The organism is Massilia sp. CFBP 13721, assembly GCF_014842025.1.
Classification (GTDB): Bacteria; Pseudomonadota; Gammaproteobacteria; order Burkholderiales; family Burkholderiaceae_D; genus Telluria.
In genome coordinates this window covers 1-57,671 of sequence record NZ_JACYUY010000002.1, presented here as the reverse complement: position 1 = coordinate 57,671, position 57,671 = coordinate 1, and the positions used below count along the sequence as shown (strand labels likewise).

At 66.8% G+C, this 57,671-nt stretch carries 40 protein-coding genes and 1 tRNA gene (1 of these 41 running past the window's edge); 17 read left to right on the top strand and 24 right to left on the bottom strand.

What is annotated here, in order from left to right:
* On the bottom strand, nt 1-9 hold the start of the coding sequence (locus tag IFT60_RS01875; protein WP_192048895.1) for a hypothetical protein. The gene continues 228 nt to the left of window position 1, outside the view; the window shows 9 of its 237 coding nt (coding positions 1-9); its start codon is at nt 7-9; its stop codon lies beyond the left edge, outside the window.
* A 246-nt stretch (nt 10-255) separates the two neighbouring features.
* Between IFT60_RS01875 and IFT60_RS01870 the strand changes: the two genes are divergently transcribed.
* A complete protein-coding gene (locus tag IFT60_RS01870) occupies nt 256-2,517 on the top strand; it encodes an SDR family oxidoreductase (RefSeq protein WP_229510646.1) in 2,262 nt (753 codons plus the stop codon).
* Nucleotides 2,518-2,879: 362 nt separating this feature from the next.
* Here the strand turns inward: IFT60_RS01870 and waaF are convergent, their stop codons facing one another.
* On the bottom strand, nt 2,880-3,905 hold the full coding sequence (gene waaF, locus IFT60_RS01865; RefSeq protein WP_192048894.1) for a lipopolysaccharide heptosyltransferase II: 1,026 nt from the start codon (nt 3,903-3,905) through the stop codon (nt 2,880-2,882).
* Nucleotides 3,902-5,566, bottom strand: a complete 1,665-nt coding sequence (msbA, locus tag IFT60_RS01860; protein WP_229510659.1) for a lipid A export permease/ATP-binding protein MsbA — start codon at nt 5,564-5,566, stop codon at nt 3,902-3,904. The genes waaF and msbA overlap by 4 nt, the downstream gene beginning before the upstream one ends.
* Nucleotides 5,567-5,869: 303 nt before the next feature.
* Between msbA and IFT60_RS01855 the strand changes: the two genes are divergently transcribed.
* Genes IFT60_RS01855 through IFT60_RS01845 form a run of 3 tightly spaced genes read left to right on the top strand, consistent with a single transcriptional unit; the run spans nt 5,870 to nt 8,692 of the window.
* Complete coding sequence (locus IFT60_RS01855) at nt 5,870-7,126, top strand: O-antigen ligase family protein (RefSeq protein WP_192048891.1); 1,257 nt, start codon at nt 5,870-5,872, stop codon at nt 7,124-7,126.
* A 45-nt stretch (nt 7,127-7,171) separates the two neighbouring features.
* Nucleotides 7,172-8,032: a glycosyltransferase family 2 protein gene (locus IFT60_RS01850; RefSeq protein ID WP_192048889.1), complete on the top strand. Its 861-nt coding sequence runs from the start codon at nt 7,172-7,174 to the stop codon at nt 8,030-8,032.
* A 3-nt stretch (nt 8,033-8,035) separates the two neighbouring features.
* Nucleotides 8,036-8,692 carry an NAD(P)H-binding protein gene (locus IFT60_RS01845; RefSeq protein ID WP_192048887.1) on the top strand — a complete coding sequence of 219 codons (657 nt, stop codon included), beginning with the start codon at nt 8,036-8,038 and terminating at the stop codon, nt 8,690-8,692.
* 371 nt (nt 8,693-9,063) lie between these two features.
* Here the strand turns inward: IFT60_RS01845 and dnaE are convergent, their stop codons facing one another.
* On the bottom strand, nt 9,064-12,561 hold the full coding sequence (gene dnaE / locus IFT60_RS01840; protein WP_192048885.1) for a DNA polymerase III subunit alpha: 3,498 nt from the start codon (nt 12,559-12,561) through the stop codon (nt 9,064-9,066).
* 194 nt (nt 12,562-12,755) lie between these two features.
* Between dnaE and IFT60_RS01835 the strand changes: the two genes are divergently transcribed.
* The 6 genes from IFT60_RS01835 (at nt 12,756) to IFT60_RS01810 (ending at nt 20,586) form a co-directional block, all read left to right on the top strand.
* Nucleotides 12,756-14,930, top strand: a complete 2,175-nt coding sequence (locus tag IFT60_RS01835) for a glycosyltransferase family 4 protein (RefSeq protein WP_192048883.1) — start codon at nt 12,756-12,758, stop codon at nt 14,928-14,930.
* A gap of 76 nt (nt 14,931-15,006) precedes the next feature.
* Entirely contained in the window at nt 15,007-15,891 is an 885-nt protein-coding gene (locus IFT60_RS01830) for a sulfurtransferase (protein WP_192048881.1), read from the top strand.
* Nucleotides 15,888-16,160, top strand: a complete 273-nt coding sequence (locus IFT60_RS01825) for a hypothetical protein (protein ID WP_192048879.1) — start codon at nt 15,888-15,890, stop codon at nt 16,158-16,160. The genes IFT60_RS01830 and IFT60_RS01825 overlap by 4 nt, the downstream gene beginning before the upstream one ends.
* A gap of 9 nt (nt 16,161-16,169) precedes the next feature.
* Complete coding sequence (locus IFT60_RS01820) at nt 16,170-18,488, top strand: glycosyltransferase family 4 protein (protein WP_192048877.1); 2,319 nt, start codon at nt 16,170-16,172, stop codon at nt 18,486-18,488.
* Between the two features lie 20 nt (nt 18,489-18,508).
* The gene (locus IFT60_RS01815) at nt 18,509-18,694 is read left to right on the top strand and encodes a hypothetical protein (protein ID WP_192048875.1); all 186 of its coding nucleotides are present in this window, start codon (nt 18,509-18,511) and stop codon (nt 18,692-18,694) included.
* A 5-nt stretch (nt 18,695-18,699) separates the two neighbouring features.
* Nucleotides 18,700-20,586 carry a glycosyltransferase family 4 protein gene (locus IFT60_RS01810; protein WP_192048873.1) on the top strand — a complete coding sequence of 629 codons (1,887 nt, stop codon included), beginning with the start codon at nt 18,700-18,702 and terminating at the stop codon, nt 20,584-20,586.
* Here the strand turns inward: IFT60_RS01810 and IFT60_RS01805 are convergent.
* From IFT60_RS01805 to IFT60_RS01770, 8 genes are all read right to left on the bottom strand, one after another.
* Nucleotides 20,583-24,314: a glycosyltransferase gene (locus IFT60_RS01805; RefSeq protein WP_192048871.1), complete on the bottom strand. Its 3,732-nt coding sequence runs from the start codon at nt 24,312-24,314 to the stop codon at nt 20,583-20,585. The genes IFT60_RS01810 and IFT60_RS01805 overlap by 4 nt on opposite strands.
* The gene (locus tag IFT60_RS01800) at nt 24,311-25,759 is read right to left on the bottom strand and encodes an FkbM family methyltransferase (protein ID WP_192048869.1); all 1,449 of its coding nucleotides are present in this window, start codon (nt 25,757-25,759) and stop codon (nt 24,311-24,313) included. The genes IFT60_RS01805 and IFT60_RS01800 overlap by 4 nt, the downstream gene beginning before the upstream one ends.
* A complete protein-coding gene (locus tag IFT60_RS01795) occupies nt 25,759-27,006 on the bottom strand; it encodes an ABC transporter ATP-binding protein (RefSeq protein ID WP_192048867.1) in 1,248 nt (415 codons plus the stop codon). Before IFT60_RS01795 ends, IFT60_RS01800 begins: the two co-directional genes overlap by 1 nt.
* The gene (locus IFT60_RS01790; protein ID WP_192048865.1) at nt 27,003-27,797 is read right to left on the bottom strand and encodes an ABC transporter permease; all 795 of its coding nucleotides are present in this window, start codon (nt 27,795-27,797) and stop codon (nt 27,003-27,005) included. Before IFT60_RS01790 ends, IFT60_RS01795 begins: the two co-directional genes overlap by 4 nt.
* A 175-nt stretch (nt 27,798-27,972) precedes the next feature.
* The gene (locus IFT60_RS01785; protein WP_192048863.1) at nt 27,973-28,854 is read right to left on the bottom strand and encodes a decaprenyl-phosphate phosphoribosyltransferase; all 882 of its coding nucleotides are present in this window, start codon (nt 28,852-28,854) and stop codon (nt 27,973-27,975) included.
* Between the two features lie 134 nt (nt 28,855-28,988).
* The gene (locus tag IFT60_RS01780; protein WP_192048861.1) at nt 28,989-30,122 is read right to left on the bottom strand and encodes a glycosyltransferase family 4 protein; all 1,134 of its coding nucleotides are present in this window, start codon (nt 30,120-30,122) and stop codon (nt 28,989-28,991) included.
* 22 nt (nt 30,123-30,144) lie between these two features.
* Nucleotides 30,145-30,513, bottom strand: coding sequence for an EamA family transporter (locus tag IFT60_RS01775; RefSeq protein WP_192048859.1), 369 nt, complete (start codon nt 30,511-30,513; stop codon nt 30,145-30,147).
* Nucleotides 30,514-30,537: 24 nt separating this feature from the next.
* Nucleotides 30,538-32,751 (bottom strand): hypothetical protein, encoded by a 2,214-nt coding sequence (locus tag IFT60_RS01770; protein ID WP_192048857.1) that lies wholly within the window; start codon nt 32,749-32,751, stop codon nt 30,538-30,540.
* A gap of 209 nt (nt 32,752-32,960) precedes the next feature.
* Here IFT60_RS01770 and IFT60_RS01765 point away from each other — a divergent pair, with 209 nt between their 5' ends.
* Nucleotides 32,961-34,637: a response regulator gene (locus tag IFT60_RS01765; protein ID WP_192049393.1), complete on the top strand. Its 1,677-nt coding sequence runs from the start codon at nt 32,961-32,963 to the stop codon at nt 34,635-34,637.
* 170 nt (nt 34,638-34,807) lie between these two features.
* On the opposite strand, the gene IFT60_RS01760 is transcribed toward IFT60_RS01765, so the two are convergent.
* Nucleotides 34,808-36,304 (bottom strand): DEAD/DEAH box helicase, encoded by a 1,497-nt coding sequence (locus IFT60_RS01760; protein WP_229510644.1) that lies wholly within the window; start codon nt 36,302-36,304, stop codon nt 34,808-34,810.
* 393 nt (nt 36,305-36,697) lie between these two features.
* Here IFT60_RS01760 and IFT60_RS01755 point away from each other — a divergent pair, with 393 nt between their 5' ends.
* Nucleotides 36,698-37,258 (top strand): hypothetical protein, encoded by a 561-nt coding sequence (locus tag IFT60_RS01755; RefSeq protein WP_192048855.1) that lies wholly within the window; start codon nt 36,698-36,700, stop codon nt 37,256-37,258.
* Between the two features lie 236 nt (nt 37,259-37,494).
* Here IFT60_RS01755 and IFT60_RS01750 read toward each other — a convergent pair whose 3' ends face one another.
* The 3 genes from IFT60_RS01750 to IFT60_RS01740 form a co-directional block, all read right to left on the bottom strand.
* Nucleotides 37,495-38,244, bottom strand: coding sequence for an anti-sigma factor family protein (locus tag IFT60_RS01750; protein WP_192048853.1), 750 nt, complete (start codon nt 38,242-38,244; stop codon nt 37,495-37,497).
* Between the two features lie 8 nt (nt 38,245-38,252).
* Nucleotides 38,253-38,873, bottom strand: coding sequence for an LON peptidase substrate-binding domain-containing protein (locus tag IFT60_RS01745; RefSeq protein WP_192048851.1), 621 nt, complete (start codon nt 38,871-38,873; stop codon nt 38,253-38,255).
* A 123-nt stretch (nt 38,874-38,996) separates the two neighbouring features.
* Entirely contained in the window at nt 38,997-39,473 is a 477-nt protein-coding gene (locus IFT60_RS01740; RefSeq protein WP_192048849.1) for a cupredoxin domain-containing protein, read from the bottom strand.
* A gap of 218 nt (nt 39,474-39,691) precedes the next feature.
* Here IFT60_RS01740 and IFT60_RS01735 point away from each other — a divergent pair, with 218 nt between their 5' ends.
* The gene (locus IFT60_RS01735) at nt 39,692-41,962 is read left to right on the top strand and encodes a CHASE domain-containing protein (RefSeq protein WP_192048847.1); all 2,271 of its coding nucleotides are present in this window, start codon (nt 39,692-39,694) and stop codon (nt 41,960-41,962) included.
* A gap of 134 nt (nt 41,963-42,096) precedes the next feature.
* Here IFT60_RS01735 and IFT60_RS01730 read toward each other — a convergent pair whose 3' ends face one another.
* Nucleotides 42,097-43,068, bottom strand: a complete 972-nt coding sequence (locus tag IFT60_RS01730) for a homocysteine S-methyltransferase family protein (protein WP_229510643.1) — start codon at nt 43,066-43,068, stop codon at nt 42,097-42,099.
* Nucleotides 43,069-43,316: 248 nt separating this feature from the next.
* Between IFT60_RS01730 and IFT60_RS01725 the strand changes: the two genes are divergently transcribed.
* On the top strand, nt 43,317-44,597 hold the full coding sequence (locus tag IFT60_RS01725; protein ID WP_192048845.1) for a cytochrome P450: 1,281 nt from the start codon (nt 43,317-43,319) through the stop codon (nt 44,595-44,597).
* 24 nt (nt 44,598-44,621) lie between these two features.
* Here IFT60_RS01725 and IFT60_RS01720 read toward each other — a convergent pair whose 3' ends face one another.
* A complete protein-coding gene (locus IFT60_RS01720; protein WP_374000695.1) occupies nt 44,622-46,487 on the bottom strand; it encodes a bifunctional diguanylate cyclase/phosphodiesterase in 1,866 nt (621 codons plus the stop codon).
* 365 nt (nt 46,488-46,852) lie between these two features.
* Here IFT60_RS01720 and IFT60_RS01715 point away from each other — a divergent pair, with 365 nt between their 5' ends.
* Nucleotides 46,853-47,821 (top strand): MBL fold metallo-hydrolase, encoded by a 969-nt coding sequence (locus IFT60_RS01715; protein WP_192048841.1) that lies wholly within the window; start codon nt 46,853-46,855, stop codon nt 47,819-47,821.
* Between the two features lie 15 nt (nt 47,822-47,836).
* Here the strand turns inward: IFT60_RS01715 and IFT60_RS01710 are convergent, their stop codons facing one another.
* Nucleotides 47,837-48,973, bottom strand: coding sequence for a GGDEF domain-containing protein (locus tag IFT60_RS01710; RefSeq protein WP_192048839.1), 1,137 nt, complete (start codon nt 48,971-48,973; stop codon nt 47,837-47,839).
* Between the two features lie 353 nt (nt 48,974-49,326).
* Here IFT60_RS01710 and IFT60_RS01705 point away from each other — a divergent pair, with 353 nt between their 5' ends.
* Both IFT60_RS01705 and IFT60_RS01700 read left to right on the top strand, forming a co-directional pair.
* Nucleotides 49,327-50,412: an HAF repeat-containing protein gene (locus IFT60_RS01705; protein ID WP_192048836.1), complete on the top strand. Its 1,086-nt coding sequence runs from the start codon at nt 49,327-49,329 to the stop codon at nt 50,410-50,412.
* A gap of 104 nt (nt 50,413-50,516) precedes the next feature.
* Nucleotides 50,517-51,593: an HAF repeat-containing protein gene (locus tag IFT60_RS01700; RefSeq protein WP_192048834.1), complete on the top strand. Its 1,077-nt coding sequence runs from the start codon at nt 50,517-50,519 to the stop codon at nt 51,591-51,593.
* A 152-nt stretch (nt 51,594-51,745) separates the two neighbouring features.
* Here IFT60_RS01700 and IFT60_RS01695 read toward each other — a convergent pair.
* The 5 genes from IFT60_RS01695 to rpsU form a co-directional block, all read right to left on the bottom strand.
* Nucleotides 51,746-51,824 (bottom strand) — tRNA-Ile (locus tag IFT60_RS01695).
* A 136-nt stretch (nt 51,825-51,960) separates the two neighbouring features.
* Nucleotides 51,961-54,189 carry an RNA polymerase sigma factor RpoD gene (gene rpoD / locus IFT60_RS01690; RefSeq protein ID WP_374000697.1) on the bottom strand — a complete coding sequence of 743 codons (2,229 nt, stop codon included), beginning with the start codon at nt 54,187-54,189 and terminating at the stop codon, nt 51,961-51,963.
* A 256-nt stretch (nt 54,190-54,445) separates the two neighbouring features.
* Nucleotides 54,446-56,242: a DNA primase gene (dnaG, locus tag IFT60_RS01685; protein WP_192048830.1), complete on the bottom strand. Its 1,797-nt coding sequence runs from the start codon at nt 56,240-56,242 to the stop codon at nt 54,446-54,448.
* A 104-nt stretch (nt 56,243-56,346) separates the two neighbouring features.
* A complete protein-coding gene (locus IFT60_RS01680) occupies nt 56,347-56,796 on the bottom strand; it encodes a GatB/YqeY domain-containing protein (RefSeq protein WP_192048828.1) in 450 nt (149 codons plus the stop codon).
* A gap of 128 nt (nt 56,797-56,924) precedes the next feature.
* The gene (gene rpsU / locus IFT60_RS01675; RefSeq protein ID WP_005665410.1) at nt 56,925-57,137 is read right to left on the bottom strand and encodes a 30S ribosomal protein S21; all 213 of its coding nucleotides are present in this window, start codon (nt 57,135-57,137) and stop codon (nt 56,925-56,927) included.
* Nucleotides 57,138-57,671 lie beyond the last annotated feature (534 nt).

Here is a 57,671-nt window from a genome sequence, read left to right as displayed (position 1 = left end):
CATATACATAAGCCGCTCCCGCGCTTTCGTTTTGACGGAATTGCTGAATAAACAATAATGTGACAATTCTGCACGTGCCCGCCGAACAGAAGCGCACGATTTCGATGCAGATGAGCGATATTTAGCAGAGGAAATGGTTGTTAAGCTAAAAAGTAGGACTAGTCCGAAATTTATCTTATATGTTCGCCGTTTCACACAACGGCCTGCGTGTGGCCGTTAGGCTGGAGCCTGTCTCATAACTAGCAGGTATTTCTCATGAACATCGACAAGCAGATCCAGCCGGTCACTGCAACAGAGCTGGCGCTTTGGGGCGGACTTGAGTGCACAGTCAATCGTGTACGTGATAATTACTTCAGCCAGATGGAACGCAATGGCCACGTCGGCCGCCTGCAAGACATCGAACGCTTCGCCTCCCTCGGCATCAAGGCCATCCGCTACCCCGTCCTGTGGGAATGCGTGGCCCCCGATCGCATCGAGGATGCCGACTGGACCTGGTCCGACGAGCGCCTGCCGGTGCTGCAGCGCCTGGGCGTGACCCCGATCGTCGGCCTGCTGCACCATGGCAGCGGTCCGCGTCACACCAGCCTGGTCGATGCCGACTTTCCCGAAAAGCTCGCCGAATACGCCGGCGCGGTAGCCCGCCGCTACCCGTGGGCGGAGTATTACACCCCGGTCAACGAACCACTGACCACAGCGCGCTTTTCAGGCTTGTATGGCGTCTGGTACCCGCATGGCGAGTCCCACGAGATCTTCATCCGTGCCCTGATCGGCGAATGCCGCGGCACGGTGCTGGCGATGCGCGCCATCCGTGAAGTCAACCCGGACGCCAAGCTGGTGGCGACCGACGACCTGTCGAAAACCTACGGCACGCCGGAAATGCAGGAGCTGGTCGACTTCTTCAACGAGCGGCGCTGGCTGGGCTGGGACCTGCTGTGCGGAATGATCGACGAACACCACAAGATGTACGGCTACCTGATCGACTCCGGCGCCACGCCGGAAGAATTGCAGTGGTTCCGCGAGAATCCCTGCCCGCCCGACATCGTCGGCGTCAACTACTATGCCACCAGCGAGCGCTGGATCGACCACCGCCGCGAGCGTTATCCGGAAAGCCGCTGGGGCAGCTACGACGGCCAGGTATTTGCCGACATCGAAACGCCGCGCGTGCTGGCCACGCCGACTCCGGGCATCGGCCCGCTGCTGCAGGAATGCTGGGAACGCTACGGGCTGCCGATCGCGGTCACCGAAGCCCACATCGACGCCAACCGCGAAGACCAGATGCGCTGGCTGGTCGAGATCTGGAACGCCGCAAAGAAGGTGCGTGAAAAAGGCGCCGACGTGCGCGCCGTCACTGTCTGGGCCCTGCTCGGTTCCTACGACTGGAACTGCCTGGTGACCGAATGCCGCGGCTACTACGAACCGGGGCCGTTCGACGTGCGCGGTCCGGAACCGCGTCCGACGGCGGTCGCCAACCTGATGCGCGAACTGTCCTCCGGCCGCCCGCTGACCAACCCGGTGCTGCAAGGTGAAGGCTGGTGGCGCCGTCCGGACCGCTTCATGTGCAAACCGGTCGCCACCCGCACCGCCGTGGCGGACATCGCGGTGCGCAGCCAGTTCAAGTCGGCCCACGTACAGCCGATCCTGATCACCGGCGCCACCGGCACCCTCGGTTCGGCCTTCGCGCGCATCTGCAAGAAGCGCAACCTGGCCTGCCACGTGCTCACGCGCGAGGACATGGACATCACCGACCCGGCCTCGGTCGAAGCGGCAATCCAGCACTTCAAGCCCTGGGCGATCATCAACGCCGGCGGCTACGTGCGCGTCGACGATGCCGAGACCGACGTCGAGAACTGCATGGACGGCAATACGCTCGGGCCGAACATCCTGGCCCTGGCCTGCATCCGCCATGCGCTGCGCTTCATGACCTTCTCGACCGACCTGGTGTTCGACGGCGCCAAGGACACCCCTTACCTCGAGTCCGACCCGGTGGCGCCGCTGGGCGTGTATGGCCGCAGCAAGGCCGAAGCCGAACTGCGCGTGCTGGAAGCCGATCCGCAGGCGCTGATCATCCGCACCAGCTCGTTCTTCGGCCCCTGGGACCGGCACAACTTCGTGACGCAGGCGCTGGCGGCGATGAAGGCCGGCCAGCCGTTCACGGCCTCGAACGACCTGGTGGTGACGCCGACCTACGTGCCCGACCTGGTCAACGCCAGCCTCGACCTGATGATCGACCGCGAACGCGGCGTCTGGCATCTCACCAACGGCCAGCCCGTGACCTGGGCCGACCTGGCGCGCAAGGCCTGCGAGGTGGCCGGCGTCGAGCCGCGCACGCTGGAAGAACGGCCGGCGACGGAACTGGGGTATGTGGCGGTGCGTCCGCACTACTCGGCCCTGGGCAGCGAACGCGGCATGCTGCTGCCCTCGCTCGAGGACGCCCTGGCGCGCTACATCAAGGCGCTCGAAGAGCACGCGGCCGACGGTGGCGAGCTGCCCGGCGAAGCGGCGCATTACGCGAGCTGATTGTTCGGTCGACGCCGGGCTGTGCGCCCGGCGTTATGCGTTGCGGGTTAAGTCGCTGTACGAACGCGCGGGCATGCCCGCCCTACGGTACACACTAGCCAAGTGCCTAGAGCAAGCCGTTGACTGGCGCGTAACGTAGGGTGGGCTCTCGAGCCCACGCGTTTTTCGTGTCCAAACCTGCCCGACCGTTGGACGCCAGTCGTACGTCCGATGTCATGCGTTGCGGTTGTTTCATCGCACGACCGCGTGGGCTCGAGAGCCCACCCTACGGTGCACGCCGGCCACGGGCTTCGAACAAGCGCTAGCCGATTCACGTAGGGTGGGCATGCCCACGCGTTTCGTGTCCGGGCATACCCGAACGTCTACCGCGCCAGCATCGGCGCCAACGCCTTCCACACCAGCGGCGCCTCCATCTTTTCCATGCAATCGTGATGCCCGAGCGGGCATTCGCGCTGGCGGCAGGGCGCGCAGTCGATGCGCAGCGACAGCGCGCGCGCGATGTCGGAAAACGGTGGCGCGTGGTCCGGATCGGTCGGGCCGTACAGCGCGATCACCGGCCGGTTCAGGCTCGAGGCGACGTGCAGCAGCCCCGAATCGTTGGCCACCACCGCGGCCGCACGCGCAATCAGCGCGAACGCCTCGTCGAGTTTCGTTTCGCCGGCCAGGTTGCGCATCGATGCCGCCGCGGCGCCCGCAGCGGCCAGCACTTCGTCGCCGGTCTCGCGGTCCTTGGGAGAACCGAGCAGGGCGATCTGGGCGTCGCCATGCTGGGTGAGGATGGCCTGCGCCAGCGCGCCGAAGTGGCGCGGCGGCCAGCGCTTGGCCGGGCCGAATTCGGCGCCGGGCGCGAACACGACCAGCGGCCGCGCGCTATCGATGCCGAGGCGCGCGCAGGCCGCTGCGATCCGTTCGCCTGCTACCTGCAGGCGCGGGCGCGGCGCCGGCGCCAGCGGCGCATCGGGCGCCAGCGCCAGCGCCGCATAGAACGGCACCATCGGGCGCGGCGGCGCGTCGTCGTGATGCATCACGTTCACCAGGCCATAGCGCATCTCTCCCTTGTAGCCGACGCGGCGCCGGATGCCGGCCAGCCACGGGATCAGCGCATATTTCAGGGTATTCGGCAGCACGTAGGCGTCGACATAGCCGCGCGCGCGCAGCACCTGCGCATACTTCCAGCGCTCGCGCAGTTGCAGCGCCTTGTGCCGGAACGGCGTTTCGAGCACGGTGTCCACTTCGGGCGCGGCGCGCCACACCGGCGCCACCGCGGGCGGCGCCAGCACGTCGATCGGGCGCCCCGGATGCTGCTGCTTGAGGCGCTGCAGCAGCGGCTGCGCCATCACGGCGTCGCCGATCCAGTTGGGCGAGATGACGAGGGTGCGCCCGCTCATTCTTCGGCCACCGCGGCGGCGAACTGCAGGCGGTACAGGTTGGCGTACATGCCGCCCTGCGCCAGCAGCGCGTCATGCGTGCCCTGCTCGACGATGCGCCCGCCTTCCATCACGACGATGCGGTCGGCACGCTCGATGGTCGACAGCCGGTGCGCGATGACGATGGTGGTGCGGCCGGACATCAGGGTGTCGAGCGCGGCCTGCACGGCGCGTTCGGATTCGTTGTCGAGGGCGGAGGTCGCCTCGTCGAGGATCAGGATCGGCGCGTCCTTGTAGATCGCGCGCGCGATCGCCACGCGCTGGCGCTGGCCGCCGGACAGGCGCATGCCGTTCTCGCCGATCATCGATTCGACGCCGTCCGGCAGGCGCGCCACCACGTCCGTCAGGTGCGCCGCCTTGATCGCTGCGGCCAGGCGCTCGTAGTCGATGCGCTCGACGCCATAGGCGATGTTGGCCGCCAGCGTGTCGTCGAACAGCACCACGTTCTGGCTCACCATCGCCAGCTGGGCGCGCAGGCTGGCCAGCTTCAGGTCGCGGTAAGGCACGCCGTCGAGCAGGATGCGCCCGCCTTGCGGATCGTAGAAGCGGGTGGCGAGGTTCACAAAGGTCGATTTGCCGCCGCCCGAGACGCCGACCAGGGCCACCGTCTGGCCGGGCTGGATATCGAGCGTCACGTCCTGCAGCGCGGCATTCGCGGCGTTCGGATAGTGGAAGCGCACGTTCTCGAAGCGCAGATGGCCTGCAGCCCTTGCCAGTTCGCGCGTGCCGGTGTCTTCCTCGACCGGCGAATCGATCATCTCGAACACGGTTTCGGCGGCGGCGATCCCGCGCTGCATCGGGCCGTTCACTTCCGCCAGCGATTTCAACGGCGTGAGCAGCATCAGCATCATCGTCACGAATTGCGTGAACTCGCCGACCGTCATGTCGGCGCGAATCGCCAGCACGATCACCAGCGACAGCGTCATGGCGGTGGCGATTTGCGTGATCGGCGTGGTGGCGGCAAAGGCGACGGTACTGCGCTGCGAAAAGCCGCGCAGCGCCTCGCTGCGGGTGTCGAAACGGCGGCGCTCGTAACGCTCGCCGGAAAACACGCGGATCACCTGGTGCCCGCGCGCCGCTTCTTCGACCACTTGCGTCATCTCGGCGGTCACGCGCTGGTTCTCGCGGTGCATGTGGCGCAGGCGCTTGGTGGTGGTGCGCACGATGCCGGCGGTGAGCGGCATGACGATGACGGCCACCAGGGTCAGGCGCCAGTTCAGGTACAGCAGCGTGCCGAGCAGGCCGATCACGACCAGCGTGTCGCGCACGCAGGCGATGAAGACCGAGTTGATCATGTCGACCACCTGGCGCACGTCGCCGATCACGGTGTTGATGATCTTGCCGGTCGACTCTTCCTGGAAGCGCGCCGCCGGCAGGCGCAGCAGGCGGTCGAACAGTTTGGCGCGCAGGTCGTTCAGCACGCGGCTGATGACCCAGTTGTTCAGGTAGGCGGTGGCGAAGGTGCCGATGCCGCGCAGGATGAAGATCGAGACCAGCACGGCCGGAATCCACCACAGCGGAAACGGCACGTTCTCTTTAAAACCCTTGTCCAGCAACAGCTGCAAGGCTTTACCGAGCAGCGGCTGGGTCGCGGCGGTGAGCGCCATCGCCAGCAGCGCCATGTAGGCGCGGCCGCTATACGGTTTGATGAACGCCCACAGGCGCTTGACGATGACACTGTTATCCAATTTGCTCTTTTCGCTCGCGGTGGGGGCGCCGGGCGGCGCCGCGGGAAATCCGGCCCACCATGGGAGGGGGCCAGCTCGCCATTTTCGCATATTCGCGCCCGCGCGCGCCGCCAGCCACCGGCAGGCGCGGCGGGCGCGGCATGGAAAAAGCGCCAATTGTCTAAGGTACAATACAGAAGACTTTGCCGGCGGCCCCGAGGCGCCGGGCCGGCGCGATGCCCCGACCAAGGAAACAAGATGCAGTACCCGTCCTCCTCCGTCCCTGCCTCCAACTGCGGCCGCATCGAGCGCCTGGCGCGCCAGCTGCTGCTGCTGGCCGCCTTCAGCATCCCGTTCTCGACCGCGCTGATGAACCTGTTCGTCGGCCTGACCCTGATCGCCTTCGTACTGGCGGCGATCCTCGACCGCACGCTGCTGCTGCCGCTGCGCACGCCGGCGGCACTGTGCGCGCTCGCCCTGCTGGCGCTGGTGGTCATCGGCAGCACCTGGTCGATCGCGCCGCCGGACGAGGTCCGCACCGGCATGCGCAAGTACACGAAACTGCTGGTGCTGCCGGTCGCGGTATGCCTGTGCTGGCGCGCCGCCGACCTGCCCGCGCGCGTGCTGCGCTGGTCGCTGGCCGGTTGCGCATGGCTGGCGACCGCGCTCTACCTGGTCTGGCTCGGCATGATGCCGACATCGAGCCTGGGCTGGTGGCGCGTGGGCGACCTGCAGGATCCCTACGCCTACCGCAACCACATCACGATCGGCATCCTGCTCTCGTTCGCCGCCTGCGCCGCCTTCCTGCTCGCGACCTACGCGCAGGATTGGCGCAAGCGCAGCGCCTTGCTGGCGCTGGGCGTATATTTCGCCGCGCCCATCCTGATGGGCAATGGCCGTACCGGCTACGTCGGCCTGTTCCTCGGCCTGTTCGCGCTGTACCTGCTGCGCGGACGCATCACGCTGCTGCGCTGCATGCTGGTGGCCGCCGTCATGTCGGCCATGTTCACGGGCGTTTACCTGGTATCGCCCAACTTCAAGATGCGCATGGACCTGCTGGCGATGGAAGTGACCAGGAACGACGCGACCTCGCCCAACGGCCTGCGCATGAGCTTCATGAAATTCGGTACCCGGGCCGTGCTCGAGCGGCCCCTGCTCGGCCACGGTACCGGATCCTTCTCCGAAGTCTTCGCGCCGGAGGCGCAGCGCATCTGGGCCGGTTCGCCGAACGAACTGAAAATACGCCACCAGCCGCACAGCGAGCCGCTGCTGCTCGCGGTGCAGCTCGGCTTGATCGGCCTCGGCCTGTATGTGGCGCTGCTCGCCGCGGTCGGCAAGGCGGCGTTGTCCCGGCGCGACGAGAACGCCGACGCACTGGCGCTGCTGGTGGCGATCTACGGCACCACCTCGCTGTTCAACAGCCTGTTGTGGGACCCGACCGAAGCCTACTGGTTCCTGCTGCTGGCCGGCGCCCTGTATGGACATTGCGTCCAGCGGCGCGGCACTGCACAATAGGCGCTTCGAGACAGCCCTACGCCGGCACTGCGCGCCGCGGCCCACATGAACAACGACACCCGCATTTCACTGATCGTCGCTACCTACAACTGGCCGGAAGCCCTGCGCGCCTGCATCGAGGGGTGCTTCCGCCAGAGCGACCGCAATTTCGAGATCATCGTTGCCGACGATGGTTCGGGCGAGGCGACGCGCGCGCTGGTGGAAGAATTGTGCGCACGCTCGCCGGTGCCGATGCGCCACGTCTGGCAGCCCGACGACGGTTTTCGCCTGGCCGAATCGCGCAACAACGGCATCCTGGCCGCGACCGGCGACTATATCGTCACCCTCGACGGCGACTGCGTGCCGCAGCGCGACTTCATCGCACGCCACCGCCAGCTGGCCGAACCGGGCTACATGGTCACCGGCAGCCGCATCCTGCTCAGCGAGGCTTTCAGCAAGCGCGTGCTGCTTGAGCCCATCGACCTGCAGTCGCTCAGCGTGGGCGAGACGCTGCGCTACCGCCTGCAGGGCCTGGGCAAGGCCGCCCAGTTGCTGATAAAACTGCCGGACCTCGGCCGCCGCCGCCACCGCTTCAGTTTCCGCCGCATCAAGGGCTGCAACATGGCCTTCTGGCGCAGCGACCTCGAACGCGTCAACGGTTTCGACGAGAGCTTCCGCGGCTGGGGTTACGAGGATTCGGACGCGGTCGCGCGCCTGTACCACGCCGGCGTGATGCGCAAGGACGGCGCCTACGCCACCGAGGTGTTCCACCTGTGGCACCGCGAAGCGAAGCGCGACCAGGCTTCGAGCAACCAGCACATCGTCCTCCAGCGCATGGCCAGCAAGACGACGCAGGCGGCCATTGGTTTACGCGACCACGGTGCCCAGGCGCTGGCCGCGGCGGCGGACAAGCTGCCGTCGGCCTGAGCCATGGGTAGCGCACCGGCGCTGCGCCGGATCTTGCTGGCCGGGGCCACCGGCCTGGTGGGACAGGCACTCCTGCGCGCCCTGCTGCTTGACCCCACGGTGGGGAGTGTGCAAGTGCTGGCGCGGCGTCCGCCCGGGTTCGATCACCCGAAGCTGACTGCGCACGTCGTCGATTTCACCGCCCTGCCCGCCCTGTCCGCGATCGACGAGGTGTACCTGGCGCTCGGGACCACGATCAAGGTGGCCGGCAGCCAGGCCGCGTTTCGCGCAGTCGATTTGGATGCCAACCTGGCGGTCGCGCGTGCGGCCCTCAAAGCCGGCGCCAGGCGGCTCGGGCTCGTCAGCGCGATGGGCGCCGACAGCGGATCGCGCGTGTTCTACAACCGCGTAAAGGGCGAGCTCGAGGACGCTGTGGCGGCACTTGGCTTTGAAGGCGTTGTGATTGCGCGGCCTTCGCTGCTGCTTGGTGACCGCGCAGCGCTCGGGCAGCCGGCGCGTGCCGGTGAGCGGATTGGTGGTGTATTCGCGGGCGTACTGCGGCCCTTGATTCCTGCCGACTACCGGCCGATCAAGGCTGTCGATGTGGCGCATGCCTTGCTCGCCCATGTGCCTCAGTCGCGGGGAAAAATCATCCTGCGTTCAGGCGCGATGCAGCGATAACGGCGGCGCAGCGTAAAAAAACCATCCGCAGGTGTAATGGTGTTCAGTTAAGCGGCTTGCCACGCCTACGAGCTAATGCCAAGCCCGGTCGCGCATGCCGAGTGGCGCGATATGTAGGGTGGACCGGGCGGCGAACCGCTCCGTCCACGGCCTTTCTCATGCATATCGAGATGCGCCACATAACCTTGGTAGCGCGCACCTACAGGCCGTTCCTGGCGTTGAGGTGTGCAACGAAACGGCCGTGGACTCGGGAGTCCACCCTACGATTAGCGAAACTCAGCCTGTGTGGCCTGGCTCACCGCTGGCAGACAGTTCGCTCAGGCTTAACTGAACGGCATTACCCGCACGTGGTTTTTTCAGGCATCAAACGATCAGTATTCCACCGCCACATCCTTCGCCCCCAGCGTCAACTCGAGCGCATGTTTCAACGCATCCGACGGCGCCACGCGCCATTCGTCGCCCAGCTGCAGGATGCAATCGACGTTCGCCGGCTTGATGCGCATGCTGACCGGCAGCCCGTCCGGGTGTTTATAGGGCGCCAGCACTTCGGCGATCTTGGCCGGGCTGACCGTGCAGGCCAGGTCCATCTCCAGCTTGTGGCCATACTGGATGCGCGAGCTGGCCAGGTCATACACCTTCTCGGCGCTGATGCGCAGGCCGCCATTGAAGCGGTCTTCCGACACTTTGCCGACCACGAGTAAAAATTCGTCTTCCTTGAACGCGTTCCTGTTCGCCTCGAACACTTCGTTGTAGACCGTGACCTCGACCACGCCGGTCTTGTCGTCGAGCGCGACGATCAGGATCTTGCCGCGCTGGGTCATCTGGGTGCGCACGCCGGTGATCACGCCGCACAGCATGCGCGGCTCGCGCGACGGTTCCAGGTCTTGCAGGCGGGTGCGCGCGAAGCGCCGCACTTCGCCGGCGTAGATGTCGAACATGTGGCCCGACAAGTAAAAGCCGAGCGCCGTCTTTTCCTCGGACAGCTTCTGGCGGTCGGTCCAGGGCAGGGCCTTGACGTATTCCGGTGGCGCCACCAGGTCGGAATCGTCGCCGCCGAACAGGCTGACCTGGTTGGCGGCGGCCGCTTCCTGGCCCGCCACTTCCATCGCAAAGGCGACCGAGGCGAGCAAAATCCCGCGGTCGACGCCGAAGCAATCCATCGCACCTGCGCGGATCAGCGATTCGATCGTGCGGCGGTTGATCTGCTTGCGGTCGACGCGCTTGCAGAAGTCGAACAGGTCCTTGAACTTGCCACCTTCTTTACGCGCGGCGACGATCGCCTCGATCGCGCCCTGGCCGCAGCCCTTCACGCCGCCCAGGCCGTAACGGATGTTCGATACCTGCTTGCCGGTGACGGAGAATGGCTGGCCTTCGGGCGTGAAGCGGAACTGCGATTCGTTGACGTCCGGCGGCAGCAGCGTCAGGCGGCAGACGTCGATCGAGTCCTCGACCAGGATCTTGATCTTGTCGGTGTCTTCCATCGCCAGCGACATGTTGGCTGCCATGAAGGCGGCCGTATGGTGCACCTTCAGGTAGGCCGTGTGGTACGACAGCAGCGCATACGCGGCGGCGTGCGATTTATTAAAACCGTAGCCCGCGAACTTTTCCATCAAGTCGAAGATTTCGTCGGCCTTTTCGGTCGACAGGCCATCCTTGGCGGCGCCGGCGCGGAAGATCTCGCGGTGCTCGGCCATCTCTTCGGCCTTCTTTTTACCCATCGCGCGGCGCAGCATGTCGGCGCCGCCCAGCGAATAGCCGCCGACGATCTGCGCCATCTGCATGACCTGCTCCTGGTAGACCATGATGCCGTAGGTCTCGGACAAGATCGACTCGGTACGCGGATCGGGATAATCGAACTTTTCGCCGTGCTTGCGCTTGCAGAAGTCGGGGATCAGGTCCATCGGGCCCGGACGGTACAAGGCGACAAGCGCGATGATGTCCTCGAAGCGGTCGGGACGCGCATCCTTCAACATGCCCTGCATGCCGCGCGACTCCAGCTGGAAGATCGCGACCGTCTTCGCATCCGACAGCAGTTTATAGGACGGCCGGTCGTTCAACGGCAGCTTGGCCAGGTCGAAATCGGCTTCGGCCGGATCGAGCGCCTTGATGTAGTTAACGGCGCGGTCGAGGATGGTCAGCGTGGTCAGACCCAAAAAGTCGAACTTGACCAGGCCGACGGCTTCGACGTCGTCCTTGTCGTATTGCGAGACCACGCCGGTGTCGCCGCTTTGCGAGTACAGCGGGCAGAAGTCGGTCAGCTTGCCCGGTGCGATCAGCACGCCGCCGGCGTGCATGCCGATGTTACGGGTGATGCCTTCGACCTGCTGCGCCAGCTCGAGCACCTGTTTGACTTCTTCCTCGTTTTCGAGGCGTTCCTTGAGCAGCGGTTCCTCTTCGATCGCCTCGGCGATCGAGACCGGCTTGCCCGGCTTGAACGGAATCAGTTTCGAGATGCCGTCGCAGAAGTTGTAGCCGTAATCGAGCACGCGGCCGACGTCGCGGATCGCGCCCTTGGCCGCCATGGTACCGAAGGTGGCGATCTGCGACACGGCATCGCGGCCGTACAGATCCTTCACGTGCTGGATCACGCGGTCGCGGTTTTCCTGGCAAAAGTCGATGTCGAAGTCGGGCATCGAGACCCGTTCCGGATTCAGGAAACGCTCGAACAGCAGGTTGTATTTCAACGGATCGAGGTCGGTGATCAGGAGGCAGTACGCGACCAGCGAACCCGCGCCCGAACCCCGGCCGGGTCCCACCGGCACGCCGTTGTCCTTGGCCCACTGGATGAACTCGGCCACGATCAGGAAGTAGCCCGGGAACTTCATCTTGTTGATGGTATCGGTCTCGAACTTCAGGCGTTCCTCGTAGCGCGGACGCGCTTCCTCGCGCTTGACCGGGTCCGGGTACAGGTGCTCGAGGCGCTTTTCCAGCCCTTTTTGCGACTCGGCGACGAGGAACTGGTCGATCGTCATCCCTTCCGGCGTCGGGAAGTCCGGCAGCTGCGGCTTGCCGAGCGTGAGCACGACGTTGCAGCGCTTGGCGATTTCGACCGAGTTGGCCAGCGCCCCCGGCAGGTCATGGAACAGCGCCGCCATCTCGGCCTGCGTTTTAAAGCACATCTCTTCGTTGAAGCGGCGCACGCGCTTGGCGTTGGCCAGCATCTCGCCCTCGGCGATACAGGTGCGCGCCTCGTGGGCGATGAACTCGTCCTTGCTGATGAACTGCACCGGGTGCGTCGCTACCACCGGCAGCCCGAGGCGGCCGGCCAGCGCCACCGAATGGCGCACGGCCGCTTCCTGGTTCGCTGCGCCGGCGCGCTGGATCTCGATATAGAAGTGGCCGGGAAAGATGCGCGCCCAGCGTTCGGCATTGCGTTCGGCGCGTTCGAGGTCGCCGTTGTCGATGGCCTGGCCGACGTCGCCGAAGCAGGCGCCCGAGAGCACGATCAGGGCGTTGGCCTGGTCGACGTCGGGCGTCAGCGTGGATTTCGAAGTCGCCAGCGCTTCGAGCCATTCGGCGCGGAACTCGGCGCGGCCCTTGTGCTGGTTGGTGAGCCAGGCGCGCGACAGCAGATCGCACAGCTGCAGGTAGCCGGTATGGTTCTTCGCCAGGATCAAGAGGCGCGACGGCTTGTCGCGGTTGTCGTCGTTGGTGATCCAGGCGTCGACCCCGACGATCGGCTTGATCCCCTTGCCGCGCGCCGCTTTATAGAAGCGCACCATGCAGAACATGTTGGCGAGATCGGTAACGGCCAGGGCCGGTTGCTTGTCCTTGGCGGCGGCGCCGACCAGGTCGTCGATGCGCACCAGGCCGTCGACGATGGAGTATTCGGAGTGGACGCGCAGGTGGGTGAAAGTCGGGGAAGTCATACCCGTATTTTAACCCTTCAGGCGCCCTCTCGACAGGCGCCGGCGCCGTCCGTGGCCGTAGTTGCAGCCAGACAACAGCATGTATGGATGACCTTGGGCTGCAGGCCGCGCCCATGCCCTCTTATAATACCGATCATGCGTACTGACCAGTTCTGCAACTCGCGCCTGCCGCGCCGCCGCGCGCCCCGGTCCTGATGACGGCGGCGCCGGCAACGCTGTTCGACCTGCTCACGGCGGCCCCCGGTACCGGCGGCTGCGCCATCGCTTTGTTGCCGCCCGCTGCACCCTCTGCGCCCGATGCGGCGCCGCCCGCCAGTCCGGCGCGCCGGCCGTCCGCCCTGCGCCGCCTGGCCGTCCCACTGCTGCCGGCGGCGCGCCTGGTGCTGCGCCAGCCGCAGGTGCGCCAGCTGGCGCTGCGCATCCTGAAGCGTTCACCTGGGTTGTATGCGCGCGCCTACCGCATGATGATGGCCTCGGGCGGCGCCGCGGCGGCAGCAGGCGCTGCACAGGGCGACGCCGTCGCCACGCTGTCGCCGCGCGCGAACGCGATCCTGCGCAGCCTGCGCACGCTGCAGGCAGGCACGTTGCGCCAGCCGGGCACGCGTCCCCGCCTCGCCTTTGTCGCGCCGCTGCCGCCGCAGCGCACCGGCGTCGCCACCTATGCCGTCGAACTGCTGGCCGAACTCTCAGGCCATTTTGAGATCGAGCTCGTCGTCGCCCAGGACGAAACGATCTTGCCCCCAGGCCTGGCCCACCTGCCGCTGCGCCAGGCCGCCTGGTTCCTGGAACACGGCGCCGATTACGACCAAGTGCTTTACCAGTTCGGCAACAGTCCCTTCCACAGCCACATGTTCGCGCTGCTGGAGCGCCATCCGGGGGTGGTCGTGCTGCACGATTTTTTCCTGGGCGGGGCGCTGGTGCATGCGCAGATGAGCGGCGCCAGCCCGCGCGCCTGGGCCGACGCCCTGCTGCACTCACACGGCTATAGTGCCGTGCATGCGGCGGCGGGCAGCGGCCAGGCGCACAAGGACTGGCCGTGCAGCTTGCCGGTGCTGGAAAACGCCACCCGCACCATCGTCCACTCGCGCCATGCGCGCCGGTTGGCCGGCGACTGGTTCGGCGCCGGCGCCGCGCACGGCATCGACGTCATCCCGCATCCGCGCACGCCGCCCGCGGTGCACGACCGCGCCGGCGCGCGCGCGGCGCTCGGCATCGCTGCGGACACCTTCCTGGTCTGCAGCTTCGGTTTCGTCACCCCGAACAAGCTGACCCACGAACTGCTGCGCGCCTGGATCGACTCTCCCCTGCACGGCGACCGCGGCTGCGCGCTGGTGCTGGTGGGCGCCAACCACGACAGCCCCTACGGCGTCGAGGTCGAGGCGCTGATCCGCGGCGCAGGGCCGGGCGCCAACATCCGCATCACCGGCTGGACCGACGCGGCGGTGTACGTCCAGTACCTGCAGGCGGCCGACGTCGGCGTCCAGCTGCGCACGAATGCGCATGGCGAAAGCTCGGGCGCGGTACTGGACTGCATGAACTACGGGCTGGCGACGATCGTCAACGCGAATGGTTCGATGGCGGAATTCCCGCTTGATGCGGTATGGCGCCTGCCCGACGTCTTCGCGGTCGCCGAACTGGCCGCGGCATTGGGGACCCTGCGCCGCGATCCGGCGCGGCGCGCGGCGCTCGGCCAAGGCGCGCTGGCGCTGCTCGACGCGCATTTCCGCCCGGTGCAGTGTACGCGCCAGTATCTGGCCACGCTGGCCGCCGCACGGGCGCAAACGCAGGCCCGGCACGCGGCCTGGCGCGCGGCGCTGGCGCAGGCCGCGCCGGCGAACGAAGAACAATTGCAGGCACTGGCGACGCGCCTCGCCGATGACACGATTGCCATGCAGCGCCAGCTGCTGGTCGACGTCAGCGACTGGGCTGCTCCCGGCGCCCCGGTCGATGCGCTGGCGGCGCGCCAGCTGCGCGAACTGCTCGGGCAGGCGCGCCCCGGCTGGCGCATCGAACCGGTGTGGCTGGACACGTCCGGCGCCGCGCCGCGCTACCGCCAGGCGCGCAACGCTGCCGGCCGCGTGCTGGGCCTGGACTGGCCGGTGCAGGACGAGCCGCTGGTGGACGTCCACCCCGGCGACGTGTATTACGCGCCCGACGCGGCCTCCACAGCCGTGGCGGCCGCCTGCGGCAGCGGCCTGCTCGCCGCCTGGCGCGCGCGCGGCGTGCTCGTCAACCTGCTGGTGCGTGACGGTGGCGGTGGCGACGACGCCATGGCAGTGCCCGCGCCGGCAGCCGCCGACCGCCTGCTGTGCGCCTCAGCGGCGATTGCACAACAGTTGACGGCCGATTCGGGCACCGGTGCGGCGTAAAGCCGGCCACCATGATTTCCGCGCGAGCCCGACGGCTTATAATAGCGGTTGACCAGAATTGAGCTACTTGGCAATCATGCAAACCACCACCCATCACACGACGGCCGCCCCGGTCGCCGGTTCCTACGTCAACATCGCCGCCTACAAATTCGTCAGCTTCGACGACACCGAAGACGCGCGTCCGAAGTTCCAGGCGATCTGCGCGCAGCTGAACCTGAAAGGCACCATCCTGCTGACGCCGGAAGGCATCAACATGTTCCTGTCCGGCCTGCCGGCGGACATCGACAGCTACCTGGCCTGGCTGCGCAGCGACGCGCGCTTCGCCGACATTGACGTCAAGTACAGCCATTCGGAAGAACAGTCGCACAAGCGCATGCTGGTGAAGATCAAGAAAGAGATCATCACCATGCGCATGCCGCTGATCAAACCGGAACTGGGCCGTGCCCCTTCCGTCGAAGCGACCACCCTGAAACGCTGGCTCGACCAGGGTCACGACGACGATGGCAAGCCGGTCGTGATGGTCGACACGCGCAACGATTTCGAAGTCGACGTCGGCACCTTCGAGAACACGGTCGACTACCGCATCGCCAAGTTCACCGAGTTCCCGGACGTGATCGCCGCCCACAAGGACGATTTCGCCGGCAAGACCGTGGTCACCTTCTGCACCGGCGGCATCCGCTGCGAAAAGGCGGCGATCCACATGCAGAACATCGGCTACGACAACGTCTACCAGTTAGAGGGCGGCATCCTGAAATACTTCGAGGACGTCGGCGGCGCCCATTACACGGGCGACTGCTTCGTCTTCGATTACCGCACCGCGCTCAACCCGAAGCTCGAACCGACCGTCACCACCCAGTGCTTCGCCTGCCGCGCCGTGGTCACCCCGCGCGAGCAGCTCTCGCCGCAGTACGTGTACGGGGTGTCGTGCCCGCATTGCGCGGACCAGGCAAGCGCTGCATGACGAGCGTGCGCGGCCAGATCCTCAGGATGGCCGCGCTGCGTGCGGCCGCCCTGGTCGTCGCGCACCCGCGCCTGGACCTGTTCCTGCGCCGCCAGATCTACCGTTTCCCAACGCTCGCCGGCCGCGTCCGTGCAGCCGTCGCCCAGTCACGCCGCAGCGACTGGCAAACCGTGCCGGTCCATCTCTCCGACGAAACCGAGCTGACCGACAGCGCGCGCGAGGTGCTGCGCGACCTGCGCCGCGCCATCGACCGCACCAGTACGCCGTAGCCACCGCCGATGCGCATCGTCCTCGACCTGCAAGCCTGCCAGGCTTCCAGCATGCAGCGCGGCATAGGGCGCTATTCGATGGCGCTGGCGCTGGCCATGGCGCGCAACCCGGCCGGTCACGACCTGCGCATCGTCCTCAACGACGCCTATCCCGACAGCGTCGCCGCGATCAGGCAAGCCTTCGACAGCCTGCTGCCGCAGTCGCACATCACCACCTTCGCCGTACCGTTGCCGGCAAGCGAAGCCGATCCGCGCAACCGTTGGCGCCTGCACAGCGCCGAACGGATCCGCGAACACTACCTTGCCGGCCTGCGTCCCGACGTCGTCCACGTTGCCAGCCTGTTCGAAGGACTGGGCGACAACGCCATCACCTCGGTGCCGCACGACGAAGGCCGTTTCGCCAGCGCCGTCACGCTGTACGACCTGATCCCGCTGGTGTACAAGGAACGCTACCTGGGCGACCCGAGCGTGGCCGCCTGGTACCGGCGCAAGCTGGAGAACATCAAACGCGCCGACCTGCTGCTGGCGATTTCGGGATCGGCGCGCCGCGAAGGCGCCGAGCTGCTCGGACTGCCGCCTGAGCGCATCGTGAATATCTCGTCGGCGGTGGACGCCCGCTTCCACCCGCGCGTGCTGGCGCCGCAGGCGCGCAGCGCACTGCTGGCGCGCCTTGGCCTGCGGCGCGAATTCATCATGTACACCGGCGGCATCGACTACCGCAAGAACATCGAAGGGCTGATCGAAGCCTATGCCGGGCTGGCGCCGCCGCTGCGCCGCCAGTACCAGCTGGCGGTGGTCTGCAGCGTCCAGGCGCCCGAGCGCGTCCGCCTGGAGCGCCTCGCGGCAAAGCGCGGCCTGGCGCAGGACGAGCTGGTACTGACCGGCTTCGTGTCCGACGACGACCTGGTTGCGCTCTACAACTGCACCGCGCTGTTCGTGTTCCCCTCGCTGCACGAAGGTTTCGGCCTGCCGGTGCTGGAGGCGATGGCTTGCGGAGCAGCGGTGATCGGCTCGAACACCAGCAGCATTCCGGAAGTGATCGGCCGCGCCGACGCCCTGTTCGATCCAGCCCGCATTGGCGACATCGGCGCCGCCATGGCCGCCGTCCTCGCCGATCCGGCGCGCCAGGCCAGCCTGCGCGCGCATGGCCTGGCGCAGGCCGCCCGGTTTTCCTGGGAGGCCAGCGCACGGCGCGCGATCGAGGCCTTCGAAGAGGCCCATGCGCGCCACCCCCGCACGCACGCCACGCGCGTGGCGGCGGCCGGCGCCGCGCCCGCCAGGCCGCGCCTGGCCTGGGTCGTGCCGGCAGTGCCCGCACGCTCCCCTGCCGGCCTGTTGGCGGCGCTGGCGCAGTACTACGACATCGAACTGGTGCCGGCGCAGGAAGGCGCCTGGTTCGAGGCCAACGCGGACGGCTTCGAGCGCATCGTCTACCAGGTCGGCAATGTGGCCGGCCTGGCGCCCCTGCTCGACCTGCTGGAACGCCACCCGGGCATGGTCGTGCTGGACGACTTCTTCCTCGGCCAGGCCATCAGCGATGCCGAAGCCGGCCAGGGCCCGGCCGGCCGGTATTACCGCGCGCTGTACCTGGCGCACGGTTACGCGGCGCTGGCCGAGGAAAAGGACACGGGCCGGGCGGCATCCTGCCTGGCCTACCCGTGCAACAAGACGGTGCTCGATCGTGCCACCGGCGTGATCGTGCCCGCGGCCGATATGCTCGCGCAGGCCACGCACTGGTACGGCGCCGCCTGCGCCGCCGGCTGGCGCGTGCTGGCGCCGGCCGCGGCGCCGGCGCATGCCGCCGCGCTGTACCACGACGCCATCGAAGCGGCTGCGCACGAGGGCGCGCGCGCGGCCGAACGGCGCCTGCTGGCAGCGATCGCCGCCCTGGGCAGCGCCGTGCCCGAGGCCGACCTGCTGCAGACAGCGGCGGCGATCGCCGCCAACCGGCCGCGCGGCGGTGCGCGCCAGGTACTGGTCGACGTCGGGCACCCGCCGGCGCCCGCCGAAGAAGCGCTGCTGCGCGCGCTGCTCACGCAAGCGCCGCCGGGCTGGCGTATCGAGCCGGTGCGCCATGACGGCAGCCGCTACTGCTACGCGCGCCGTTTCACGCTCGGCCTGATCGGCCGGGCCGACCTGGAGCTCGACGACGCCGTGGCTGACGCCGGCGCGGGCGACGCCTGGCTCACGCTCGTCCCCGATGGTGCAGCGGCGCCTGCGGCGTGGCTGGCGCGCGGCGTCGTCGCCTGTAGTTTCGACGCCGGCGCCAACGTTGACGGTGCGGCCGGTCTCCTGGCGGCCGCGCTCGACCGGGCTGGCCGCGCATGATTGGGCACATGATCAGGCACATGAAGCGCCTGGCGCGCACCCTGCTCGCGCACGCACCCGGCCTGCAGCGGCTGCTGCGGACAATCAAGCTACGCCTGCGGCCCTTGCCGCCGCGGCGCATGCATGTCCCGCTCGACGCCAATGACCTGTCGCCGGACGCGCAGGCCGCTCATGACGCCCTCAAGGCGCAGCTGCGGCAGCGCTGACGCCGATGCGCATCGTGATCGACCTGCAGGCCGCGCAGACGGCCAGCCGCTTCCGCGGCATTGGCCGCTATGCGACGGCGCTCGCGCGCGCCATGCTGCGCAACGCCGGCCCCCACGAGATCTGGCTGGTGCTCAACGCCGCGCTCGAAGACAGCATCGGCGCGTTGCGCGCCGATTTCGACGGCCTGCTGCCGCAGGAGCGCATCCGGGTATTCGAGACGCCGGGACGCGTGGCCGAAACCGACCCGAACGCGGCGCCGCGCACCCGCGCCGCCGAGATGCTGCGTGAAGAATTCATCGCCAGGCTGGCGCCCGACGTCGTGCTGGTAACGAGCCTGTTCGAGGGTTATCTCGACGATGCCGTCGCTTCGGTCGGCACGTTTATCGGGGGCGCGCGCACCGCCGTGATCCTGTACGACCTGATCCCGCTGCTCAATCCGGACAGCTACCTGGGCACGCCCGACCTGCGTCAGTTCTACATGCGCAAGATCGATTCGCTCAGGCGCGCCGGCCTGCTGCTGTCGATTTCCGATTACGCGCGCACGGAAGCGATCGGGGCGCTCGGCCTGGCGCCGCAGCGCGTGGTGGCCATTTCCAGCGCCGTCGACGAGGTCTTCGCCCCCGGCAGTGCGACGGCGGCGCAGCTGGCCGCGCTGTGCCGCCGTGTCGGCATCGTGCGTCCCTTCGTGATGTGCGCCCCCGGCGGCTACGAAGCGCGCAAGAACCTGGCCGGCCTGCTCGCGGCCTACGCCCTGCTGCCGGAGCAGGTGCGCGCCGGCCATCAGTTGGTGGTGGCGAGCCGCCTTTCAGATGCGCAGCGGCGCGAACTGGAAGATCATGCGGCGCGCCATGGGGTGACGGCGGACGAACTGGTCCTGACGGGTTACGTCAGCGATGCGGAACTGGTGGCCCTGTACGGGGTGGCGACGCTGTTCGTGCTGCCTTCCCTGCACGAAGGCTTCGGCCTGCCGGCGCTCGAAGCCATGGCTTGCGGCGCCGCCGTCATCGGTTCGAACAGCACCAGCATTCCCGAAGTGATCGGCCTGGACGAGGCGCTGTTCGACCCGGCCTGTCCGCGCGCGATCGCGGCGCGGATGGAGGCCGTGCTGGTGGACCCAGCCTTGCGCGAACGCCTGCGCACGCACGGGCGCGCGCAGGCACGCAAGTTCTCCTGGGACCAGACCGCCCGGCGCGCGCTGCGCGCGCTCGAACAGCACACCGCTACCAGTGCTGCCCTGGCGCCGCGCGGCAGCGAAGCGCTGGTGGAGGCGCTCGCCGCGCTCCCCGGTTTGCGCGCCGACGCATCCACGCTGGTGCAGCTGGCGCTGTGTTTCGCCGCCATGCCCGACCTGGCCGCGCCGCGCCGGCTGCTGCTCGACCTGGGCGCGTTACAGGAAATCCCGCACGCGGACGCACAGGGCATGCACGGGGTAGCGCTGGTGTCGGTCGTCCTGAACGCACGCGGCGGCCCCTGGCATCACCGTCATGCGCCGGCGCCGGGCGCAAGCGGAGCGGGCGCGGTCGCCGACATCCGCACCGGCGACGTCCTGCTCACCCTGGGGGGTACGTCGGCCACGCTGGCCGCGGCCTGCGCCGACGGGCTGTATGCGCACCTGGTCCGGCTGGGAGTCCGGCTGGTTTTTTTCGTCGGCGATGGCGCCTGCCCGCTGCCGCGGGCGGACGACGCCGGCTGGATCGGCGCCCTGCCCGCCGAGGTCGACGCCTTCCTGTGCACGACGGGAGAGGTGGCGGCCACGGTGCGGGCACTGCGCGCTCCGCTGCCGCACACGCGGCGCGCCGGCGTGGTGGCCGCACTCGATGACGGCGCCTGCGGCGATGCGCGCGCACGCGCCGTCGATTGGGTGTGCGCCGCGCTGGCGCGGGCGAGCTAGCTGCGCGCCGGAGAAAAACCGGCCGGCCCGCCGCCGGCGCGCTCCCTCTCCTGCGCCGCCCGCAGTGCCGTCAGCATGTTGCACAGCCGTTCGCCGAGGTGCGAATAACGGTGCGCCGCGCGCCAGCGCGCCGCTTCCGCCTGCACCGCCCCGATGCGCGCGGCGCCGGCCGCGATATCGTCGATCAGCGCGCCGATGCCGGCGGCGATGTCGGCGGGCGTTTGCCCGGGCAGGCGGAAAGTGACGCGGCTGACGTCGTCGAAGATCGCCAGCGGCGTCACCGCCACCGGCCGGCCGCTGGCCAGGCCATAACGCACCGCGCCGCTGGACGATTCGCCGGTGTTCTGGTACGGGAACACGATCAGGTCGGCGGCGTCCAGGCGTCCCAGGCTGGCATGGTCTTCGAGGAAATCGGTGCAGAGATCGACGTGGTCGCCGACGCCGAGCGCCTGCGCCAGGGTGCGCACCTGCGCCACTAGCTCGCGCGACTCGCCGACCGGATACTCCGCATTGACCATGTTCAGGCGCACGTCGCGCCCCTGGCTGCGCAGCAGCGCCAGCGCCTCAACCAGCTGCGGCAAGCCCTTGTGCGGCAGGAAGAAGCCATATGAGGCGATCGTGAAGTTGCTCGGCGCCCTGGGTAGCACCGGCGCCGGCGCCGGCGTCGATGCCGGTGTCGGTGTCGGCTCCGGCCAGTCCAGCACGCCATGCAGGAACAGCGTGACGTTATCGAGCAGCCCGTAATGCTTGAGCCGGTTCAGGTCGCCCGGCGCATGGACCAGCACGCGCCCGCAGCCGCGCAGCCCCGGCAGCAAGAGTTCGAGCCGCTTGTGCGGCACGTGCAGCGGGTCAATCGTGGCATGCAGCATCGCCACCACCACCCTGCCGGCCGCCTGCTGGGCGAGCAGGAACCCGTTCAGGTGCTCGAGCCTGAAGAAGCCGTAGTTGAATTGCAGGACCAGCGTGGTGATGCCGGCGGCGTCGATGGCGGCGGCAAGTTCGTCGAGCGTATCGGCATCGCCCGACTCCCAGCAGCGCACCACGGCCGGCCCGTCGGCGGCGGTGCGCTGTTCGGCATGCGGGGCAAATACGGTTACGTCGGCCGGCAGGTTGCGGACCAGGTGCGCCGAATAGGTGGCGATGCCGCACTTGGTATTCCAGGTGGTGATCCAGCCGATCTTCTGCTCGGCCGGCGCGGCCGGCGCCGCAAAGGCGCGCGCGGCGTCGACCAGGCGCGCGGCGACGTCGCGCCAGCGGAAGCGGGCGAGCAGCAGTTCGCGCCCGCGCTCGGCCTTCTGGCGGCGCTGCGCCGGCGTCGCCTCGAACACCTCGCGCATGGTGCGGCCCAGGTGTCCCTGGTCCGGCTCGGCCCACATCGAACCGAACAGCGAGAAGTGGGTTTGCGCCGGCGCGAAGCTGAAGTCGACCAGCCAGGCGGTTTCCGGCGTGCAGAAGTCGAGCTGGCCGCTCCAGCCGGTCGTGATCACCGGCAGGCCCGACAGCATCGCCTCGGCCATCGGCATGCCGAAGCCTTCCGCCCGGCTCGGCGCCACCAGCGCGTGGCATTGTTCCAGCAAACCTTTCAGTTCGGCGTCGCTCATGTCCTCCTCGAGGATCACGACGTCCGGGTAGAGCGGATAGTCGCGCCGCGCCGCGGCCAGCCAGGTGTGGACGTCGTTGTGCGGATTGGCGAAGGTCTTGATCACCAGCGTCACGTCGTCGGCCGAGGTGAAGGCGGCGCCGTAGGCGCGCAGCAGCACGTCGGCGCCCTTGCGCGGGAAACACGAGGACACGTGCAGGAAGCGAAAGCCCCGTCCCGGGCAGGCGCGCGTGCGGTCGGCGGCGACGCGTTCCCAGTGGTCGACGCCGCAGCCCGAGGTCGCCATCGGCACGTGTACGCCCTGGTCGATCATGACCTTGTGCACGTGCGCCGACAGGCAGGTCATGCCCTGCAGGTGTTCGTTGAAGGAGGTGACCCATTCGTCCGGGAAGGCCGACTCTTCCCAGGCGTAATGGTGCAGCATGTTGATGCGTCCGCGCATGTCCGCGACGCGCGGCGGGTACAGGTTGCGGCTGCTGACGTCGGCGTCTTCCGGGCGCAGCGCGGCGATGCGCCGGTGCAGGCGCGCGACCTCCGGATTGGCCGCGAGGAAGGCGGCACTGGCCGGAAAATCGCCCGGGCCTTCGGTCGAATGCAGGCCGACGTCGTGGCCCAGTTCGCCCAGCGCCAGCGCCGTCTCGCGGTTGAGCAGCGCCAGGCTGTAGCTGCTGTCGAAGGGGCCTTCGATGCGCCAGGACAGGCGCTCGGGCAAGGGGCGGCTGCGGCGCACCTGTTCGGTTTGCTGCAGGTTGGCAGCCATGATCTCGGCCAGCCATTTCAATTCGTCGTCGTCCGCGTGCGGCACGTTGCGGTACGCGGCGGCGACGTCGCGCAGCAGCGCGCGGTAGCGCGCCGCCGACTGCGCCTGCCGCTGTTCCCACGGCTGCGCGGCGGCCGGCGCGTCGTTCGCCACCAGGCGCTCGAGCGCCGCCACGGCCGCGATCGCGCTGCGGTCCCAGGAAAAGCGCTGCGCCTGGCGCAGCCCGTGTTCGCGCGCGCGCTCGCGCAGGCCGGCGTCGTCCAGGTAACGCCGCAGGCAGGCGGCGATCGCCTCTACCGAGGCGGGGTCGAACAACGCATCGGGATTGCCGATCACTTCCGGGATGCTGGTCGCGTCGGCGCCGATAACGGGCGCGCCGCAGGCCATCGCCTCGAGCACCGGCAAGCCGAAGCCCTCGTGCCGGGACGGGAACACGAACAGCTCCGCCAGGTTGTAGAGCATGACCAGTTCGTCGTCGCCGACATAGCCAGTCAGCACCAGTTCGTCCGCGCGCAGGCCGGCCCGGGCGGCCAGGTTTTCCAGGTTGACCTGGTCGCCGCGGCTGATCTTGCTGGCGATGACGAGCTGGTAGTCGGCGCGATGGTGCGCCGGCTGGCGCGCATAGGCGTCGATCAAGCCCTCGAAATTCTTGCGGCTGTCGAAGCCGCCGGGCGCGTACATCAGGATCTTGCGGCGGATGCCGAGGCGCGCGCGCAGCGGCGCCGTCAGTTCGTCGGGCAGGCGCATGGGCTGGAAGCGGCCGTCGACCGCGGTCGAGATGTTGACGACGCGCTCCGGGTCGAGGCCCAGTGTCGCCACGGCCTCGGTGCGCGAGTATGCCGAGATCGACAGCAGCAGGTCGGCGCGGCGCAAGGAGGCGATCTTGCGCTCGTAGTACTGGCGCAGGATCGCCGTCGGCAGGTAGACGTCGGGCCGCAGGTAGGGAATCAGGTCGTACAGGATCGCCACCGTCCGCGTGCCGGGCGTGGCCGGCCCGATGTGGGTGACGGCATCGTCGACATAGCCTTCGAACAGGCTCGACACGAGCACGACGTCGGCCTGCAGTTCGAGCAGGAAGTGGGCGCGGATATGCTCGGCCGCGCGGGCGCGCCACTGGTTGACCGGTTCCTGCTCGGCGACCGGTTGCGGGACCGCGAACACGCGGAGGCGTTCGGGCGGCACCAGGCCGGCGAAGGCGGCGCGGATGTCGGCGATGCTGCCAGGGAAGGCGCCGCTCAGCGCGAGCCAGACCTCGTGCCCGCCGGCGTTGCGCGCGATCGCCTGCGCAATCGACAGGGAGTAACGCCCGATGCCGCGAAACCGGCTTTCGGTCTGGGCGCCCTGCAGGTCGATCAGAATCCGCATCATGTTTTCCCTTCGTCCACCGCGTTCTTCAGGTCTTCGTACAGGCGGGCGGCATTGCGCGACAGGCGGCGCGAGAGCGCCGGCGCCCCGCCCTGCCTGAGCACCACCATGGCGCCGTGTTGCGTCGCTTGTGACGCTTGCGATCCTGCGCCGGACGCGCCGCGGCTGCCGAGCCTGCCGCGCAGACGCGCGACCTGGCGCAGCGTCCAGCGCAGCACACGTGCGCTGAAGGTACGCGACTGGCGCGCGCGCAGGCCGGCCTGGCGCAGCGGCGCGCTGACGCGCCACGAGCGGCTGCGGTAGACCAGCGCCAGTTCCTCGCGCAGGGCTTCGGCGCTGCGCCACCAGTGCTCGGCCTTGTGGCGCTGCTCGGCCACCTCGAGGTTCGCCGCGTCGCGCTCGGCGCGCATGCCGCCGTAGAGCTGCTCGCGCTCCCTGACCGCGGCTTCCAGCTCGCTGACCGTGGCTTCGCGCTCCCTGGCCTCGGCTTCGAGCGCGCCGATCCGGGTCCGTGCGAGCGCGCCATGCGCGACCTGCTCATGCAGCAGCAGCGTCTCGCGTCCCAGTTCGGCCAGGCGCGCGGACAGGCGCGCGCACTCGGCCTGCGCCGCCTCCTGCTGTGCCGCCGCCGCCTCCTGCTGCGCCGCCGCGGCGGCGTGCGCGGCGTGCAGTTCGTCTTCGCATGCGCGCAGCTGCGCCGTGGCCTGGTCGGCGCGGGCGCGCTCGTTGGCGACGGCGACGTTGCACAGCCCCCAGCTGGCCAGGCCGCTCAGTTCGACCGTGTCGAAGATATTCGGCGGCACCGCGAAGGCGGCGGCGAGCTCCGGGTGTTCGTCGGCGATGTAGAAACGGTTCAGGCCATCGAAATAGACGAAGCGGTAGCCGGCGGCGGTCACCAGCGGATCCCAGCCGGCATAATCGGTGGCGGGCGAATTCGGGATCGTGGCCTCGACCACCAGCACCCAGGGGCGCAGTTGCGTGCTGTCCCAGCCGCGCAGCACTTGCTCTTCGAAGCCTTCGACGTCGATCTTGAGCCAGTGCACATCCTTGTCGACCAGCGCCGACAGCGCCGACTTGAGCGTCAGCACCGGCACGTGCATGCGCTGCACTTCGTAGCCGCGCTCGCTTTGGTGGCGCTCGGCATAGGCGGCAATCGCCGTGCTCAGGCCGGTATCGGCGAAGATGTTGAGTTCCAGCGTGCCCTCGGTCGCGCCGAGGGCGACCTGCAGCACGATCTCGTCCGGCCGGTCCTGGCGCAGCATGTCGGCAAACGCGGGAACCGGCTCGACGTGGATGCCGCGCCAGCCGTGCTCGTAGAAGGCGCGGCTGATCGAGTCGATGCGCGGATGCTGGGCGCCGACGTCGACGTAGGTGCCGTTCGGGATATGGCCGAGCGCACGCCAGAGCATGACGTCCTCGAAATTCTGCGCGTATGAAAGAAAACCCATCAGTTCGTCTCTTCCCGCTCGCGCTCGATGACAAATCGGGCGTCGAGGCTATTACTACCAATAAAGAAATGGCGGCCGGTGTTGACCACGTCGAACACCAGCAAGTTGTCGACCCATTCGTAATTGTCCGCCAGGTGCGTATCGGAGCTGACCAGGGCCGGCGACACCGAATACGAACCCGGCCCCAGGGTGCAGGTAAACGGCAGCCGGAAGCGGATCGTTTCGCCGGCGCGCGGCGCCTCGGCGACCTGTTCGGTATGCCAGGTGTTGCTGCCCCAGATGACATGGCCTTGCTTGTCGCGGATCATGTAGCCGAGCACCAGCCGCGGCAAGTCCTGGCGCACACTGACGTCGAGGCGCAGTTCGACCTGCTGGCCGACGTTGACGACCGCCAGTTCGGCGCCGGAAGCGGCATCGACCAGGCGCAGGTCGGCCACGCGCGCCTCGCCCGAGCCGCTCCTGGTCATCAGCCAGCCATTCTTCTCGCGCCGCTGCTCCACCGTCAGCTTGGCGTTTTCCTTTTCGGTGACCATCGCGTTGTAATAATCGACCACTTCGTCCGGGGCGCCGTCCTTGAGTACCTGCCCCTTGTCCATCAGGATGACCCGGTCGCACAGGGTGCGCACGTCGCTCAGGCTGTGGCTGACGAAGATGATCGACACGCCCTCGTCGCGGAACTGGCGGATGCGGTCGAAGCTCTTGTGCTGGAAATAGCTGTCGCCGACCGACAGCGCCTCGTCCACGATCAGCAGGTCGGGACGAAAGGCCGTCGCCACGCTGAAGGCGACGCGCATCTGCATGCCGCTCGAGTAGGTGCGCATCGGCTGGTCGAAATAGGCGCCGATCTCGGCGAAGGCTTCGATCGCGGGCATGGCGCGCTCGATCTCGCTCCAGGAATACCCCATCAGGCCGGCGGAATGGTAGACATTGTCGCGGCCGGACATGTCGCTGTTAAAACCCATGCCCAGTTCGAGGATCGCGGCCACGCGGCCGCGCATGTGGACCGCGCCCTCGGTGGGCTGGACGGTTCCGGTAATCATCTTGAGCAAGGTACTCTTGCCTGCGCCATTCTGCCCGATGATGCCGATGGCCTCACCGGCCCTGACCTCGAAATTCACGTGGCGCAATACCCAGCGCTCTTCGCGCGGGGCGATCGTGGGCACGAACCAGGACGCCATCCGCCGCAGTTCGCCGCCCCAGCGGCGGTAGGATTTGCCCAGGTTAAGCACCTGCAGTTCGCCGCTCATAATTGATCCACCATTTCAGGGCTGGCCTTGCGGAACAGCACGAGGGAGACGGCGGAGAACAGGAGGCCGATCAGGAAGGTCGTGCCGAGTCCGCTCCACTCGGGAGTGCGGTCGTACACCAGCACGTCCTGGTAAGCGGTCACGAGCGGGATCAGGGGATTGAGGCTCAGCCACGACCGGTATTGCGCGGGAATGATGTTCACCGTGTACACGATCGGCGTGAACCAGTAGACGAATTGCATGATCACCGGCACGACCTGGCCGACGTCGCGCACGAAGACGTTGAGCACGCCGCACAGCAGGCCGACGCCGACGGCCAGCGTGATCGCCACCAGCATCAATAGCGGCAGCCACAGTATCGCCAGCCCCGGCGCATGGCCGAGCGTGCCGAAGATGACGAGTATGGCCAGCAGCAGCAGCACGTTGTTGACCAGCGCGCTGCCGACCACCACCAGCGGCAGGGCGATTTTCGGGAAGGCCAGCTTCTTGAGGATGTTGCCGTTGTCGATGAACAGCGTCAGGCAACGGTTGACGATTTCCGCGAACAGCGACCAGCCGAGCGTGCCGGCCATCAGGTAGATGGCATAGGCGTAGCGGTTGTCGATGCCCGGCAGCTTGGCCGAGAGCACGGCCGAGAGCACGAAGGCGAAAATCAGGACCTGGGCCAGGGGATTGAGGATCATCCACAAGCCGCCCAGGCGGCTGCGGATGAACTTGGTTCGCAGTTCGGTGCGGATGGAGGAAACGATGAAGAAGCGGTAGCGCCAGGCGCCGGACAACATCCCAATCATGAGTCACTCTCTGGTCAAATGCGCCGTGTTGGCGCGGCACCTCAGCGAGACGGACATGGCGCCCGGGCATGACGGCGCGGGCCTGGACGCGGCAGCGGCGGGCTGCGCGTTTGGTTGGCGATTATACAGCCTGCTCAGCATGCGGTAGCGCGTCCGCTCAGCCGCGCAGCGCACTTCAGCCCCCCGGCCACAGCGCCCAGGCCGACACCGCGACCCAGGCCAGCACGGTGACCACCAGTTGCCAGTCGGCGAACAGGACGTCGGTCGGCGATTCGCCGCCGTCGAGCTGCTCGACCACGTACCAGTAGCGGAACAGGCCGAACAGCACCAGCGGCACCGTCATCACCATTTCCGGACGGCTCGACATCACGAACATGCTGTAGAAAAACAGTGCACCGGTCGCCGACATTTCGGCATAGCGGTCGATCAGCCCCACCGAATATTTCTTCAGCACCTTGCGGCCATCGTCGCCGTTGTGGCTCAGTTCCTGGCGCCGCTTGACCGACGCCAGGTACAGCGCCAGGCACAGGGTCGTCACGAACATCCATGCCGACAGCGGCACGCTGAGCGCGGTGGCGCCGGCATACACGCGCAGCACGAAGCCGATCGCGATGGTGAAGATGTCGACCACCGGTTCGTGCTTGAGCGCGAAGGTGTAGGCCAGGTTCAGCACCAGGTAGCCGGTAATGACCAGCATGGTCGGCGCCATCGCGAACCAGCCCCAGATCAGCACGCCATACAGCAGGGCCAGCACGGCAGCGGCGGCCCGCATCGAGACGATGCCGGCCGCGAGCGGGCGCGTGCGCGACTTGGTCGGATGCAGGCGGTCGCGTTCGACATCCTGCATGTCGTTGACGACATAGGTCGCCGATGAGGCGATGCAAAACAGAAATACCGCCATCAGTGCGCGCTGCACCGATTCGGCGCGCATGAATTCGCTGGTGAAGACGAGCGGCGCCAGCACGAACGCGTTCTTGATCCACTGCTTCGGCCGCATCAGCTTGAGCAGGCCCAGCACCTGGCCGGACGTGGAGCGGGTAAGGACGGGATCGCGCATGACGTTGGGACCTTTCAGCAAAGAGGGCTGGAAAAAGGAAAAAGGACCGCGCCGGCCTCACACCTGCAGCAAGGCTTCCAGCGCCGCCAGGGGCGTACGCGCATATGCGCCAGCACCCGGAGCGCGGCAGATCGTCATCGCGCGCCCGCCAGCTGGCCGCGCATCGCCGCCGCCTCTTCGAACACGGCGGCGAATTTGTCGAGCGTGGCATCGAAGGCGTAGAGCGCGCGCGCCCGGGCGGCGCCGCGCTCGACGTCCGGGCGCGCGCCTTGCAGGCGGGTGAGCGCCGCGGTGACCGAGGCGGCCGAACGCGGCTGCACGATCTCGCCCATGCCGGTGGCCAGCACCGGCTGGCGTACGCCCGGCAAGTCGCTGGCGATGACCGGAATGCCGCGCATCATCGCTTCGACCTGGACGATGCCGAAGGCTTCGAATGGATTTATGGATGGCAAGGCAAACACGTCGAGCGAGGCATAGAAATCGTCGAGCGCCGCATCCGGCAGGAAGCCGAGCAGCTTGATGCGGGTATCGCCCGCCATGCGCTGGCGCACCCGGTCGATGACCGAGCCGCCCGCCACTGCGTTGAAGTCGCCGGCGATGAGCAGGCGCGCCTGCGGATCGTCCAGCGCGCGGAAGCCCTCGACCAGGAATTCGACGCCCTTCTCTTCGACGATGCGGCCGAGGAAGCCGACGTGCATGCCGGCGCCGTCGCGGTAGGCCGGGGTGCCGCCGGTGCGGATGTGGCAGGTGCCGGGAATGACCTTGCGCCGCGCCGTCAGGGCCTGGCGCAGGCGCGAATGGTCGGCATAGTCGTCCGAGGTCACCGTGACGAAGGCCGCGCGCCGCGCCGCCATGGCGGTGGAGAGGTCGAGCACCTTGTTCTGGAGGCGGCCGGCCAGCGTCGGCGGCAGGCTGACGTCGCACTGGTAGGTCATCACCACCGGCGCCCGGCTGGCGGCGGCCACCAGGCCCGCTTCGAGCATCGGCGCGTGGATGTTGACCACGCGCGCGTTGGCCGACTCGCGCCGGATGGTGGCAACAAAGGAGGGGCTGATCACGCCCTTGCCGAGGCGCAGCGCCACCGGCGTGCGCACCACGCGCACGCCATTGAGCATTTCCTCGCGCGGCAATGCGGGCGCATGCTGCGCGGCGACGACGGTGATGCGCCAGCCGCGCGCGGCCAGCCCCTCGGCCACGTCGCGCGCGACGTTGGTCAGGCCGCTGACGTAGGGACGGTAATAATTGAGTGCGATGACGAGATCGTTCATGGGGTTGTCGTGGGGTGGCGGTTCAGTTGCGCGCGACCATGACCACGCCGAAGATGATGATGAAGATCCCGACCCAGCGCATCAGCGGCACATGTTCGTTCAGGACGAACACGGCCAGCAGCGCCGACAGCACATAGGTCAGCGACAGTGCCGGCTGCAGCACCGTCAGCGGCATCGTGCGCAGCAGCCAGATCCAGATCGCGGCCGGGATCGCGTACATGACGATCCCGGCCACGATGAGTGGATTGAGCATGACGTGCCATACCAGGCCGGGAATGCCGCCCTCCCACTGCTGCGGCAGCTTGCCGGCTCCCCACTTCATGCACAGGGAACCGAGCGAGCCGATGCCGACGCCGAGTCCGACCAGAAGCCAATTGTGTAGCGGATACATAGGCTGATTGTCCAGTTCAATGAATCAGCGCGCGGCCTGGGCTGGCTGCCGCGCGCACGGTGTCAAACTCACTCCTTCGATGGCATAGCTGAGGACGCGCCCGTCGCCGCCGCCGACGCTGGCCGGCGCAACGCCGCCGGCGGCGGAACGCAGTTCGACGCGCGAGGCGCCCTCGGGCACGGCGAAACCGATCTCGCCCTTGCCGCCCTGCAGCGGAAAACGCTTCACCACATTGCCCGCCGCCACGATCAGGGCATCGTCGCCCTTGACCGCTTCGTAGCGGTGATGGACCCGTACCCGCAGTTCGCGGGCACAACTGTCACGCAGTTCGACCTCGGCCCGTTCGGCCATCCAGCGGCCCCAGCCCTCGTCGTGATGAAAGCCGCGGCCGAGCATGAACGGCGCCGCGGCGGCCGGAACGATCTCGAAACCGGCGTTGTGCCAGATCGCCGTCGCCGCGGGCGCGCCGGCGCCGCGCGCCTTGAGCACGTGCGTCACCGCCGCCTTGCGCCCGTCGTAGCCGTGCTCCAGCCCATAGATATAGCCGCCGCCCTGGAGTTCGGTCGGGTACACGAGCGCGACGTCGGGCAGCAAATAAGCGATCCAGCGGCTGTAGAGGAACGGGTGGGGATCGAGTTCCGGTCCGACCTGCAGTACGGCGTGCGCCGGCAAGACGGCGCGCGCCGCCGCCACCCCGCGCAATTCGTCCGACAGGCGCGCCGTTGCGCCATGGCGGCTGAACGTGCTCGAGCGCTCCCACGACACCAAGCCTACCAGCCCCAGCGCCGCCAGCACACAGGCGGCATGGGCGAACACCCGCAGGCGCACGCCCGAGCCGGCGCCGCTGTAGCGTGCGCGCGACAGCAGCGCGCGCCCCGCCGGCGCCACCCGCCCCGCCGCGGCCCCGAGCAGGGTCGCCGCCGGCAGCGCCATGAACTCGATCGCCTTCATGCCGCCGTAACCGTAGTTCTGGCGCCAGAAGATCGCGAGTACCGCCAGGCTGCCCAGCGCCAGCCCGGCCGTCGCCAGCCACACGCGGCGCGGCGCGAACAGCAGCGCCAGCACCAGCACGATGCTGGCGAACAAGGGGCCGGCCTCCCCCAGGTAGCGGCGCACCGCCTCGATGTCGAAGGCGAGCAGCGTGAGCACCAGGTTGGCCGGGGTGATCGACGTGAACACGTCCGGGTAGAACAGGTTCGGTCCCTGCGCCGCCGCCGCACCGGTGGTCAATACCTTGAACGCGGTCGCGACGGCAAACGGCGCGGCCACCAGCGCCACCAGGGCGCACAGGGACAGTGTCCTGGCACTGGCCAGCCAGGCCGCACGGTCGCGCGCGACGGCCAGCACGAACAGGACCGCGCTGGCCGGGACGGCCACGGCCAGCAACTCCGGATAGGTCGCCAGCAAGGCGCCGAGAAAGATGCCGGCGGCAACGATGTTGCCGCGGGAAGCGTCGCCCGCAAGCGCGTGTCCGACCGTCCAATAGTAGCCGCCGAGGAAGACCAGGCCCCACATGGTGGCGAAATTCTCGTTGCCGTAAATGAACAGTGCGACCGGCGACAGCGCCACCGCCAGCAGGGCAAACGCGAGGAAGGCCCAGTCGCCGTCGGCCTCGCGCAAGAACCCCAGGCTGGCGCTGAAACCGAACAGCACGGCGGCAACGGCGAACAGCACCGGATAGACCTGCTCGAGCGGGGCGCCGGCGACACTCGAGAACAAGGCCAGCAGCGACTCGGCGCCGATGCGCGGCAGCGTGCCGAGATTGGCGCCGGCAACCGAGCTCAGTGGGTAGGCTGGATTGTGTGGAAAGGCATCGGCCAGGCTGTGCGTACGCAGCCAGTCCGCCGTGAAGATGTACCAGAGTTCATCGTGGATGCCGGTGCCCTCGATCGGCACCAGGGCGCCCGCCTTGAGCTGCCCCAGCAGGCGCCAGCAGAGCAGGCCGAGGGCGAACACCAGCGCGCAGGCGCCTGCCTTGCCCGCATGCGTCGAGAGGGAACGTGTCTTCCAGCCGGCCAGCGCGCAGGCGCCCAGCACGGCGAGCGTCATCCATGCCGATGAGTTGCCCGGAAAAAAATGCAACAGGATATTCATCGCGCAGACCAGCACCGCGGCGCCCAGCGCCAGGCGCGCCGGCAGGGCGGCGAAGCTGCCGTCCGTGTACAAGCGGGGAATGAACAGGCTTGTTGCGTTGATCGCCAGACAGGCGACCAGTAGCAGCGAAATTGTCAGTTCCACCCCAGCTCCCTCATGGCATGCCCATCAACGCAACGGAGACCTGGCGATTATACGCTGTTCTCGACCGTGGCCGACCTGCCGAGGCGCCCGCCCGCCATTCATCGGCCTGCGTGAAATCGCGCACAGTTCGCCGTTCCGATCCTGCGTTAGGATGACCTCACTGATGACACGCACACATGCTGCGCGACCACGACCACAGAGACAAGCACATGGCAACCGGCTCGACACCCGAAGAAAACGCAGATGCGCCGGTCGACCTGCAAGGCGGCGGCCAGAGCGTCGGCGTGCCTGCCGACGGCCAGCTCGAAGGCAGCGCCTTCAATCCGCTCGGCAACCCCGGCATGAAACACTGGCAGGCTGGCTACATCGAGCAACCCGGCCTGGAAGACCGCGGCAACGTCTTCTTTGCCGCCGTCGAAATGACGCGCATGCCGATGGTCGTGACCGATCCGCGCCAGCCGGACGATCCGATCGTGTTCGTCAACCGCGCCTTCCTCGACCTGACGCTGTACGAGGAAAAGGACCTGATCGGCCGCAATTGCCGGCTGCTGCAGGGCCCGCAGACCAATCCCGAAACGGTCGCCGAAGTGCGCGCGGCGCTGGCCGAACGGCGCGCCGTCGCCCTCGACATCCTGAATTACAAGGCCGACGGCACCCCATTCTGGAATGGGCTGTACATCGGCCCGATCTTCGACCAGGATGGCGAACTACTGTATTTCTTCGCTTCGCAGATCGACATCACCGAGCGCCGCATGAGCGAGCATTCCTCGCTGCAGGCGCAAAAAATGGAAGCGATCGGCCAGCTGACGGCCGGCATGGCCCACGATTTTAACAATCTGCTGCAAGTCATCAACGGCAACCTGGAGCTGGCCCTGCTGGCGATGGATAAATCGGGCGCTGGTGCCGAACCGATCCGCCGCGCCCAGCGCGCGGCCATGAAGGCCGGCAAGTTGACCCAGCAACTGCTGACCTTTGCCCGCAAACAGCGCCTGGAACCGCGGCGCGTCAACCTGAACGCGCTGCTGGTGGAATTTTCCGAATTGCTGGTGCGCACCCTGGGCGACCGGGTGGTCCTGCAACTCGACCTGAAGCCGGGCTTGCCTGCCTGCAAGCTCGACCCGACGCATTTCGAGATGGCCCTGCTCAACGTCCTGATCAATGCCCGCGACGCCATGCCCGACGGCGGCCGGGTGCGCGTCAGCACGCTGCTGGTGGCGGGCGGCGCCGACAGCGACGGTCAGGTGGCGGTCTGCATCGCCGACGAAGGCGAAGGCATGCCGCCGGAAGTGGCGCAGCGTGCCACCGAACCCTTCTTCACGACCAAGGGACCGGGCACCGGCCTCGGCCTGGCGATGGTGCATGGCTTCGTGCAGCAGTCGCGCGGGCAGCTCGAGATCGACAGCACGCCCGGCAAGGGCACCACGGTGCGCATGGTGTTTCCGGTGGACGGCGCCGGCGCGGGTACGGGTGCAGGCGCTCCTGAGGCCGACGCCGATGCCGCGCGCGCCGAAGAAAGCGCACGCGCCCGCATCCTGGTGGTCGAGGACAACGAAGACGTGCGCGAACTGGCCGAAACCATGCTCGAAGGCGCGGGCTACGCGGTGGTGTCGGCGCCGAGCGGCGAACAGGCCCTCACCCTGCTCGAAGAAGGCAGCGCGATCGACCTCGTGTTTACCGACGTGATGATGCCGGGCGGGATGAACGGCCTGCAACTGGCGGACCAGGTGCGCGCGCGCCGCCCCGGCACCCCGATCCTGGTCACCACCGGCTACATGGACGAATTGCCGACGGCACGCGGCCAGCGGCTCGACATCCTGAGCAAACCCTATCGCCAGGAAGATTTATTGGCGCGCGTGCGGGCGATTTTGCCGGGTTCATTCCCGTGAGCATCCGCCAGCCGTGAACAGAAGCGCACCATAGGGTGGGCTCTGCCCACGCGGTTCATCAGTTCCCAACTGAAACACATTTTCGAGTCCGACATTCAATAGACAGCGCCGTGGACGTAAAAAACCTGCGGCCTCGCGGCGCGCAGGTTTTTTTACAAAAGCAACCGTGCTTACTGCGGCTGCTTCGGCAAGCCACCCAGCAAGGCGGCAATCTTCTGCTTCGGCTTGGCCGGGGCGCCCGCCAGGTTCTGGTTGCTGTCCGGGCGCGGCGCGTTGGCCGGCTCGTACGGCTTCAGGAACCACGGGTCGACCTTTTCGCGGCGCGGCAGCGGGCCGGCGCCATAGCTGCGCTGTGGGCGGTCGCCGCGCTCGCCGCGTTCAAACTCGCTGCGGCGCGGGCCGCGTTCGCTGCGTTCGCCACGCTCCGGGCGTTCGCCACGCTGTGGACGCTCGCCGCGTTCGGCATGTCCGCGTGCGCGCACCGCGAAACCGGTCAGCTCGCCGCGTGTGATGTTTTGCTTGATCAGCTTTTCGATATCGGCCAGCAAGCGCTCGTCCTTGTCCGAATACACCGACAAGGCGTCTCCCGAAGCGCCGGCGCGGCCGGTACGGCCGATGCGGTGCACGTAATCCTCGGCGTTATACGGCAAATCGTAGTTGATCACGCACGGCAGGTCGGAAATGTCGAGCCCGCGCGCGGCGACGTCGGTCGCCACCAGCACTTCGATTTCCCCCTGCTTGAACGCCTCGAGCGCGGCCATGCGTTCCTGCTGGGTTTTATCCCCGTGGATGGCCGAGGCCTTGATGCCGGTCTGCTCCAGGTGGCGCGACAGGCGCGAGGCGCCAATTTTCGTGTTCGAGAAGATGATGACCTGCTTCAGCTCGCGCTGGCGGATCAGGAATTCGACGACGTCGCGCTTCTGCTCTTCGTCGACCTTGTAGACGATCTGCGTGACCTTCTCGGCGGTGGCATTGCTGCGCGCCACCTCGATCAGCACCGGCTGTTGCAGGAAGCTGTTGGCCAGCTTTTTGATTTCCGGCGAGAAGGTGGCCGAGAACATCAGGTTCTGGCGCTTCTTCGGCAGCAAGTTGATGATGCGCTGCAGGTCGGGCAGGAAGCCCATGTCGAGCATGCGGTCCGCTTCGTCCATCACCAGCATCTGCACCTGGCCCAGGCTGACGTTCTTCTGTTCGATGTGGTCGAGCAGGCGGCCCGGGGTGGCGATGACGATTTCGACGCCGCCCTTCAGGATGGTGGTCTGCCCCTTCATGTCCATGCCGCCGAAGACGACGGTCGAACGCAGCGGCGTGTGCTGGGCATAGGCGCGCACGTTGTCGGCCACCTGCACCGCCAGCTCGCGGGTCGGGGTCAGGATCAGGGCGCGCACCGGGTGACGGGCCGGCGACATGCTGCTGTTGGCGTGCGCCAGCAGCAACTGGATGATCGGCAGCGAGAAGCCGGCCGTTTTACCGGTACCGGTCTGGGCGGCGCCCATGACGTCGCGGCCCTGCAGTACGACGGGAATCGCCTGGGCCTGGATCGGGGTCGGATGGACGTAGCCCTGGTCGGCCAGCGCGCGCAGGATCTCGGGCGCCAGGCCGAAATCGGCAAAGGTCACGCTCGGTTCGACAGCCGCGGCGTCGGTGTTCATCTGTGTATCAGACATTGTTCTTTCCGGGATAAGGGAAACCGATCACTGATCGAGCCCCTTTGAATTCAACTTGCTCTACGGGCGATGACCACGCGAACCCAGCAGGCGTGGCCGGCAGTGACAACTCCTGGAGGGGCGGGCGGGCCGCCGGCTGGAACATGGCCTGGGCCTGTGGCCGGCTCGGTGGGCGCGTTGCGCCGGCAAAACCGGCAGCGCAGACGTAGAGACACAATATATCGCCCTCAAGGTTACCTGAAATCCACGGCAGTGTATATGGAATCGTGCGCGCAATCGGTCGCGCATCGGTCGTTTTGGCTTGCCGTGCTTTACCCGGCTTTACATTCCCTGCCCTGCTGGTGCGGTTGATTGCGTCGTTAATGGGACAAGACAGATAGCGAAGGAATGACGATGGTGTCGGCAATTGGCGGTAGCGGCCTGGTGCAAACGGTGCCGGCGCGGGTGGAAACGCGCAAGGCGCAGGAGACGGCGGCCACGTCCACGGTGGTCGATGCCGGCACGGCCGCCGTGCCCAGCGCGCAGGCGCTGGCGACGGCGCGGGTGGGTGGGCAGCTCGACGCGCAGTTCGATGCGGGACGGGTGCAGCGGGCGCAGGAGGAAGCGGTGGCGGTGGATGGGGGCGATGGCGAAACGGATACAGGTGCGGCTGCGGCGGACACGGACGGGACGGCGGAGGCCGGCGCCGGCGGCACGGCAGCGCCGGCGGCGGGCGGTGCGCGCATGGGCGCTGGCGCGGCAGGCGGCAGCGACAGCGCCGCGTCCGACTATATTGCCGAAGCCGATACCAACAATGACCGCAAGCTGAGCGAGGAGGAGCGCGCTGCGTATATGAAGAAGCAGGCGCGCGAGGTTGCGGGTAACGCAGCGGCACAGCAGTCGCGTGAGCAGGAAGTGCGGCAGGCGTATGGGCCGCAAGAGACTTCCGAGTCGCGGCTTGATATCAGTGCTTGATGCTGGCAGGTGCGATTTATATGTAAAACCGGAGTGACGCAGGCGGGATGCGGGCGTTACGCGTGGACGGAGTCCACCCTACGAACCGGAGTGTTTTACATATGAAAACGGAGTGACGCAGGCGGGATGCGGGGGTTACGCGTGGACGGAGTCCACCCTACGAATCGGAGTGTTTTATATATGAAAACGGAGTGACGCAGGCGGGATGCGGGCGTTACGCGTGGACGGAGTCCACCCTACCCTTCACGTTTCCAGCCGCGGGCATGGGCGGCGCGCTCGGCGTCGGGGCTGAGCGGGGTACCGGCGATGCGGCTGTCGATGGCGTCGAGCACGGCCGGCGGCAAGCCGGTGCCGTCCATCCAGGCCGCGCCGGCCGCGCCCTGGGCCAGCACCGGCACCTTCCAGGCGCCGCCGTCGCGGCAGGCCAGGCCGGCGGTCGTGTCCATCACGAAGCTGCGGCAGTACTTGCCGTCCTTGGCCAGGAAACTGATGCCGATGCGCACCCGCCCCGACGGACCGGGGCTGGCCAGCTGCGCGCTTAGGGCCGCTGACAGGCGCCCTTGCGCCACCAGCGCGCCATCGGCGCCGCTGAGGGAAGCCAGTTCCGCTTCGCCCTGCCAGGCACGCCAGCCGAAGCCGCCGGCCAGGGTGCCCGCCACCAGCGCCGCGGCCAGCGCGCACCAGTGGCGCAGGGTCCAGGCCGGCGGTGGCGCCGGCGGTGTGGGCAGCGGGCCGTTGCGCGCGGCGCGGACCATGTCGAGCTGGACGATTTTCGCGCCCCCGGGGCAACCATGCGCATGGGCGTGGCCGCCGCCGTCGCGCCCGCCCGCGACCACGCCATACACGCGTGAACGCCGGGCACGCAGCTGGGCCACGCGCGTGGCGATCGCCGGGTCGGCGCGCAGCGCGCGTTCGACCGCCGCACGGGCCGGCTCGGCCAGTTCGCCGTTGACGAATGCAATCAAGAGTTCGTCCGAAAATTTCATGGCAATGGTTACGAGGTGATCAGGCCATGTTCGTCCAGCACATCGTGCAGCAGCTCGAGACGGATCACTGGATTGTCGAGCATGAGCATGTTGTGCTTCTGGTTGTTCGGCAAAGGCAACAGTTCACACCAGCGATTGGCGACCCAGCCACAATCTTCCAGCCGGAACGGCGGCTGTACCGGCCAGCGCTCCTGCGGCACGTCGTGCAGCGAGGCCAGCACCCGGTCGAGCGCATCGGAGGCGCCCTGCAATTCGGCGGGAATGCGTACGGCGTGGTCGTCTTCCACCAGTTCGACCTCGGCGACCCACAAACCGTTCAGTCGTTGTTGCGATGATTTGACTTCGAAGCGCGCGCCGCCGCGGCAGACCACCTGCAGCAGCCCGGGCGTGGTGGCCGCGGTATCGCAGACGGTGGCAAGCGTGCCGCCTTCGACAAAGCGCTCCGGCTGCCCGCCGCGCGCGCGCACTTCATGGCCCTGGGTCAGCAAGACCACGCCGAAGGGCGTGTCCTCGGTCAGGCAACGGCTGACCATGTCGAGGTAGCGCGCCTCGAACACCTGCAGCGGCAACACCCCATCCGGGAACAGCACCGTGCTGAGTGGAAACAATGGAAGGGAAATCGTGGCCATGCCCCATCATGACAGAATCGCCGGGCGGACCGCAGCACGATTGCCGACAGCCTGCCGCGCCTTCCGCAGGGCCGCCAGGGCGCCTTTCAGGAACAATAAACTGAAGAACTAGTGGGGCGGAAACTACTTCTGCGGCGCCATGATCGGCAATGTCCGCAGCGTCTGCATCAGCGCGCCCAGGCGCCATCGAACACGCTCCCAGCCGGGGTCGGGCAGGCGCACCACGCGCACGGTGAGCGTACCGCCGGCCACGTCCGGACAGGCGTAGGCATAGTCACCGGCCTGCTCGAAGGGCAGGCGGAATTCCTGGCCCGGCAACAGTTGCAGCGGACCGAACACATGGGGCTGGCGGTCGAGGTTGCGCAGCAGCAGCACATCCTGCACGCCCAAGGTCAGGCGGATCTCGCGCGGCAGTGCCGGCGCGCGGGCGCTCGCTAGGCCCGCGGCGCCGGCCTGACGCGGCACCGGAAACGTGAAACCGCGTTCCTGGCTGGGCGTACGCAGCGGCGCCAGCGCGCCCCACAGCAGCGCCAGCAACAGTACGCCGAGCACAGCGCATGGCAGCCGGCGCCGGCGCAGGAGGGAATCGGGGGCGATCATAGAGGTAAGTGAATGGGCCGGGCAAATGCGGCGGCCGATTGTAGCACTGCGAATATTGTATTATGCAAACAAAATCACTGGCCAGCGGGGCTGGCCTCCCCCACACGTGCGCCTGTGGAAGGACTGGCCGCGTATGCTGGCCGGGTCCGGGGCTTGCGCCGAGGCCCGATCATTCCTGCCGTCCGCGGCCGACTTTCGACCGACTACCAACCGACTACATGCAGCGTTCCGATCCCGACGAGACCATCCCCATCCCGGGCGCACGCCTGCGCAAGGGATGGGGGCCCCTGATCCTCGCCGGCCTGGTGTTCCTGGTGTCGCTCCTGATCACCTGGGGCGCATGGAGCGGCGCGCGGGTTGATGCCGCCACCGACCTCGCGGGACAGTTCGACTACCGGGCACGCGACCTCGTCAACACGACGGTACGGCGCATGGCCGTCTACGAGCAGGTGCTGCGCGGCACGCGCGGCTTCATGCGCGGCAGCGTCGACATCGACCGCCGCGACTTCGCGGACTATTTCCAGATCCAGAACCTGCAAGAACATTTTCCCGGCATCGAAGCGCTCGCCATCGCCAGCATCATTCCACCCGAACAATTGGCGGCGCACGAGGCGGCGCTGCGGGCGCAGGGTTTCGGCAGCTACGCCGTGCACCCGCGCCCAAGCGGCGGCTTCGCGACCTCGATCACCCACATCGAACCCTTCTCCGGACGCAACCTGCGCGCCTTCGGCTTCGACATGTACAGCGAACCGGTGCGCCGCGCCGCCATGGAAGCCGCGCGCGACAGCGGCGGCGCCGCCCTGTCGGGCAAGGTGGTGCTGGTGCAGGAAGGCCACAACGCCCAGCCCGGCTTCCTGATGTACGTGCCGGTGTACCGCAAGGGCGCGCCGATCGCCAGCGTCGAACAGCGCCGCGCGGCGATCGTCGGCTGGGTATACGCGCCATTCCGAATGGCGGACCTGATGCGCGGCCTGGGCGGCGCCCACGCGGACGACCTGCAGGTCGCGGTCTACGACGGCACCCGCGCCGATCCGGACGCACTGCTGTTCCGCTCGCAGGATGCCGTCGCCTGGCGCCGGCCACTGCACCGGCGCACGCTGCCGGCCACCATTTCCGGGCGTCCCTGGCTGATCGACATTGCTTCGTCCGCCGCGTTCGAGGCCGGGCGCGATACGCGCCGCCCGCAAGTGATCGCCATCACCGGCATCGGCCTCGGTTTCCTGCTGGCCCTGGTGGTGTGGCTGCTGGCCAGCGAGCGGCGCCGCGCCGTGCAGCTGGCGCGCGCGATGACGCTCGAACTGCGCCAGTCCTACGAGCGCATGGACCTGATCCTGCAAAACACCTACGACGCCTTTATCGCCATCGACAACGACGGCCGCATCACCGACTGGAACCCGCGCGCCGTGCAGCAGTTCGGCTGGACGCGGAGCGAGGCGCTGGGGTGCGAGATCGGCGAGCTGCTGGTGCCGCCGGACCAGCGCGTGGCCGCCGAACGCGGGTTTGCCCAGTTCGCGCGCGACGGCCAGCCGCTGGTAATCGGCGAGCCGGCCGAAGTCATGGCGCGCCACCGCGACGGCCACCTGGTGCCGGTGGAAATCGTGGTTGCCGCCCTGCCCGCCGAAGTCGGCTACGGCGCCAGCGCCTTCCTGCGCGACATGCGGCCACGGCGCGAAGCCGAGGCGCGCGAGCAATTGCGCAAGCAACGCCTGGACGAGGCGCGCATGGCGCTGGCGCGCTCGCAAAAGCTGGAAGCGGTCGGCAAGCTCACCGGCGGCGTGACCCACGATTTCAACAACATCCTGCACATCATCAGCGCCAACGTGCAACTGCTGCAGAAGGCAGGCAGCAATGGCGGCAACATCGAAAAACGCCTGCGCAGCATCCAGGATGCGGTCGAGCGCGGCGCCAAGCTGTCGGCCCAACTGCTGGCCTTTGCCCGGCGCCAGCCGCTGCACCCGAGCCTGGTCGACGTCGGCCTCTTGCTCGAACGCATGGACAGCCTGCTGCACCGCGCCGCCGGCGACGCGGTCGCGATCGAACTGGCGCGCGCCGCTGACCTGTGGCATACGCTGGTCGACCCCAACCAGCTGGAGAACGTTCTGTTGAACCTTGTTATCAACGCGCGCGACGCCATGGAGGGGAGCGGCAAGGTGACGATCACGCTGGCCAACCGCGCGCTCGACAGCGAGCTTGCCAACGACGACCCGGAACTGGCGCCGGGCGACTATGTGCTGATCGCCGTGGCCGACAGCGGCGCAGGCATGCCGCCAGAAGTGATCGAGCGCGCCTTCGAACCCTTCTTTACGACCAAGCCCGAGGGCAAGGGAACGGGGCTGGGCCTGTCGATGGCGCACGGTTTCGTGCGCCAGAGCGGCGGCTACATCCGCATCGATAGCAGGCTGGGCGAAGGGACGACGATCAGCATTTATTTGCCGCGCGCGCTTGCGGAGGCGGATGCGGCCTTGCCGGCGGCGCCGGCGACGCAGTGAGCCGGCGGGACGCGGGTTGAACGCGTGGACGGGGGACCCGTCCACCTACATCTGACGCAATTGTAGTAGGGTGGACGGCTCTGCCGTCCACGCGTAACGCACGCATCCTTCCGGCGCGTATCCTGCGCGAAAGGCTACGGCGGCGGCCCGGCACCCGCCGCCCGCCCGGTCAGGTGGCGCGCAATCGACGCCACGTGGCGCTCGTCCGTGCCGCAGCAGCCACCGACCACGTTCATGCGCGGCAACAGGTTGTGCAGCGCCAGGTATTCCTCGCCCAACGCTTCCGGATCCCCATCGTCGAGTTCGGTCGATTCGTCGAGTTCGGCATGGCTGAGGCGCAAGGCGTTGGCGCGCAGGCCGTGCAGGCGCTCGCGCCAGGCGCCACCCTTGGCCAACGCCGGCGCCAGATGGGCCGGGTGCACGCAATTGACCATGTAATAGGCGGCGTAGTTGCCGGTCTCGGCATCGGTACGCAGGACGGCGTCGGACAGCGGGTCGCCGGACGGCAGGCGGCCGTCCATTTCCAGCGTAAAGGAAATGGCGACCGGCATTTCGCAGGCCGCGGCCGCGTCGACGATGCCGATCGCTTCGTCCGGATAGGTGATCGTGAAGGCGGACACCATGTCGGCCTCGGTGCCGGAAAAGGTGGCGATCTGCGCCAGGTGGTAGTCGTGGGCGGCGGCCGCGCTCATGCGGAGACCAGCGCGGTAACCGTCGCCGCGCGGCCCCAGGTTGCCGCTGATGACGACCGGCGTGAGCGGGCTGTCGTAGGCGGCGCGCACCTCGGCCAGCAGCGCCACCGCGTCGCGGTTGGCGTCCGCCAGCGCCAGCGCGTTGTAGCCCAGCGCCTGCCCCCAGTCGGGATTGGCGCGCCAGGTCGGCGTTTCCAGCACCAGCCCGGTCCGCTGCGCCTGCGCCAGGCGCGCAAACTGGTCGAAATACGCCTTCAGGGCCGCGCGGCCGCGCTCGTCTTCCAGCAGCACGAAGGAGGCAAACGAGGGCAAGGTAAAACCCTGCTGGAAGGAGAGCACCGTTTCCAGGCCGGCGTCGGCCAGGAACAGGCGGCCTTCGAGCTGGGGCAGGCGCTTGCGGTAACGGCTCATCATCAACACTCCTGGAGCACTCCTGGTCAGGCCGGTACACCATCGGCACGCAATACTGACTTGGAACGCGACCGGCCGCCTGCGGTTCCCGTACTGACGCGGCGCGCGCCTGATGCGCCGCAAGACGCCCAGACGCGGGCACGGGCATGCCGCCGGCTTGTGCATAAAACACAACAGGGCCGCGTTGCGAGCGCCAGCGCACATTCGGAACACGGCTGCTCTGGCACACTCGGGGCAAAAGGAGACTGCCCATGAATGCCCCCCCTTCCACCGCCCTGCCCGTGCACCGCACCATCCCCCAGGCGCCCGGCTTCGACAACTCCATCGCGCTCCTCAGCGAGGGCTACCGTTTCATCGGCAACCGCTGCGACGAACTCGGCTCGGACATTTTCGGCACCCGCCTGATGCTGCGCCGCGTGGTCTGCGTGCGCGGCGAGGCGGCCGCGCGCATGTTCTACCAGCCGGGCCGCTTCACGCGCCAGGGCGCCAATCCCCCCACCGCGCTGGCCCTGCTGCAGGGGCACGGCAGCGCCCACGTGCAGGACGGCGACATGCACCGGGTGAGAAAAGCGATGCTGATGTCGCTGCAGACGCCGGCCTCGCGCGCGCGTCTGGTGGACCTGGCCGAACGTGAATGGCGCCTGCGCTTCGAACGCTGGCCGCGCGTGCGCCGGCAAGTGCTGATCCAGGAAGCGCAGGCCGTGCTGTGCCGCGCCGCCTGCGCCTGGGCCGGCGTGCCGCTGGCCAATGTTGAAGAGGAAGTCCTGCGCACCGCCGAATTCTCGGCCATGATCGACGGCGCCGGCGCCGTCGGCCCGCGCAACTGGCTCGGCGCCTCGCTGCGCCGCCATACCGAACAATGGGCGCACGACCACATCGTGGCGGTACGCACCGGGCGCCCGGTCGACCCGGAAAGCCCGCTGGCGACGATCGCCTTCCACGTTGACGCCGACGGCGAAGTGCTGTCGAATGCGGATGCGGCGGTGGAACTGCTGAACGTACTGCGCCCGGTGGTGGCGGTGGCGCGCTACATCGTCTTCGGCGCGCTGGCCATGCACGACTACCCGGAGTGGAGAACGCGCCTGGCGGGCGGCGACGACGCCGCACTGGAGATGTTCGTCGAGGAAGTGCGGCGCTTCTACCCCTTCTTCCCGGCCATCGGCGGACGCGCCAACCATTCCTTCGCCTGGAACGGGCTGCAGTTCGACAAGGGCGACTGGGTGTTGCTCGACATGTACGGCACCAACCACCACCGCGCCACCTGGCCGGACGCCGATCTGTTCCGCCCGCAACGCTTCGAGGCGCGCAAGGACAACGGTTTCGACCTGATCCCGCAAGGCGGCGGCGATCCGGCCTCGGGCCACCGCTGCCCCGGGGAAGCCGTCACCGTCGAGCTGACCAAATCGGCGCTGCGCCTGCTCGCCGGCGCCATCCACTACGAGGTCCCGCCGCAGGACCTGACGGTCAGCCTGGAACGCATGCCGGCCCTGCCTGCCAGCGGCTTCGTGATCGAAGGGGTGCGGCCGGCCTGAGGTTGACGCACTAAAGGTAGCCGCTCAGGCCGCCAGGCGCTCGGCGTGCGCCGGCACGGCCAGCGCGCGCTTGCTGGCGGCGTGCTCGGCCACGCGGCCGCGGCCTTGCAGTTTGGCCTGGTACATGGCGGCGTCGGCGCAGCGCAACAGGGTGTCGGTGTCGTCTGCGCAGTCCGGGAACACGGCCACACCCACGCTGGCCGAGATGCTGACACTAAACCCCTCGGTCATGAAGGGACGGTGCAGTTCGCGCAAGATATCTTCGGCTACCTTTCTCGCGTCGGCAGTGTCGCTCACGCGTGGCAGCAGCACGACGAATTCATCGCCGCCGAGGCGGGCCAGCGTGTCCGAGGCGCGCAGCGTGGCGTGCAGGCGCGTGGCGACTTGCTGCAGCAAGACGTCGCCGACCGCGTGGCCATAGCTGTCGTTGACGGGCTTGAACTTATCCAGGTCGAAGAAGATGACGGCGAGCTTGTGCTCTTCGCGCCGGGCCGCCAGCAGGGCCTGGCGCAGGCGGTCGCCGAACAGCAGGCGGTTCGGCAGGCCGGTCAGCACGTCGTGGTGCGCCATGTGGCGGATTTGTTCTTCCTGCAATTTGCGCGCATCGATATCGGCCACGGTGCCGACGATGCGCAGCGGCTGTCCCATGCCGTCGCGCTCGGCCACCTGGCCGCGCACCAGGATCCAGCGCCAGTTGCCGTTGCCCAGGCGTGTACGAAACTGCGCGGTGTAGTCGGGCGTCGCGCCCTGCAGGTGGGCGTAGAGCGCATGCAGCACGGCGTGCGCGTCTTCCGGGTGCGCCATCGCGGCAAAGGCGCTGCGGCCAAACGGCAGCAGCGTGCCCTCGGCATCGACGATGCCTTGCGTACTCGGCGACAGGGTGACCATGCGATTGGTAAAACTGTAATCCCAGACGCCTTCGCCGGTGGCGTTCAGCGCCAGCTTCCAGCGTGCTTCGGCGGCGGCCAGCGAGGCGACGCCGCGCCGGTGCTGGTCGGCCGCGGCAAATACCGCCCAGCCGGCCAGTACCAGCAGCAGCGATACCGCCAAGCCTATATACACCAGCAATTGCTTTTGCTGCGCATAGCGTGCGTTAGCATCCAGTACCGCCTGGCCGACAGTCACGGCCAGACCATATTCGGACAGCCTGCGCCAGCCGTAGTGGCGCTCGACGCCGTCCAGGCGGCTGACGCGCTGGAACGTACCGCCCGTCTTGCCGCTCACCAGATAGGGAGCGCCGGGCAGCAGCTTGCCGCTGTCGCGCATGGTCAGGCTTTGCGTGGTGCGGCCGATCACGACGCCATCGGCACGGACCAGGGCGATCGACGCATCGGCGCCGAGGTCCATGGTGTCGTAGAAACGCGAAAAATAGCCGGGCGCGACGCCGGCGATGATGATTCCAGCCAGCTTGCCGTCATCGCCGTAGATCGGCCGCGAAAATTGCACCGTTTGGCGTCCCGACAGCCGTCCGCGTAGCGGCTTGCCGATGAACAACCGGTCGCCCGCGTCTTCCTTCAGGTGCGCCTGCACGTAGTCGCGGTCGCCCAGGTTCAGCCGCGGCGCATGCGGCGCGTTGGCGAACAGCACCTGCCCCTGCGGATCGGTGACGATGAGCGTGATGTGCAGATGGCCCTGCAGGTGGGTGTTGAGTTCGGCCACGATGGCGCCGAACTGTTCCGGATTGCGCAGCCAGCCGAGGCGCAACTGGCTCAGCGACAGGTCGATCGTGACAATGCTCGAGCGCACTTCCTCGGCAAAGGCATGGGCCAGGTTCTTGACGTTACGGTAGCTCTCGTCGCGCGCAACATTGCCCAACTGGGCACGCTCATGCGCCACGACCAGCCAGACCAGCGGCAGCGCGACGGCCAGGAACACCAGCAAGCGGCGCACTACGCTGGCCCGAAGATAGGCGCGGGCGTCGCGGCAGAGGCGAAAGGACAGTGTGGAGCGAAAAGGCATCGGCCGGAGACCCGGCATGGGGCGCCGGCTAATAAATAAGTGGATGAGCGAATTGACGAAAAATTACGTTGCAAATTCTACCGACGAGAAATTTGCACCACAAGCATTTAAGTCCTTCCTGTTGTTTGTAGGCAGCGTCCTACACCATAAACAATGAAATATTATTTCTTGCGAAGCGATTATTTGAAATTTTCTTTCATGCACGTAGGCGAATCATCAGTTGCGCGCCACGCTCTGCAATTGTCCGCCGCGTTCGCCCGGTTCGCGCATAATCGGAAAAAACAAGGACCGACACGATGGAACTGCAATTCCTGGGCACCTCTTCCGGCACGCCGAGCCGCGCACGCAACGTGGCGGGCCTGGCGCTGCGGGCGACGGGATCGAAAAGTTGGTACCTGGTCGACTGCGGCGAAGGCACGCAGCACCGCATCCTGCGCACCCACTATTCTCCGATGAGCCTGCGGGCAATTTTCATCACCCACATCCACGGCGACCACTGCTATGGCCTGCCGGGTCTGCTGGCCAGCGCCGGCTTGCTCAACCGCAGCGAGCCGCTGCTGATCGCCGGGCCGCCCGCGGTCGAACGCTTCGTGCGCGGCGTCATGGAGAGCACCGAACTGCGCCTGCCCTATCCGCTCGAATTCGCCGCCATCGAACCGGGCTGGACCAGCGCCACGCTGCCCGACTTCCGCGTCGAAGCGACCGCGCTGTCGCACCGCGTGCCCTCGTTCGCATTTACCTTTATCGAAAAAAGCGTCGAGCGCCGCCTCGACAGGGCCAAGCTCGAGCGCGACGGCATCGCCTCCGGCCCCGGCTGGGGCCAATTGCAGCGCGGCGAAGACATCGATTTACCTGACTGCCGCGTCGTCCGCAGCGCCGATTACATCTTGCCGGGCCGGCGCCAGCGCAAGATCATCGTCGCCGGCGACAACGACACGCCCGCCCTGCTCGCCGCCCAGGCCGAGGACGCGCACCTGCTGGTGCACGAAGCGACGTATACCGAAGAGGTATTGCAGAAGGTCGGGCCGGGGCCGCAGCACAGTTCGGCACGGGCGACGGCGGCGTTTGCCGAAGCGGCCGGGATCCCGAACCTGATCCTGACCCATTTCAGCCCACGCTACCAGCAGGTGGGCAATGGGCCGTCGATGGCCGACGTCGAGGCCGAGGCACGCGCGGCCTACACGGGGAACATGTTCCTGGCGAGCGATCTGCAGCGTTATACGCTCGACCGGCAGGGGGCGCTGGGTTTGGTGGCGGACACGTGACGCGCGCGGCCCACGTCAAGCCAGTTGTAACGACTCGATCCGGTCACGCCCGTTGCGCTTGGCCTGGTACATTAACTCGTCGGCCGCCGTGATCAGGCGGCGCAGCGGGGCGTCGGAGGCCAGCTGCGTGAGGTCGATGGTGGCGACGCCGAAGCTGGCGGTGGCGCGCAGCCGGGTGGCGCCGTCGTGCGACACGACTTCGGTCGCGGCAAAGGTCACGCGCAGGCGTTCGGCCAGGCGGATGCCGCCGCCCAGATCGGTCCCCGGCAACACCACCAAAAATTCCTCGCCGCCATAGCGCACCACGCTGTCGATGCCGTCGCGGGTGGCGGCGTGCAGGATGCGCGCGAATCCGCGCAGCACCATGTCGCCATCGCCATGGCCATGGGTATCGTTGATGTGCTTGAAGCGGTCGATGTCGCACAGCACGACGGTGAGGCTGTTGGCGTCGCGCGCGCGCCCGGCCCACTGTCCGCCCATCAACTGTTCATGCAGGTAGCGGCGGTTGAAGCATCCGGTCAGGTGATCGCGCTCGGCCGCATGTTTCAGCACCGACCAGGAGCGGTATTCCTCGCGCGACACGTGATTGAAGCGGCGCGCGGCCAGGAAGCCGAAGGTATTGACCAATACCAGCAGCATCACCATCGTCAATGCATCGGCGAACGCCATATGGCCGTACTTGCCGGCGAGCGCGACAAAGGCCAGCGTGGCCGCCACCGACAGCGCCGTCGCATAGCGCAAGCGGTTCGGGATATACAGGTAGATCACGACCAGCATGATCGCCAGCGACATCGCGTGCCAGTGGAATTCGCCTGGGCGCAGGAACGAGATGAGCATGAAGCTGGCCAGCGCCACGCCCTCGGACAGCGAGGCGGCAACGCGCGTGGCGCGCACCGACAAGGCGCGCCGGTAAGCCAGCCAGGCGCAGGTGCCGGCAATCACCGCCACCAGCACACGGGCGGCCAGCGACACCATCGTTTCAACTCCCCAGCCGAGGACGGCAAGGTCAGTGGCGAAAAAGCCGAGGTAAAAAACAGTGCAAAACACCAGCGTGAAGCCGAGCAGCTCCTGGGTCTGGGCCTGCTTGTGTTTCAGGTACGCGCCCTCAAGCGGCGCGAGCATGAACTCGCCGGTCAGCGAATTGATTTCCATGGGAGAAGCTCCAAGGCCCTGGGCTTTGCTGATCAGAATGCTATTTTGCCATTAATGTGACCTAGAAGAAATCACACATTCTCACCTGTGGCTGTTTTTAGACATGACCACCGGAAAAACACAACATGCAATCTTGTCCAGCAGGCGCAACAGGCGCGCCGAATCGGCATTCGCCTACAGGTGCTACCCATCTCGCATTGTTCCGTCCCAAACCCAGCCGGCGCCGACGGGGTACCTTGATTGGCGGGCAGGCGCCCATGGACGCAAGCCCTTGTTTCTTAAGTAAATTATGTCGATGCGAAATGGTTTTTCATCGACTTCCATCACTAGCGGCGTCCATCATGGAGGTTCGAATGCGTGCACCTGACCGACTGTCCTTGTTCTTACTGACCTTCGCCCTTGGCGTGGCGAACGCCGCCCCGGGCTACCCCGAGTACCGCGTCACGGTGGTGGGGCCGGCCAATAGCACCGCCACCGACATCAACAGCGCCGGCGTGGTGATTGGCACTTATCCGTTCAGCCCCACGTCCACCCACGGTTTCCTGAACCGCGGCAAGGGCCTGGTCGACCTCGGCGCACTGGGCGGCAGCGCGAGCGAAGCCGTCGCCATCAACGACAAGGGCGAGGTGCTCGGCCACTGGACGAGCGCCGGCGGCCAGCGGCGCGGCTTCATCTACTACCAGGGCAAGCGGCGCGATATCGGTGCACTGCGCGGCACGTTCGCGCGCTACACCGACATCAACAATGCCGGCTACGTCACCGCGACCGCGGAGTCGCCGCGGTTCCCGGGCGGCTGGCGCGGCTACCTGCGCGACCCGAGCGGCAAGTTCCGGAACGTCGGCAACCTGCACTTTCCAGACTGGGAAGACACACCGACCCTGAACACCGCCTTGGCGCTGAATAACCGCAACCAGGTTACGGGCGAGTCCGGCCCCTTCTCGCAACCGGACCAGCCGCTGCGCGCCTACACCTGGACCAAAGGGGTGATGCGCGACCTGGGCGACTTCGGCTGGACACCCAACGGCGGCAACGCCATCAACGGCCGAGGGCAGATCACCGGCTACATGTCGGTGCCGACCGGCTTTCGCAGCCGCGTCGCCTATATCTACAGCAATGGCCGCCTGATCGACATCGACGGGCGCGGCGCCGCCGTCGCGGAGCGCTCGAGCGTGGGCACCGGCATCAATAACTACGGCCACGTCGTCGGCAGCAGCGACCACCTGTCCGGCTTCGTCTACCGCGGCAAGCGCATGCAGAGCCTGAATGCGCTGATCGCCCCGAAATCCGGCTGGGACATCGTCGCGCCGCAGGCAATCAACGATGCCGGCCAGATCGCGGCGACGGCCGTGCGCAATGGCGTGTCCTACGCGGTGCGGCTCGACCTGATCCGGCCGAGCGTGCTGGCGGCACCCCAGCTGGAGGACAAGGACGCCGACTGACACGCGCAGGATGTTGTCGTACCGGGAATCGCCCTGGTGGCGGGTGTCACCTTGCGGCTGGCGCCATCGTCTTGCCCAGCCGCTTTCACCTACTGGAGATTGTCATGTTAGTGCGCAATCGTTTTTCGCTGGCATCGCTACTCTTGCTGTCGCTCGCGGCCGGTATGGCCCATGCCTCCCCGGGCTATGCCGAATACCGCGTCACCATCGTCGGCCCCGCCAACAGCCAGCCGACCGGCATCAACGCTGCCGGCGCCGTCGTCGGCATCGTCCCGACCGGTACCCTGACCTACCGCAGCTTCGTCAACTACGGCAAAGGCCCGGTCGGGCTGACCCTGCCGGGCGCCACGTCCAACATCGCAGTGGCCATCAACGACAAGGGCGAGATCCTCGGCAACTGGACCAGCAGCACCGGCCAGGCGCGCGGCTACGTGTATTACCGCGGCAGCTTCCGCCAGCTGAGCGGCCCCGGCGGCCGTCCCACCCGTTATGTGGACATCAACAACGCCGGCTATATCCTGGCGGCGGCCAGTCCGCCAACCACGGACCCCGCCGGCAGCAACCCGCATGGCTACCTGCGCGCGCCGAACGGCAAGTACCAGGACATCGGCACCCTGTCCTACGACAACCCGACCACGCAGCCGGAGGCACTCAACAACCGCAACCAGGTCACCGGCGAGTCCGGGTCGCTGTTCGCTCCGGAAATTCCGTTCTACGCCTTTGTCTGGAGGGACGGCGCAATACGCCAACTGGGCGACTTCGGCTACACGCCCAGTTACGGCCTCGATATCAACGACCGTGGACAAGTCGCCGGCTACACCTCGACGGCAACCTTCCGCGAAGCGCTCGCCACCGTCTGGACCCATGGCCGCGCGACCCTGATCGACACCCGCCCCGCCGGCGATTACCGTTTCAGCACGGCCCAGGCCATCAACAACCACGGTCACGTCGTCGGCAACAGCAACCATCTAGGTGCCTTCGTCTACCGCGGCAAGCGGCTCGAAAGCCTGAACGCGCTGATCGACCGCAGGTCGGGCTGGAACATCAGCTTCTCGCGCGGGATCAACGATGCCGGGCAGATCGTGGCGGACGGGGTGCGGGGTGGCGTGCAGTATGCGGTGCGGCTGGATTTGATTCGGCCGCATGCGCTGGGGGCGGCGCGGGTGGAGGGAGATGAGTAGGTGGATGCCAGTCGAAGTTCGGCTGTGACGCGATGAGTTAGCTGAGAAACGGTTGGCGCGGATAATATGGCTTGTCGCGCCAACTGCTAACCGCTGGTTCAACCCATATTGATGGGTGCCTGACGCTACGGCTTGAACCTTACGAGATATATTGGTAGGCCTCCCCGGAGTCGAACCGGGCACCAACGGATTATGAGTCCGCTGCTCTAACCAGGCATGAGCTAGAGGCCCAAACTCGTTACAGATGGGAAGAAGAATCTCGCCACCGCGCTGCGGTGTCCCGAACGAAGTGGCGAGAGGATATTGCGTTTAGTGCTGAGCCGTCAAGCGTTTAGTAAACTTGACGGCTGTGGTCAACAGCCAACAATCAGCTGCTCCCCTCCAGGAAGCTCTTCAGCTTGTCCGAACGCGACGGGTGGCGCAGCTTGCGCAGGGCCTTGGCTTCGATCTGGCGGATGCGTTCGCGGGTGACGTCGAACTGTTTACCGACTTCTTCCAGTGTGTGGTCGGTCGACATTTCGATGCCGAAGCGCATGCGTAGCACCTTCGCTTCGCGCGGGGTCAGCGAGTCGAGCACGTCCTTCACCACGCCGCGCATCGAGGCATGCAGGGCCGCATCCGACGGGGCCAGCGTGTTGTTGTCCTCGATGAAATCGCCCAGGTGCGAATCGTCGTCGTCGCCGATCGGCGTTTCCATCGAGATCGGCTCTTTGGCGATCTTCATGATCTTCCGGATTTTGTCTTCCGGCATTTCCATCTTGATGGCCAGCGTTGCCGGGTCCGGCTCGGCGCCCGTCTCTTGCAGGATCTGACGCGAGATGCGGTTCATCTTGTTGATGGTTTCGATCATGTGCACCGGAATCCGAATGGTGCGCGCCTGGTCGGCGATCGAGCGGGTGATGGCCTGGCGGATCCACCACGTCGCATAGGTCGAGAATTTGTAGCCACGGCGGTATTCGAATTTATCGACCGCCTTCATCAGGCCGATGTTCCCTTCCTGGATCAGGTCGAGGAATTGCAGGCCGCGGTTGGTGTATTTCTTGGCGATCGAGATCACCAGGCGCAGGTTGGCCTCGGTCATCTCGCGCTTGGCTTTGCGGGCCTTCATTTCGCCAGCCGCCATCTGGCGGTTGATGTTGCGCAGGTCCGGCAGCGGCAGCACGACACGCGACTGCAGGTCGATCAGGCGTTGCTGCAGTTCCTTGATGGTCGGGATGTTGCGGCCCAGGATGGCGCTGTAGGCGTGGCCGGCGTTGACTTCGCCGTCGACCCATTCCAGGTTCGTCTCGTTGCCCGGGAAGACCTTGATGAAGTGGGCGCGCGGCATGCCGCAGCGGTTCACGGCGACATCCAGAATCTGCTTTTCGATGTGGCGCACTTCGTCGACCTGGCCGCGCAGGGTGTCGCACAGCTTTTCGACGACTTTTGCCGTGAAGCGAATGCCCAGCAGTTCGTCGGAGATGGCTTCCTGCGCCTTGACGTAGGCCTTGGAGTTGTAGCCTTCCTTTTCGTAGGCCTTGCGCATCTTGTCGAACTGCTGTTCGATGGTGCTGAACTTACCCAGCGCCGCGACTTTCAATGCTTCGAGCTGCTCGGCCGAGTAGCCGGCGGCGCCCGGGGTGGCGGCGGCTTCTTCTTCCTCGCCTTCTTCTTCGTCTTCGGCGTCTTCGTCCTCGTCTTCGTCGCCGTCGGTGGCGGGCACGACGGCCGATGGCGAGGTTTCTTCGGCGCCTTCTTCTTCGACCAGGCCGTCGACGATTTCGTCGATCTTGATTTCGTCGGCGTCGATGCGCTGGGCGGCGGAGATGATTTCGGCGATGGTGACCGGGCAAGCCGAGATGGCCTGGATCATGTCGCGCAGGCCGTCTTCGATGCGCTTGGCAATTTCGATTTCGCCCTCGCGCGTCAGCAGCTCGACCGAACCCATTTCGCGCATGTACATGCGCACCGGGTCGGTGGTGCGGCCGAAGTCGGAGTCGACCGTCGACAGCGCCGCTTCGGCGGCAGCTTCGGCTTCGTCGTCGCTGGTAACGGTGGCGACGTTATCGGACAGCAGCAGCGACTCGGCATCGGGCGCGTGTTCATACACGGCAATGCCCATGTCGTTGAAGGTGCCGATGATGCCTTCGATCGCTTCCGGATCGACGATGTTCTCGGGCAGGTGGTCGTTGATTTCCGCATAGGTGAGGAAACCACGTTCCTTGCCGTTCTTGATCAGCGCCTTGAGCTTCTGGCGCCGGATCTCGAGCTCTTCTTCACTCGCTTCGGTGTCCGAGGCGAACGCGTCTTTCAACAGGGCTTTTTCCTTGGCCTTGCGGTCCTTGGCCTTGGCCTTGTCGACGGCTTTCAGCTCGGCGCGTTCGACCGCGTTGAGCGCGGCGACTTCATCGTTCTCGGGCGTGAATTCTTTGGGTTTGCGACCGCGGCGACCCGGGACTTTCACGGATGGCAGCACGTAACCGGACGTGTCGATGGCGGCCAGGGTGGCGGCATCGGTGGTCTGGCTGACGACGGGGGCGGCGCCCGCGGTGCGGACATCGGCCTTGTCTTGTGCGTTGTCTGCCTGGGCAGACGCTCTGGTGGGTTTGGCAGCCACTTTGGGTTCGGGTTTCTTGGTTGGCACAGGCGCTTTCGATGTCACAACGACTAACTTTACGATGGTTAAAGATAAAGTTTTGTTACCTTACATCACGCTGCATCCAGCGTACAACACTGCTGCGCTAACTGAAACTCCACGCCCCTTTTGACACGAAAGTCGTTTCAAAGGTTGCAATAGTTAGCGTTTTATTATAGCACGCACCCCTCTTTTTCCAAGTTGCACGAAGCCCACTTGCCGACTTTGCAACGCACCCTCAGCGGGGGCTGCGATCGGCAGCCTGCTCAGCCTCCAGAACCTGCTGCTGTGCCGTGATTTCGCGATAGCGAGCGCTCACCTGATCTGGGGTCAGCCCCTTGGAAAACAACTGGTTCAACTCCTGTTTCAAGGCTTCGATCTTGATTTGCCTCACAGCGCTTACCAGGAATACCCGATTCGCATCGGGATCGGATTCCGGCTCGGAAGCAATCTCGGCAATGATGCGGTCGTAGTGATTACTTGCCTCTTTGAGCTGTTCCGACAGCGCCGCGAAGTTGCCGTATTCGCCCAGGGCCTGGGCAACGCTGACCAGGTAGCGCAAGGCATCGCTCGATTCCTGCCCGAAATGGTCGAACGCTTGCAGCGCCGACTCGTCCAGGTGCAGCGACAGCGCCGGATGCGCGACCAGAAGACGCGTGATCTGCAGCTCGAGGCCGACCGGCTCCGGACGGCCTTGGCGCGGCGGCGCCTTTTTCGCCACCGAGACTGGCTTGGACAGTTCGAACAGGCTTTCGATCTCCGCCGGCGACGACTCCGTCAGGCTGGCCAGGCCGCGCACGATCTGCAGGCGCAACGACGATGGCGTCATCGCCTGCAGCAGCGGCTTGGCGTCGTACTGGGTGGCGGCGCGCCCTTCCGGCGTCGACAGGTCGTGCTCGCCGGTCACCTCGCGCAGCAGGAATTGCGACAGCGGCATGGCGTCGTTGATTTCCTGAGCGAAGGCATCAGCGCCGAATTCGCGCACGAAGCTGTCCGGGTCGTGCTTTTCCGGCAAGAACAGGAACTGGATGGTCTTGTTGTCGGACACTTGCGGCAAGCAGGCTTCCAGCGCGCGGCGGGCGGCGCGGCGGCCGGCCTTGTCGCCGTCGAAACTGAAAATGACGTTGTCGGTCTGGCGCAGCAGCTTTTGCACGTGGGTGCTGGTACAGGCGGTGCCGAGGGTGGCGACCGCTTGCGGGAAGCCGAGCTGGGCCAGCGCGACGACGTCCATGTAGCCTTCGGTCACCAGCACGTAGCCGGCGTCGCGGATCGCCTGGCGCGCTTCGAACAGGCCGTACAATTCCAGGCCCTTCTGGAACAGCGGCGTTTCCGGCGAGTTCAGGTATTTCGGTTCGCCGCTGTCGAGCACGCGGCCGCCGAAGCCGATCACCTGTCCTTTGATGTTTCGGATCGGGAACATGATGCGTTCGCGGAAACGGTCGTAACGCTTCTTGTTGCTGCCGTCCTCATCCACCTTGTCGATCACGAGGCCGGACTCGACCAGCGCCAGCATGTCGTAATCGGAGAACACGGTGCGCAGATTGTCCCAACCGGACGGGGCGTAGCCCATGCCGAAGCGGGCGGCGACTTCGCCGGTCAGGCCGCGGTTTTTCAGGTAGCTGATCGCGTTCGATGCGGTTTTCAGCTGGGCGCGGTAATAGTCGCAGGCCTGGCTGAGCGCTTCGGTCATCGACTGCGATTGCGCCTGCTGGGCGGCGCGCTGCAGCGGCGGGATCTTGTCGTCGGCTTCGGGCACGACCATGCCCACGTTCTGCGCCAAGTCCTTGACGGCATCGACGAAACCCATGCCCGAGTATTCGATCAGGAAGCCGATCGAGGTGCCATGGGCGCCGCAACCGAAGCAGTGATAGAACTGTTTGGTGGGGCTGACGGTAAAGCTGGGGGATTTTTCGCTGTGAAAAGGACACAGCCCCATGTAATTGGCGCCGCCCTTTTTCAGCTGGACGTAACGCCCAACGACGTCGACGATGTCGACGCGGTTGAGCAAATCGGTAATGAAGGATTGCGGAATCACGTAAGAGCTCTACACCGTGTTTGTCTAAGGTCAGACTATACCGCAGCGCTCGCTGCAAATTGATTTACAACAAGCAAGGGACCATCGGGCCCGCTTGTGTTGCGTCACGCGCCGGTCAGCGCTTTCTTGACCAGGGTCGACACGATCGTCATGTCGGCACGTCCCGCCAGTTTCGGCTTGACGATGGCCATCACCTTGCCCATGTCCTGCGGGCCGGCAGCGCCGGAGGCGGTCACGGCGGCAGCGACTTCGGCGGCGATTTCATCGTCCGACAGTCCAGCCGGCATGTAGGCCACCAGCACTTCGAGCTCGGCCTTTTCGATGTCGGCCAGGTCGGCGCGGTTGCCGGCTTCGAACTGGGTAATCGAGTCCTTGCGCTGCTTGATCATCTTTTCGACAATGGCGACGGTTTGCTGGTCGTTCAGTTCGATCTGTTCGTCGACTTCCTTGCGCTTGATGTCGGCCAGGATCAGGCGGATCGTGTTCAGCTTGCCGGCTTCCTTGGCGCGCATCGCCGCTTTCATGTCGTTGGTGATTTGTTCTTTCAGGCTCATGGGTTCTCCAATCGATAAGGGACAAACAACAAAACCCGCCGGGGTGACAACCAGGGCGGGTTCGAGGACTTCTCGCAGCTACCGGGACGAGCGCAGCGCTTCGTCGCCGGACTAGCCGGCAGACAGTCTTAGTACAGTTTCTTAGGCAGTTGCTGGCTGCGGATGCGCTTGTAGTGGCGCTTCACGGCAGCGGCAAGCTTGCGCTTACGCTCTGCAGTTGGCTTTTCGTAGAACTCGCGTGCGCGCAGTTCCGTCAGCAGACCGGTTTTTTCGATAGTGCGCTTGAAGCGACGCATAGCGACTTCGAACGGCTCGTTTTCTTTAAGGCGGATAGTGGTCATGTAAAAATCAAACCGTTGGATTTAGGGAAGAACGAAATTCTAGCAGCTTTTGGCAAGCAGTGGAAGAGATTAACTTGGTGTGATGAATTTGACACATAGCGCTTTTGAGATATGCCTGCGCCTGTGGAGCTGTGGCTGAGCCGCTATTGGTACGCAGAATCCGCGTGGGCTCGGAGAGCCCACCCTTGTATTATGCTTTCTGAGCTTATTGCTCACTTTAACCCGAGGAATCACTCGGGTTCGAGCAGCTGGATGCCGAGCCCACCCTTTGGCAAAAGCCAGTAATTCGTAGATTTCGCACCAGCTGCTCACCCTCGTTCGAAGATCGGACAAGTATCTTTGGCCCGGCCCAGCCGTGAGCCCGTATTCACAAGGTAGATCAGAAGAGGACAAAATGCAGGTGTGGTATCTGGGAATCGATGTTGCCAAGGCTAAAGTCGACTGTGCATTGCGCCAGCCGGACGGGGAAACACAAGCACAAGGTGTTCGACAACAACCGGAGCGGGTTCGAAGCGCTGCACCAGTGGCTCCTGG

Excerpts from the sequence above, each read along its gene's own strand:
- waaF (WP_192048894.1), bottom strand. The coding sequence starts at position 3,905 with ATGAGCGGGCGCACCCTCGTCATCTCGCCCAACTGGATCGGCGACGCC.
- IFT60_RS01870 (WP_229510646.1), top strand. The coding sequence starts at position 256 with ATGAACATCGACAAGCAGATCCAGCCGGTCACTGCAACAGAGCTGGCG.
- IFT60_RS01775 (WP_192048859.1), bottom strand. The coding sequence starts at position 30,513 with ATGTATCCGCTACACAATTGGCTTCTGGTCGGACTCGGCGTCGGCATC.
- IFT60_RS01830 (WP_192048881.1), top strand. The coding sequence starts at position 15,007 with ATGCAAACCACCACCCATCACACGACGGCCGCCCCGGTCGCCGGTTCC.
- IFT60_RS01710 (WP_192048839.1), bottom strand. The coding sequence starts at position 48,973 with ATGGAAATCAATTCGCTGACCGGCGAGTTCATGCTCGCGCCGCTTGAG.
- IFT60_RS01795 (WP_192048867.1), bottom strand. The coding sequence starts at position 27,006 with ATGAGCGGCGAACTGCAGGTGCTTAACCTGGGCAAATCCTACCGCCGC.
- IFT60_RS01715 (WP_192048841.1), top strand. The coding sequence starts at position 46,853 with ATGGAACTGCAATTCCTGGGCACCTCTTCCGGCACGCCGAGCCGCGCA.
- IFT60_RS01755 (WP_192048855.1), top strand. The coding sequence starts at position 36,698 with ATGGTGTCGGCAATTGGCGGTAGCGGCCTGGTGCAAACGGTGCCGGCG.
- IFT60_RS01700 (WP_192048834.1), top strand. The coding sequence starts at position 50,517 with ATGTTAGTGCGCAATCGTTTTTCGCTGGCATCGCTACTCTTGCTGTCG.
- IFT60_RS01735 (WP_192048847.1), top strand. The coding sequence starts at position 39,692 with ATGCAGCGTTCCGATCCCGACGAGACCATCCCCATCCCGGGCGCACGC.
- IFT60_RS01855 (WP_192048891.1), top strand. The coding sequence starts at position 5,870 with ATGCAGTACCCGTCCTCCTCCGTCCCTGCCTCCAACTGCGGCCGCATC.
- IFT60_RS01800 (WP_192048869.1), bottom strand. The coding sequence starts at position 25,759 with ATGGGTTTTCTTTCATACGCGCAGAATTTCGAGGACGTCATGCTCTGG.
- IFT60_RS01680 (WP_192048828.1), bottom strand. The coding sequence starts at position 56,796 with ATGAGCCTGAAAGAACAAATCACCAACGACATGAAAGCGGCGATGCGC.
- IFT60_RS01730 (WP_229510643.1), bottom strand. The coding sequence starts at position 43,068 with ATGATGAGCCGTTACCGCAAGCGCCTGCCCCAGCTCGAAGGCCGCCTG.
- IFT60_RS01845 (WP_192048887.1), top strand. The coding sequence starts at position 8,036 with ATGGGTAGCGCACCGGCGCTGCGCCGGATCTTGCTGGCCGGGGCCACC.
- IFT60_RS01725 (WP_192048845.1), top strand. The coding sequence starts at position 43,317 with ATGAATGCCCCCCCTTCCACCGCCCTGCCCGTGCACCGCACCATCCCC.
- msbA (WP_229510659.1), bottom strand. The coding sequence starts at position 5,566 with ATGGCGCTGCTGGCGATGGCGCTCACCGCCGCGACCCAGCCGCTGCTC.
- IFT60_RS01780 (WP_192048861.1), bottom strand. The coding sequence starts at position 30,122 with ATGAACGATCTCGTCATCGCACTCAATTATTACCGTCCCTACGTCAGC.
- dnaE (WP_192048885.1), bottom strand. The coding sequence starts at position 12,561 with ATGACTTCCCCGACTTTCACCCACCTGCGCGTCCACTCCGAATACTCC.
- IFT60_RS01835 (WP_192048883.1), top strand. The coding sequence starts at position 12,756 with ATGACGGCGGCGCCGGCAACGCTGTTCGACCTGCTCACGGCGGCCCCC.
- IFT60_RS01825 (WP_192048879.1), top strand. The coding sequence starts at position 15,888 with ATGACGAGCGTGCGCGGCCAGATCCTCAGGATGGCCGCGCTGCGTGCG.
- rpsU (WP_005665410.1), bottom strand. The coding sequence starts at position 57,137 with ATGACCACTATCCGCCTTAAAGAAAACGAGCCGTTCGAAGTCGCTATG.
- IFT60_RS01815 (WP_192048875.1), top strand. The coding sequence starts at position 18,509 with ATGAAGCGCCTGGCGCGCACCCTGCTCGCGCACGCACCCGGCCTGCAG.
- IFT60_RS01750 (WP_192048853.1), bottom strand. The coding sequence starts at position 38,244 with ATGAAATTTTCGGACGAACTCTTGATTGCATTCGTCAACGGCGAACTG.
- IFT60_RS01850 (WP_192048889.1), top strand. The coding sequence starts at position 7,172 with ATGAACAACGACACCCGCATTTCACTGATCGTCGCTACCTACAACTGG.
- IFT60_RS01765 (WP_192049393.1), top strand. The coding sequence starts at position 32,961 with ATGGCAACCGGCTCGACACCCGAAGAAAACGCAGATGCGCCGGTCGAC.
- IFT60_RS01790 (WP_192048865.1), bottom strand. The coding sequence starts at position 27,797 with ATGATTGGGATGTTGTCCGGCGCCTGGCGCTACCGCTTCTTCATCGTT.
- IFT60_RS01810 (WP_192048873.1), top strand. The coding sequence starts at position 18,700 with ATGCGCATCGTGATCGACCTGCAGGCCGCGCAGACGGCCAGCCGCTTC.
- IFT60_RS01740 (WP_192048849.1), bottom strand. The coding sequence starts at position 39,473 with ATGATCGCCCCCGATTCCCTCCTGCGCCGGCGCCGGCTGCCATGCGCT.
- IFT60_RS01760 (WP_229510644.1), bottom strand. The coding sequence starts at position 36,304 with ATGTCTGATACACAGATGAACACCGACGCCGCGGCTGTCGAACCGAGC.
- IFT60_RS01745 (WP_192048851.1), bottom strand. The coding sequence starts at position 38,873 with ATGGCCACGATTTCCCTTCCATTGTTTCCACTCAGCACGGTGCTGTTC.
- IFT60_RS01785 (WP_192048863.1), bottom strand. The coding sequence starts at position 28,854 with ATGCGCGATCCCGTCCTTACCCGCTCCACGTCCGGCCAGGTGCTGGGC.
- IFT60_RS01820 (WP_192048877.1), top strand. The coding sequence starts at position 16,170 with ATGCGCATCGTCCTCGACCTGCAAGCCTGCCAGGCTTCCAGCATGCAG.
- IFT60_RS01805 (WP_192048871.1), bottom strand. The coding sequence starts at position 24,314 with ATGATGCGGATTCTGATCGACCTGCAGGGCGCCCAGACCGAAAGCCGG.
- IFT60_RS01705 (WP_192048836.1), top strand. The coding sequence starts at position 49,327 with ATGCGTGCACCTGACCGACTGTCCTTGTTCTTACTGACCTTCGCCCTT.